The 57,437-nt window shown below is 37.5% G+C and carries 72 protein-coding genes, 2 rRNA genes and 2 other annotated features (1 of these 76 running past the window's edge); of the genes, 7 read left to right on the top strand and 67 right to left on the bottom strand.

The window, feature by feature from the left end:
* The 7 genes from QQZ16_RS04805 to QQZ16_RS04775 form a co-directional block, all read left to right on the top strand.
* Positions 1-519: the 3' end of an FtsK/SpoIIIE domain-containing protein gene (locus QQZ16_RS04805; RefSeq protein ID WP_284561157.1), read on the top strand. It extends 792 nt beyond the left edge of the window; 519 of the gene's 1,311 nt are visible here — the last part of the coding sequence; its start codon lies off the left edge, out of view; its stop codon occupies positions 517-519.
* A gap of 216 nt (positions 520-735) precedes the next feature.
* A complete protein-coding gene (locus QQZ16_RS04800) occupies positions 736-1,227 on the top strand; it encodes a hypothetical protein (RefSeq protein WP_284561156.1) in 492 nt (163 codons plus the stop codon).
* Complete coding sequence (locus tag QQZ16_RS04795; RefSeq protein WP_284561155.1) at positions 1,214-1,408, top strand: hypothetical protein; 195 nt, start codon at positions 1,214-1,216, stop codon at positions 1,406-1,408. Before QQZ16_RS04800 ends, QQZ16_RS04795 begins: the two co-directional genes overlap by 14 nt.
* Positions 1,405-1,899: a hypothetical protein gene (locus QQZ16_RS04790; protein ID WP_284561154.1), complete on the top strand. Its 495-nt coding sequence runs from the start codon at positions 1,405-1,407 to the stop codon at positions 1,897-1,899. Before QQZ16_RS04795 ends, QQZ16_RS04790 begins: the two co-directional genes overlap by 4 nt.
* A 1-nt stretch (position 1,900) precedes the next feature.
* On the top strand, positions 1,901-2,089 hold the full coding sequence (locus QQZ16_RS04785) for a hypothetical protein (protein WP_284561153.1): 189 nt from the start codon (positions 1,901-1,903) through the stop codon (positions 2,087-2,089).
* 26 nt (positions 2,090-2,115) lie between these two features.
* Positions 2,116-2,313 carry a DNA-binding protein gene (locus QQZ16_RS04780; protein ID WP_284561152.1) on the top strand — a complete coding sequence of 66 codons (198 nt, stop codon included), beginning with the start codon at positions 2,116-2,118 and terminating at the stop codon, positions 2,311-2,313.
* 94 nt (positions 2,314-2,407) lie between these two features.
* On the top strand, positions 2,408-3,448 hold the full coding sequence (locus tag QQZ16_RS04775) for a tyrosine-type recombinase/integrase (protein ID WP_284561151.1): 1,041 nt from the start codon (positions 2,408-2,410) through the stop codon (positions 3,446-3,448).
* 68 nt (positions 3,449-3,516) lie between these two features.
* Here QQZ16_RS04775 and rpsI read toward each other — a convergent pair whose 3' ends face one another.
* The 67 genes from rpsI to QQZ16_RS04440 all read right to left on the bottom strand — a co-directional run.
* On the bottom strand, positions 3,517-3,909 hold the full coding sequence (gene rpsI, locus QQZ16_RS04770; RefSeq protein WP_016204588.1) for a 30S ribosomal protein S9: 393 nt from the start codon (positions 3,907-3,909) through the stop codon (positions 3,517-3,519).
* Between the two features lie 22 nt (positions 3,910-3,931).
* Complete coding sequence (gene rplM / locus QQZ16_RS04765) at positions 3,932-4,369, bottom strand: 50S ribosomal protein L13 (protein WP_235251447.1); 438 nt, start codon at positions 4,367-4,369, stop codon at positions 3,932-3,934.
* A gap of 310 nt (positions 4,370-4,679) precedes the next feature.
* Complete coding sequence (gene truA / locus QQZ16_RS04760) at positions 4,680-5,417, bottom strand: tRNA pseudouridine(38-40) synthase TruA (protein WP_284561168.1); 738 nt, start codon at positions 5,415-5,417, stop codon at positions 4,680-4,682.
* Positions 5,418-5,428: 11 nt separating this feature from the next.
* Complete coding sequence (locus QQZ16_RS04755) at positions 5,429-6,223, bottom strand: energy-coupling factor transporter transmembrane component T family protein (protein WP_235251445.1); 795 nt, start codon at positions 6,221-6,223, stop codon at positions 5,429-5,431.
* On the bottom strand, positions 6,223-7,095 hold the full coding sequence (locus tag QQZ16_RS04750) for an energy-coupling factor ABC transporter ATP-binding protein (protein WP_284561150.1): 873 nt from the start codon (positions 7,093-7,095) through the stop codon (positions 6,223-6,225). Before QQZ16_RS04750 ends, QQZ16_RS04755 begins: the two co-directional genes overlap by 1 nt.
* On the bottom strand, positions 7,071-7,910 hold the full coding sequence (locus QQZ16_RS04745; protein ID WP_235251443.1) for an energy-coupling factor ABC transporter ATP-binding protein: 840 nt from the start codon (positions 7,908-7,910) through the stop codon (positions 7,071-7,073). Before QQZ16_RS04745 ends, QQZ16_RS04750 begins: the two co-directional genes overlap by 25 nt.
* 571 nt (positions 7,911-8,481) lie before the next feature.
* Positions 8,482-8,844 (bottom strand): 50S ribosomal protein L17, encoded by a 363-nt coding sequence (gene rplQ, locus QQZ16_RS04740; protein WP_016204582.1) that lies wholly within the window; start codon positions 8,842-8,844, stop codon positions 8,482-8,484.
* A 57-nt stretch (positions 8,845-8,901) separates the two neighbouring features.
* Positions 8,902-9,846, bottom strand: a complete 945-nt coding sequence (locus QQZ16_RS04735) for a DNA-directed RNA polymerase subunit alpha (protein WP_109768975.1) — start codon at positions 9,844-9,846, stop codon at positions 8,902-8,904.
* Between the two features lie 172 nt (positions 9,847-10,018).
* Entirely contained in the window at positions 10,019-10,408 is a 390-nt protein-coding gene (gene rpsK, locus QQZ16_RS04730; RefSeq protein WP_031537916.1) for a 30S ribosomal protein S11, read from the bottom strand.
* A gap of 22 nt (positions 10,409-10,430) precedes the next feature.
* The gene (gene rpsM, locus QQZ16_RS04725) at positions 10,431-10,796 is read right to left on the bottom strand and encodes a 30S ribosomal protein S13 (protein ID WP_031537915.1); all 366 of its coding nucleotides are present in this window, start codon (positions 10,794-10,796) and stop codon (positions 10,431-10,433) included.
* A gap of 22 nt (positions 10,797-10,818) precedes the next feature.
* A complete protein-coding gene (rpmJ, locus tag QQZ16_RS04720) occupies positions 10,819-10,932 on the bottom strand; it encodes a 50S ribosomal protein L36 (protein WP_000868344.1) in 114 nt (37 codons plus the stop codon).
* 37 nt (positions 10,933-10,969) lie between these two features.
* Positions 10,970-11,188, bottom strand: a complete 219-nt coding sequence (gene infA, locus QQZ16_RS04715; protein WP_016204578.1) for a translation initiation factor IF-1 — start codon at positions 11,186-11,188, stop codon at positions 10,970-10,972.
* An 832-nt stretch (positions 11,189-12,020) separates the two neighbouring features.
* Positions 12,021-12,671: an adenylate kinase gene (locus QQZ16_RS04710; RefSeq protein WP_031537914.1), complete on the bottom strand. Its 651-nt coding sequence runs from the start codon at positions 12,669-12,671 to the stop codon at positions 12,021-12,023.
* 61 nt (positions 12,672-12,732) lie between these two features.
* Complete coding sequence (gene secY / locus QQZ16_RS04705) at positions 12,733-14,028, bottom strand: preprotein translocase subunit SecY (RefSeq protein WP_031537913.1); 1,296 nt, start codon at positions 14,026-14,028, stop codon at positions 12,733-12,735.
* Entirely contained in the window at positions 14,028-14,468 is a 441-nt protein-coding gene (gene rplO, locus QQZ16_RS04700) for a 50S ribosomal protein L15 (protein ID WP_031537912.1), read from the bottom strand. Before rplO ends, secY begins: the two co-directional genes overlap by 1 nt.
* A 33-nt stretch (positions 14,469-14,501) precedes the next feature.
* Complete coding sequence (gene rpmD / locus QQZ16_RS04695; protein WP_031537910.1) at positions 14,502-14,684, bottom strand: 50S ribosomal protein L30; 183 nt, start codon at positions 14,682-14,684, stop codon at positions 14,502-14,504.
* Positions 14,685-14,697: 13 nt separating this feature from the next.
* Entirely contained in the window at positions 14,698-15,198 is a 501-nt protein-coding gene (rpsE, locus tag QQZ16_RS04690) for a 30S ribosomal protein S5 (RefSeq protein ID WP_016204573.1), read from the bottom strand.
* A gap of 24 nt (positions 15,199-15,222) precedes the next feature.
* On the bottom strand, positions 15,223-15,585 hold the full coding sequence (gene rplR / locus QQZ16_RS04685; protein ID WP_031537909.1) for a 50S ribosomal protein L18: 363 nt from the start codon (positions 15,583-15,585) through the stop codon (positions 15,223-15,225).
* A gap of 32 nt (positions 15,586-15,617) precedes the next feature.
* The gene (gene rplF, locus QQZ16_RS04680) at positions 15,618-16,154 is read right to left on the bottom strand and encodes a 50S ribosomal protein L6 (RefSeq protein WP_031537908.1); all 537 of its coding nucleotides are present in this window, start codon (positions 16,152-16,154) and stop codon (positions 15,618-15,620) included.
* 31 nt (positions 16,155-16,185) lie between these two features.
* Entirely contained in the window at positions 16,186-16,584 is a 399-nt protein-coding gene (gene rpsH / locus QQZ16_RS04675) for a 30S ribosomal protein S8 (RefSeq protein ID WP_016204570.1), read from the bottom strand.
* 30 nt (positions 16,585-16,614) lie between these two features.
* A complete protein-coding gene (gene rpsN / locus QQZ16_RS04670) occupies positions 16,615-16,800 on the bottom strand; it encodes a 30S ribosomal protein S14 (RefSeq protein WP_009499044.1) in 186 nt (61 codons plus the stop codon).
* 25 nt (positions 16,801-16,825) lie between these two features.
* Positions 16,826-17,365, bottom strand: coding sequence for a 50S ribosomal protein L5 (rplE, locus tag QQZ16_RS04665; protein WP_031537907.1), 540 nt, complete (start codon positions 17,363-17,365; stop codon positions 16,826-16,828).
* A gap of 27 nt (positions 17,366-17,392) precedes the next feature.
* Positions 17,393-17,704 carry a 50S ribosomal protein L24 gene (gene rplX, locus QQZ16_RS04660; protein ID WP_016204568.1) on the bottom strand — a complete coding sequence of 104 codons (312 nt, stop codon included), beginning with the start codon at positions 17,702-17,704 and terminating at the stop codon, positions 17,393-17,395.
* A 36-nt stretch (positions 17,705-17,740) separates the two neighbouring features.
* Complete coding sequence (rplN, locus tag QQZ16_RS04655; RefSeq protein ID WP_031537906.1) at positions 17,741-18,109, bottom strand: 50S ribosomal protein L14; 369 nt, start codon at positions 18,107-18,109, stop codon at positions 17,741-17,743.
* A gap of 38 nt (positions 18,110-18,147) precedes the next feature.
* Positions 18,148-18,411 carry a 30S ribosomal protein S17 gene (gene rpsQ / locus QQZ16_RS04650; protein WP_031537905.1) on the bottom strand — a complete coding sequence of 88 codons (264 nt, stop codon included), beginning with the start codon at positions 18,409-18,411 and terminating at the stop codon, positions 18,148-18,150.
* A 20-nt stretch (positions 18,412-18,431) separates the two neighbouring features.
* Complete coding sequence (gene rpmC, locus QQZ16_RS04645) at positions 18,432-18,635, bottom strand: 50S ribosomal protein L29 (protein WP_003351417.1); 204 nt, start codon at positions 18,633-18,635, stop codon at positions 18,432-18,434.
* Complete coding sequence (rplP, locus tag QQZ16_RS04640; protein WP_031537904.1) at positions 18,625-19,059, bottom strand: 50S ribosomal protein L16; 435 nt, start codon at positions 19,057-19,059, stop codon at positions 18,625-18,627. Before rplP ends, rpmC begins: the two co-directional genes overlap by 11 nt.
* Before the next feature lies 1 nt (position 19,060).
* Positions 19,061-19,717 (bottom strand): 30S ribosomal protein S3, encoded by a 657-nt coding sequence (rpsC, locus tag QQZ16_RS04635; RefSeq protein WP_031537903.1) that lies wholly within the window; start codon positions 19,715-19,717, stop codon positions 19,061-19,063.
* A gap of 3 nt (positions 19,718-19,720) precedes the next feature.
* Positions 19,721-20,062 (bottom strand): 50S ribosomal protein L22, encoded by a 342-nt coding sequence (gene rplV, locus QQZ16_RS04630; RefSeq protein WP_016204563.1) that lies wholly within the window; start codon positions 20,060-20,062, stop codon positions 19,721-19,723.
* Between the two features lie 18 nt (positions 20,063-20,080).
* Positions 20,081-20,359 (bottom strand): 30S ribosomal protein S19, encoded by a 279-nt coding sequence (gene rpsS / locus QQZ16_RS04625; RefSeq protein WP_016204562.1) that lies wholly within the window; start codon positions 20,357-20,359, stop codon positions 20,081-20,083.
* A gap of 60 nt (positions 20,360-20,419) precedes the next feature.
* Positions 20,420-21,250 carry a 50S ribosomal protein L2 gene (gene rplB, locus QQZ16_RS04620; RefSeq protein WP_016204561.1) on the bottom strand — a complete coding sequence of 277 codons (831 nt, stop codon included), beginning with the start codon at positions 21,248-21,250 and terminating at the stop codon, positions 20,420-20,422.
* Positions 21,251-21,280: 30 nt separating this feature from the next.
* On the bottom strand, positions 21,281-21,568 hold the full coding sequence (gene rplW / locus QQZ16_RS04615; RefSeq protein ID WP_031537901.1) for a 50S ribosomal protein L23: 288 nt from the start codon (positions 21,566-21,568) through the stop codon (positions 21,281-21,283).
* Positions 21,565-22,188, bottom strand: a complete 624-nt coding sequence (gene rplD / locus QQZ16_RS04610; RefSeq protein WP_031537900.1) for a 50S ribosomal protein L4 — start codon at positions 22,186-22,188, stop codon at positions 21,565-21,567. The genes rplW and rplD overlap by 4 nt, the downstream gene beginning before the upstream one ends.
* Positions 22,189-22,216: 28 nt before the next feature.
* Positions 22,217-22,843: a 50S ribosomal protein L3 gene (rplC, locus tag QQZ16_RS04605; RefSeq protein ID WP_048717899.1), complete on the bottom strand. Its 627-nt coding sequence runs from the start codon at positions 22,841-22,843 to the stop codon at positions 22,217-22,219.
* Positions 22,844-22,882: 39 nt separating this feature from the next.
* On the bottom strand, positions 22,883-23,191 hold the full coding sequence (gene rpsJ, locus QQZ16_RS04600; protein WP_009336571.1) for a 30S ribosomal protein S10: 309 nt from the start codon (positions 23,189-23,191) through the stop codon (positions 22,883-22,885).
* Positions 23,192-23,748: 557 nt separating this feature from the next.
* Complete coding sequence (tuf, locus tag QQZ16_RS04595; protein ID WP_235251442.1) at positions 23,749-24,936, bottom strand: elongation factor Tu; 1,188 nt, start codon at positions 24,934-24,936, stop codon at positions 23,749-23,751.
* Between the two features lie 118 nt (positions 24,937-25,054).
* Positions 25,055-27,130, bottom strand: coding sequence for an elongation factor G (fusA, locus tag QQZ16_RS04590; protein WP_235251441.1), 2,076 nt, complete (start codon positions 27,128-27,130; stop codon positions 25,055-25,057).
* A gap of 47 nt (positions 27,131-27,177) precedes the next feature.
* Positions 27,178-27,648, bottom strand: coding sequence for a 30S ribosomal protein S7 (gene rpsG / locus QQZ16_RS04585; protein WP_031537895.1), 471 nt, complete (start codon positions 27,646-27,648; stop codon positions 27,178-27,180).
* Between the two features lie 40 nt (positions 27,649-27,688).
* Entirely contained in the window at positions 27,689-28,111 is a 423-nt protein-coding gene (gene rpsL, locus QQZ16_RS04580) for a 30S ribosomal protein S12 (protein ID WP_016204553.1), read from the bottom strand.
* A 100-nt stretch (positions 28,112-28,211) separates the two neighbouring features.
* On the bottom strand, positions 28,212-28,460 hold the full coding sequence (locus QQZ16_RS04575) for a 50S ribosomal protein L7ae-like protein (RefSeq protein ID WP_031537894.1): 249 nt from the start codon (positions 28,458-28,460) through the stop codon (positions 28,212-28,214).
* A gap of 212 nt (positions 28,461-28,672) precedes the next feature.
* Positions 28,673-32,272, bottom strand: coding sequence for a DNA-directed RNA polymerase subunit beta' (rpoC, locus tag QQZ16_RS04570; protein ID WP_048717903.1), 3,600 nt, complete (start codon positions 32,270-32,272; stop codon positions 28,673-28,675).
* Positions 32,273-32,478: 206 nt separating this feature from the next.
* Complete coding sequence (gene rpoB, locus QQZ16_RS04565) at positions 32,479-36,039, bottom strand: DNA-directed RNA polymerase subunit beta (RefSeq protein ID WP_031537892.1); 3,561 nt, start codon at positions 36,037-36,039, stop codon at positions 32,479-32,481.
* A gap of 248 nt (positions 36,040-36,287) precedes the next feature.
* Positions 36,288-36,893, bottom strand: a complete 606-nt coding sequence (locus tag QQZ16_RS04560; RefSeq protein WP_031537891.1) for a class I SAM-dependent methyltransferase — start codon at positions 36,891-36,893, stop codon at positions 36,288-36,290.
* Between the two features lie 283 nt (positions 36,894-37,176).
* On the bottom strand, positions 37,177-37,536 hold the full coding sequence (gene rplL, locus QQZ16_RS04555) for a 50S ribosomal protein L7/L12 (protein WP_016204548.1): 360 nt from the start codon (positions 37,534-37,536) through the stop codon (positions 37,177-37,179).
* Between the two features lie 55 nt (positions 37,537-37,591).
* The gene (gene rplJ / locus QQZ16_RS04550) at positions 37,592-38,092 is read right to left on the bottom strand and encodes a 50S ribosomal protein L10 (protein ID WP_031537890.1); all 501 of its coding nucleotides are present in this window, start codon (positions 38,090-38,092) and stop codon (positions 37,592-37,594) included.
* 32 nt (positions 38,093-38,124) lie between these two features.
* Positions 38,125-38,276 (bottom strand) — a sequence feature (ribosomal protein L10 leader region).
* A gap of 56 nt (positions 38,277-38,332) precedes the next feature.
* On the bottom strand, positions 38,333-39,022 hold the full coding sequence (gene rplA, locus QQZ16_RS04545; RefSeq protein WP_031537889.1) for a 50S ribosomal protein L1: 690 nt from the start codon (positions 39,020-39,022) through the stop codon (positions 38,333-38,335).
* 114 nt (positions 39,023-39,136) lie between these two features.
* A complete protein-coding gene (gene rplK / locus QQZ16_RS04540) occupies positions 39,137-39,562 on the bottom strand; it encodes a 50S ribosomal protein L11 (protein WP_031537888.1) in 426 nt (141 codons plus the stop codon).
* A gap of 167 nt (positions 39,563-39,729) precedes the next feature.
* A complete protein-coding gene (nusG, locus tag QQZ16_RS04535; RefSeq protein ID WP_016204544.1) occupies positions 39,730-40,263 on the bottom strand; it encodes a transcription termination/antitermination protein NusG in 534 nt (177 codons plus the stop codon).
* A 171-nt stretch (positions 40,264-40,434) separates the two neighbouring features.
* Positions 40,435-40,617 (bottom strand): preprotein translocase subunit SecE, encoded by a 183-nt coding sequence (gene secE / locus QQZ16_RS04530; protein WP_031537887.1) that lies wholly within the window; start codon positions 40,615-40,617, stop codon positions 40,435-40,437.
* A gap of 47 nt (positions 40,618-40,664) precedes the next feature.
* Positions 40,665-40,808: a 50S ribosomal protein L33 gene (gene rpmG / locus QQZ16_RS04525; RefSeq protein WP_081836646.1), complete on the bottom strand. Its 144-nt coding sequence runs from the start codon at positions 40,806-40,808 to the stop codon at positions 40,665-40,667.
* A gap of 107 nt (positions 40,809-40,915) precedes the next feature.
* Positions 40,916-41,575, bottom strand: coding sequence for an RNA polymerase sporulation sigma factor SigH (gene sigH / locus QQZ16_RS04520; RefSeq protein WP_048717910.1), 660 nt, complete (start codon positions 41,573-41,575; stop codon positions 40,916-40,918).
* Positions 41,576-41,645: 70 nt separating this feature from the next.
* Entirely contained in the window at positions 41,646-42,155 is a 510-nt protein-coding gene (locus QQZ16_RS04515) for an NYN domain-containing protein (protein ID WP_048717912.1), read from the bottom strand.
* 2 nt (positions 42,156-42,157) lie between these two features.
* Positions 42,158-42,901, bottom strand: a complete 744-nt coding sequence (gene rlmB, locus QQZ16_RS04510; protein ID WP_048717913.1) for a 23S rRNA (guanosine(2251)-2'-O)-methyltransferase RlmB — start codon at positions 42,899-42,901, stop codon at positions 42,158-42,160.
* Positions 42,902-42,913: 12 nt separating this feature from the next.
* Positions 42,914-43,321, bottom strand: coding sequence for a Mini-ribonuclease 3 (locus tag QQZ16_RS04505; protein ID WP_048717914.1), 408 nt, complete (start codon positions 43,319-43,321; stop codon positions 42,914-42,916).
* Positions 43,322-43,324: 3 nt separating this feature from the next.
* Positions 43,325-44,725, bottom strand: a complete 1,401-nt coding sequence (gene cysS, locus QQZ16_RS04500) for a cysteine--tRNA ligase (RefSeq protein ID WP_284561149.1) — start codon at positions 44,723-44,725, stop codon at positions 43,325-43,327.
* On the bottom strand, positions 44,725-45,375 hold the full coding sequence (gene cysE, locus QQZ16_RS04495; protein WP_048717919.1) for a serine O-acetyltransferase: 651 nt from the start codon (positions 45,373-45,375) through the stop codon (positions 44,725-44,727). The genes cysS and cysE overlap by 1 nt, the downstream gene beginning before the upstream one ends.
* 435 nt (positions 45,376-45,810) lie before the next feature.
* Positions 45,811-46,046, bottom strand: a binding site (T-box leader).
* A gap of 42 nt (positions 46,047-46,088) precedes the next feature.
* Positions 46,089-47,546, bottom strand: a complete 1,458-nt coding sequence (gltX, locus tag QQZ16_RS04490) for a glutamate--tRNA ligase (protein ID WP_284561148.1) — start codon at positions 47,544-47,546, stop codon at positions 46,089-46,091.
* Between the two features lie 92 nt (positions 47,547-47,638).
* Positions 47,639-48,121: a 2-C-methyl-D-erythritol 2,4-cyclodiphosphate synthase gene (gene ispF / locus QQZ16_RS04485; protein WP_048717923.1), complete on the bottom strand. Its 483-nt coding sequence runs from the start codon at positions 48,119-48,121 to the stop codon at positions 47,639-47,641.
* Between the two features lie 50 nt (positions 48,122-48,171).
* On the bottom strand, positions 48,172-48,861 hold the full coding sequence (gene ispD, locus QQZ16_RS04480; RefSeq protein ID WP_031537876.1) for a 2-C-methyl-D-erythritol 4-phosphate cytidylyltransferase: 690 nt from the start codon (positions 48,859-48,861) through the stop codon (positions 48,172-48,174).
* A 17-nt stretch (positions 48,862-48,878) separates the two neighbouring features.
* Entirely contained in the window at positions 48,879-49,952 is a 1,074-nt protein-coding gene (locus QQZ16_RS04475; protein ID WP_031537875.1) for a PIN/TRAM domain-containing protein, read from the bottom strand.
* A gap of 398 nt (positions 49,953-50,350) precedes the next feature.
* Positions 50,351-51,730 carry a DNA repair protein RadA gene (gene radA / locus QQZ16_RS04470; RefSeq protein WP_031537874.1) on the bottom strand — a complete coding sequence of 460 codons (1,380 nt, stop codon included), beginning with the start codon at positions 51,728-51,730 and terminating at the stop codon, positions 50,351-50,353.
* A gap of 180 nt (positions 51,731-51,910) precedes the next feature.
* Positions 51,911-54,361, bottom strand: a complete 2,451-nt coding sequence (gene clpC, locus QQZ16_RS04465; protein WP_031537873.1) for an ATP-dependent protease ATP-binding subunit ClpC — start codon at positions 54,359-54,361, stop codon at positions 51,911-51,913.
* Positions 54,362-54,383: 22 nt separating this feature from the next.
* The gene (locus tag QQZ16_RS04460) at positions 54,384-55,442 is read right to left on the bottom strand and encodes a protein arginine kinase (protein ID WP_031537872.1); all 1,059 of its coding nucleotides are present in this window, start codon (positions 55,440-55,442) and stop codon (positions 54,384-54,386) included.
* A gap of 1 nt (position 55,443) precedes the next feature.
* Positions 55,444-55,992, bottom strand: coding sequence for a UvrB/UvrC motif-containing protein (locus QQZ16_RS04455; RefSeq protein ID WP_031537871.1), 549 nt, complete (start codon positions 55,990-55,992; stop codon positions 55,444-55,446).
* Between the two features lie 30 nt (positions 55,993-56,022).
* Complete coding sequence (locus QQZ16_RS04450) at positions 56,023-56,487, bottom strand: CtsR family transcriptional regulator (RefSeq protein ID WP_268817845.1); 465 nt, start codon at positions 56,485-56,487, stop codon at positions 56,023-56,025.
* A 362-nt stretch (positions 56,488-56,849) separates the two neighbouring features.
* Positions 56,850-56,966 (bottom strand): 5S ribosomal RNA (gene rrf / locus QQZ16_RS04445).
* Between the two features lie 244 nt (positions 56,967-57,210).
* A 23S ribosomal RNA gene (locus QQZ16_RS04440) occupies positions 57,211-57,437 on the bottom strand; the annotation flags it as partial.

Raw genomic sequence — 57,437 nt, 5'->3', positions numbered from 1 at the left:
GAGCGAACAGCCAACAAGACAAATGCAATTGAATTGATTAAACAATTTCATGAACGAATGAAAGAACGACAAGATGAGTTGCAAGATTATTTCATATCGAATCGCAACAAAACATATAAGGACGCTGGTTTGCCTGCTCTAATCCTGCTTATTGATGAGTTCGGGGCATTGAGAGAGTCATGGAAGACTTTGGCGAAAAAGGAACGTGATGAAGTCGATAACATACTTTCTGACGTTGCATTCATGGGTCGTCAACTAGGGTGTATTTTATGGGTAGCGACACAACAAATGAATGCTCAGACGATGCCAACAGCGATTAGAGAACAGCTCGTTTTGAAGATTGCCTTAGGTGATAGCGATGAGCAAACCTATAGAACTTTATTTTCATCTGGTGTGGATATACCACCAGTCGAGTTTACTGCTGGTCAGGGAATTTACAGTTATCCAGGGCTTGCAAGTGCAGACAATCCACGCTTGTTGTCGGTTCCTTACTGTAGCTTTTTGAATGAAAGCACCTAGCTTTTCCTTAAGGAAAGACGGCACAGAGAGTGGAAAGGGACCCGCCGTCCAGGCGGGGAAGGTTCCGCTCCGTGCTTTACACCTTTAGGAGAGCTGGCGTTTTGGTAATCACGCCAGCTCCGGTAGGAAGCAAAAACAACAATTAATACCGTCATAGCAGGCTTTTACACTTAAAAAACTTTCCCTAAAGTTTTCGGAACGAGGAGTGAATAGAACATGATTAAACCAGATATTGACCAATTTACACTTGTATTACAAGCAAAAGGCGTATTTGACTTTGATGAATGGCGTGACTGGGTAGCAAAAAGCTTAATAGGCACATTCTTGGTTAAATCAAAAATGCATATGCTATTCGACGACTTTGATGAAGCTGACGTTAAGCTACCTGAAGGTTATACCGTTGGCTATTCATTCATCAATGCACCATTTTACTTTTGCATTGCCTATCATGAAGCATTCACAAAAATGGGCGTCATAGTCAAATTCAGCGCTTACGCATGGCATGAATATCGGAAGCGGTATGAAGAGGAATTTAACGAACCGATTCATTTACACACCTTTTTTAAGTTGATTGAAGCTGACGAATACTCTTTTAGACTTTCACGAATTGATATGTGTTGCGACTTTTTTAATAAAGGCATTGATATCGCTAAATTAAAACGTTCAATTGAAGAGAAAAGGACTGAATTGCGCTATGGCAAGTACTAATAAAAGTTATCTGCAAAAGGTTATTGATGACAATAAAGAAAAACCATACAAGAAAAACAACTCGAAGGTGTCCGACGTATCCAAAAATTTTCAGGCTCAAACATTGTATATCGGGGCAAAAAGCAGAAATACAAAAGTGCATTTACGAATTTATGATAAGAAAGAGGAACAACTGTCATGAAGCACATGCGCCATGTAGCTAAAGAAGTAGATGACTGGACACGCGTTGAAGCAGAGTATTCCGGTGATTACGCCCATCAATTAACAGATGCTATCAAAGAATGTAACACAGATGAACAGCTGAAAAACCTGATTGTTAGTTCTCTACTAGATCGCTATATGTTCTTTTATGTTAATTCTAATCGACCTCATAAGATAACTAGATTAATGCTTGAATTGTTAGACGAAAAGAACTTTCACTTTGAATCACCATCTCCACGAAACAATTTGTTAGAACAATCAATAGACCATTTAATTAAGGGGGCTGGTCTTCTTCCGACATTGTGGAAAGTTCAGCAAATATGGGGCGATGGAACAGCACGGGAATTAATAGATTATTTCTATAAACAGTACTATGAAGAATTCGAACCCAATGATGACCATATATCTTGGGTAAATAAATACAAGGCACTTTATCAATTAGAAGGTAAGCCTTGGGAGAGGAAGATGTAAAATGAGTATTATTAACTCAAAGGAACACATCGAGCATATAGTCAGAATGATAGATTTCCTTCAAAATGGCAAAGGAATAATCAACAAAAAGGATAATCATTCTGATTACCTAAACGGCATCTATACACCTGAAGATATATTAGGGAATATAAAACACAGCGCTGAACAAGCACTAAAGGAATTAAAATAATTCACACCATAAGGAGATGATGCTACATGAGCATTAGCATGGCTACAAAAGACTATCCATATCTTTTAACCAGAGAACAAGCATCAGATTTTCTAGGTATAGACCCGAAGTCTTTTGATAAATATATCCGACCACATGAAGAGCTTGAGCGTTTCATGATTGGCAGGCACGAACGATACACAATGAAATCTTTAGTACACTTTATCGAAAAACACTCCGTTTAAAAATGCCGACAGTTGATAAGATGCTAGTTTAGAAATACAATATAATTGTATTCAACTAGCATCTATCAGCTATTTTTATGAGAGGGATGATAGTATGGCTAGTATAGTAAAAAGAGGAAAGTCATATCGAGCACAGGTTTCTTTATACAAACATGGTCAACATAAAAGGGTTTCGCAAACCTTTCCAACAAAGAAAGAAGCAAATCTTTGGGCATTAGAAATGGAATTAGCGAAAGGAGAAGGAAAAGAACTTGCTCACAGAACAACCACATTTGCGGATTTTTTCGAGAATTGGATTTACCTTGTAAAGGTCAATGACGTTAAAGAAACGACATTTCAAAATTATGTTCGTACTTTAGGGGTTATTAAAAACTTATTTCAGGATATCCAATTAAAAGACTTAAATGATATTGTTGTCCAAAAGAAAATTGATGAATATGCAAAAACACATTCAAGAAAAACAACACATGAAGTACTTCTTAAAATTAAAACATCTTTACGTGATGCATATGCCCGTGGTTACATTGCAAATGATTTTGCTCGTTTAGTGAAAACACGTGGAGAAAACCCACCTAAACGAAACAAAGCTTTGTCTATTACAGATTTTAGAAAGCTACGTAATTACGTTTTACAGCATTCAGAAGATGAATTTAACGTACTTGTATTATTGGCATTAGAAACAGGTATGCGACGTGGGGAACTACTTGCAATACGACCAGAGAGCCTTTATGAATACGGAATAAAAGTTAGACATTCAATCAGTCCTACTTCTGATGATACTTCATTAAAAACACAAAATGCAAAACGTGATGTGTCAATTAACAAAGAAGTTTATGAGCTTATTCGCCAAATTCCAGTGAAAGCAAATGGTTATATTTTTAATTTTGGAGGATTTAAACAGTCTGAACTATTAGCGGAGTTGTTAGAGAGCTTAGACATTGAAAAAACAACTTTTCATGGTTTGCGTGATACACATGCATCATTCTTATTTGCTCAAGATATCGACATTGCATACGTATCGAAACGTTTAGGACATATCAACATCCAAACAACCCAAAATTATTACCTAGAATTAATGCCAGAAAAAAAGCACCAGCAAGATGCCGATGCTTTAAATCTGTTAAGTTCTTTATGAGTTTTAAGCTGATTTGAACCAACTTGAACCAAAAAACCTTTGTAAACGTTGATACAATAAGGAATTGATTAACGTTTTGAGAACTGAGGTGCACGACGAGCGCCTTTAAGACCGTATTTTTTACGTTCTTTCATACGAGCGTCACGAGTTAATAATCCTGCACGTTTTAATGTTGGACGATATTCAGGATCTACTTGAAGTAAAGCACGAGCGATACCATGACGGATAGCGCCAGCTTGACCAGTATAACCTCCACCGTTAACATTTACTAAAATATTGTAGCTTCCAGTAGTTTCAGTAGCTACTAATGGTTGTTTAACAACTTCGCGTAAAGCTGCAAACGGGATATAACTTTCGATTTCACGACCATTGATGATGATTTGTCCGTCACCTGGAACTAAACGTACACGAGCAACAGAGCTTTTACGACGACCAGTACCGATATATTGAACCTGTGCCATTTGTTTTACCTCCCTTTATTAATTATCCACGAAGTTCGTAAACTTCTGGTTGTTGAGCTTGGTGCGGATGTTCGCTACCAGCATATACGTGTAATTTTCTAAACATTTGACGACCAAGAGAATTCTTTGGAAGCATACCTTTGATTGCAAGTTCTAACATTTGCTCTGGATAGTTAGTACGCATTTCTAAAGCAGTTCTTTGCTTTAATCCACCTGGGTGCATGGAGTGACGGTAGTAAATTTTGTCAGTTAATTTTTTACCAGTCAATTCAATTTTTGAAGCATTTAAAATAATTACATGATCACCAGTATCCACATGAGGTGTGAAAGTTGGTTTATGTTTACCACGTAGAATTGATGCTATTTCACTAGCAAGACGACCTAAAGTTTGGCCTTCAGCATCAATCACGTACCATTTACGATCAATAGTGTTTGAATTAGCCATAAACGTTGTACGCATGAGTTTCCCTCCTGAAATGTTTAATTATAATTTGTTTTAAATTACGAATGTTCTGTTCTTACGTCTATATGTTCACACAATTAAGTTCCGGGGCTTAATGTGGGTTTAAAATACATACCATATTATGATATATCCTAGACTAGTATATGTCAAGGGAATGTTACACCAGGTTTAGTTGTTATGAGAAAAAAATTAGTTTTATTTTAGTTTTCACTCAAAAAATACTGATTTCCGCTTATAAAATAAAATCTATTTCACTCATTTCAGCATCAGAGAAAATATATTTTGCGCGAAAATCTACGATATTCTTTTAATACAATACTTTCCAAAGATACAATCCATTTGCTGAAGCGGTTTTTCCAGCTGCTTTTCTATCTTTTTTCTCAATAATTACCGGGATTTCCTCTGGAGATTTCTTTCCTCTTCCAACATCTAGTAATGTTCCAACCATAATACGCACCATGTTATAAAGGAACCCATTCCCTTGAAAAGAAAATATTAGCATATTTTCTTCCTCTATTAACTTTACCCCAGTTACAGTTCTTACTTTTTTTTCTTTGTCTGTTTTAGCAGAGCAAAAACTAGTAAAATCATATTCACCGATAAAATAGCCCAACGCTTCTCTCATTGCTTCCACATTTAGGCTATATGGATAGTAATAAGCATAATGACGTTTAAATGGGTCTCTCCGCTCTCCTAATTGAATAAAGTAGCGGTATTCCTTTGCTGTTACATTATATCTTGCATGAAAGGATTCAGACACTATCACAGCATCTGCGACTACTATATCATGAGGCAATAACGTATTTAATGCAATTGGCCACTTTTCTGCTGGAATATCAAGAGAGCTATCAAAATGAATAACTTGTCCTTTGGCATGAACACCGGCATCTGTTCTCCCTGATGCCTGAATCTTCACCTCTACCCCTTTATGAAGCTTTCTTAAAGCCTTTTCGATCTCCCCCTGTACCGTTCGATCCTTTGGCTGAATCTGAAAACCACTATAATTTGAACCGTCATAGCTTATTGTACATTTATATCTTTGCATCTTATTCTCCACTACGTTCTTAATACAAACAGCAATGCTGTTACTAGGATCAAAATAATAATCATAATTGAATCGATGGGACTCCATACTAACTGACGATATTTTGTTCTTCCTTCTCCACCTTGATAACCGCGTGCTTCCATAGCGATAGCAAGCTCCTCAGCCCGTTTAAAGGAATTAACAAATAAAGGAATCAATAACGGAATAATGGCTTGAATTCGGCTTTTTATCGAGCCACTAGAGAATTCCACACCTCTTGCCATTTGAGCCTTCATAATCTTTTCTGTCTCATCCATTAATGTCGGGATGAAACGCAAAGAAATAGACATCATAAGAGCAAGCTCATGGACAGGAAATTTCACCTTCTTTAACGGTCCTAATAATGTTTCAATTGCATCTGTCAATTCAATTGGCGTTGTTGTTAATGTGAGCAAGGATGTCATGATAATAAGCAGGAAGAACCGGATTGAAATAAGAACCCCCATCCTTACGCCTTCTTCATAAATGGTAATCCATCCCCATTCAAACAATAGATCCCCATTCTTTGTAAAGAACAAATGCAAAATAAAGGTGAAAATAATTAACCAAAAAATAGGCCGTAATCCTAAATAAATATACTTAATCGGTACATTGGAAATGGCTACTAATGTACCTACATATACAATTAGCAAAGAATAGCTCCAAATATTGTTAGCCAAAAATACAACGCAAATAAATAGGAAAACAAGAAGCAATTTTGAACGGGGATCCATTTTATGCAATATCGAATCGACGGGAATAAACCGGCCAATAATCATTTTCCCCATTAATTACTCCCTACTTTCTTCTTTAGATACACTGCTAATTCCTCCGTGAAGTCTTCCATATTTAAATGCACTTGTGCCATCTTTATCCCCATTTTTGCTTCAACTTTTTTTTGGAATCGCACTACCTCAGGTACATTTAGGCCAATAGAAGCTAAATCTTGTGCACTCTTAAAAATTTCCATCGGTGTTCCTTGACGATGAACCTTCCCTTTATTCATAATGACTATTTGATCGGCATATTGAGCAGCATCTTCCATACTATGTGTAACTAAAATGGTCGTTAAATTCCGTTCTTTATGAAGTTTATAAAACATATCCATTATTTCTCTTCTGCCCCTTGGATCTAATCCAGCTGTTGGTTCATCTAACACAAGTACATCCGGTTCCATTGCTAAAACACCTGCAATAGCCACTCTTCTCATCTGACCACCAGATAAATCAAAAGGAGACTTTAAAAGAAACTCTTCCGATAAACCTACCTCGCGTAATGCTTTTTCAGCTCTTATCTTCGCTTCCGACTCTGCGATCCCAAAATTAAGAGGACCAAAGCAAATATCCTTTTCTACTGTTTCCTCAAACACCTGCTGTTCTGGAAATTGAAAAACAATACCTACTCTTTGTCGAATATTCCGCAAATTTTTATGCTTTTGTCCACCTTCAATGGTGCGGTCTCCTATTATAACCTTCCCTTTCGTTGGGGTTAAAAGAGCATTAAGATGCTGTAAAATAGTTGATTTTCCAGAGCCAGTATGACCTATTACGGCAACATAGCTTCCAGAGGGAATATCAAAACTTACATCCTCTATTGCTAACCGCTCAAACGGCGAATTTTCCTGATAACGATACTCTACTTTTTGAAGTGAGATGTCCATATGCCTGCCACCAACTCTTCTTCTGTTAAATATACTTCTTCTAATGGAATACCTTTGCTCATGAGACTTTCTCTCAGTTTAATGGTAAAAGGGATATCTAAACCAATCTCTACGAGTTCTTTTTGAAGTTTAAAAATTTCTTTTGGTGTTCCCTCTTTATACACTTTCCCCTTATTCATTACAATGATTCGATCTGCCTTAGCTGCCTCGTCCAAATCATGAGTAATCGAGATAATCGTCATGTTTTCTTTTTGCAAATCTCTCATGATTTCAAAAACTTCTTCTCTTCCCTGAGGATCCAACATAGATGTAGCTTCATCTAAAATGATAATTTCAGGTTTTAATGCAATAATTCCCGCAATAGCGACTCTCTGCTTTTGTCCACCAGATAGATGATGTGGCTCTTGATCAAGAAAAGATAACATCTTTACTTTTTCTAAAGAACGCTCTACTCTTGTTACCATCTCACTCCTTGGAACGGCGTTATTTTCTAAACCAAAAGCCACATCATCCTTTACAGTTGTGCCGACAAACTGATTATCAGGATTTTGGAATACCATGCCAACCTTTTTTCTGATATTCCATACAGAATCCTCTGTAATAGGAATATCATCTATTATAATAGAACCTTCATTAGAGAATTGTAATCCATTTAATAACTTAGCCAGCGTAGATTTACCTGATCCATTGTGTCCAACTACAGCAACCCATTCTCCTTTATTAACATGTAAAGAAACTTGATCTAGGGCGTTTTCTAATTGCTCCTCATATTTAAAGGTTACATTTTCGACCTTTACTAAAATCGTTTGGTCCATTACAATCCCACCATTTACTTACTAGATATTATCGATTATATATTACATAGGACTATTTATAAATAATATAATTTGCTAAATAAAGTACACTTTTTTTATTAAGTTTCCTACTTATCTACTGATGCTTAGTTGAACTAGTAGAACCATTACGGAAAGTGACTCCACTAACCATCTTTCTCCGCTTTCAAAAGTTAACATTAGTCACCAAAATATTTTGAGTAGGATAAAAAAATAAACTCGCCAATTGGGCGAGCTTTGAATTGGTTTAACATAAGATTATTTAAATAATCTCTGATATCCTATTTCTATGTTTGTTAAAATATATCTTATGGTATTCCACTTCTTAGCACCCTGCAGTCCTAATTAAAAATGAAAAAAGCCCGCACCTCATTCGATCGACCTATCGAAAGAAGAGGTGCACGAGCTAGACGAGTCATTAAATGAAAATCAATGCTCATCGTAACACTCTATATTGGCTTGATCATAAAGCGAGATTTAAAGAAAAAGGGCACTTGAACAAGTTTCATAACAATATAAACTGTCCCGCACCCTAAGTTTCTTTGAAATCCTATTATACTAACTCGATAATTACCATTGGTGCTCCGTCTCCACGACGAGGTCCCATTTTCATAATACGAGTGTAACCACCTTGACGATCAGTATAACGAGCAGCAACATCACTGAACAATTTTTGTACAGCATCTTGGTTTGTCTCAGCGTTAGCAACCTCGTGACGTACGTAAGCAGCTGCTTGACGACGTGCATGTAGATCTCCACGTTTACCAAGTGTAATCATTTTTTCTACAACAGAACGAAGTTCTTTTGCACGAGCTTCAGTTGTTTCAATACGCTCATTGATGATTAAGTCTGTAGTTAAGTCACGTAACATAGCTTTACGTTGTGCGCTTGTGCGTCCTAACTTTCTGTAACCCATGTGAGATTCCCTCCTTTTGTTAAAATACAAGCTTTATAGACATAGTCAAGAGACTAATCAGTCATCTTTTCTTAAGCCTAATCCAAGCTCTTCTAATTTATGTTTTACTTCTTCTAGAGATTTTCTACCTAAGTTTCGAACTTTCATCATATCTTCTTCCGTCTTATTAGCTAATTCCTGTACGGTATTGATACCAGCACGCTTTAGGCAGTTATAAGAACGAACAGAAAGATCTAATTCTTCGATTGTCATCTCAAGAACTTTTTCTTTTTGATCTTCTTCTTTTTCTACCATAATCTCAGCATTTTGAGCTTCGTCAGTTAACCCAACAAAGATATTTAAATGCTCAGTTAAAATCTTTGCACCAAGTGCAACAGCATCTTGAGGACCAGTACTACCGTCAGTCCACACGTCAAAAGTTAATTTATCATAATTAGTCAATTGACCAACACGAGTATTCTCTACTTGATAAGAAACACGAGATACCGGTGTGAAAATAGAATCAATAGGAATTACACCAATAGGTTGGTCTTCGCGTTTATTTTGCTCTGCTGGTGTGTAACCACGACCACGCTTTGCAGTTAAACGCATACGGAAATTACCGTTGCTACCTAGAGTTGCGATATGAAGATCTGGATTTAAGATCTCTACATCACTATCATGTGTAATATCTGCTGCTGTAACTACTCCTGCACCTTGCATATCAATCTCTAAAGTTTTTTCATCATCAGAGTATATTTTCAATGCTAGTTTTTTGATATTTAATATGATAGCTGTAACATCTTCTACGACGCCTTCAATTGTTGAGAACTCATGAAGTACCCCATCAATTTGAATGGATGTGACAGCGGCACCTGGCAGTGAGGATAGTAGAATACGACGTAAGGAGTTACCCAAAGTAGTACCATATCCACGCTCAAGTGGCTCGACGACGAATTTACCATACTTGGCATCATCGTTGATCTCAACCGTTTCGATTTTTGGTTTTTCTATTTCGATCATCAAGATATACCCTCCTTCAAAACGTCGAAACCCCGGTAAGCTTTACCGAAATTCCCCATGTTTACGTTCCCGCTTGTGCACAACAACTGGGTTAGTTAATAAATCTGTACGGGTTCTAAAAGTTTTAGTCATATCCCATTATAGACAAGGATACAAAATTTATACAGAAAAATTAAACTCGGCGACGTTTAGGTGGTCGGCAACCGTTATGAGGAACTGGAGTTACGTCTCTAATTGCTGTAACTTCTAGTCCTGCAGCTTGAAGAGCACGAATTGCAGCCTCACGACCTGCACCTGGTCCTTTAACTGTTACTTCTAAAGTTTTCATACCGTGTTCCATTGATGCTTTAGCAGCAGTTTCAGCAGCCATTTGTGCAGCAAATGGAGTAGATTTACGAGAACCTCTGAATCCAAGTGCACCTGCGCTTGACCATGAAAGAGCATTTCCATGAACGTCTGTAATAGTTACGATAGTATTATTGAAAGTAGAACGAATATGAGCTACACCAGCTTCAATATTCTTTTTAACACGACGTTTACGTGTATTAGTTTTACGTGCCATTATATTGTACCTCCTTTACCGATTATTTTTTCTTATTAGCTACAGTCTTACGAGGACCTTTGCGTGTACGAGCGTTGTTTTTCGTGTTTTGTCCGCGAACTGGTAAGCCACGACGGTGACGAAGACCACGGTAACAACCAATTTCCATTAGACGCTTAATGTTTAGAGAAATCTCACGACGTAGATCCCCTTCTACTTTTAAACGGTCGATAATATCACGAATTTTGTTTAATTCATCTTCTGTTAAATCACGAACGCGTGTATCTTCAGAAACACCTGCTTCTGCTAATACTTGTTGTGCAGTATTTTTTCCAATACCGTAAATGTATGTTAAAGATATTACTACACGTTTTTCACGTGGAATATCCACACCAGCAATACGTGCCATCTATATGCGCACCTCCTTGTTATTAACCTTGTTTTTGTTTGTGTTTAGGGTTTTCACAGATAACCATAACTTTACCACGTCTGCGGATAACTTTACATTTTTCGCAGATTGGTTTAACAGATGGTCTAACTTTCATTATCCTAACCTCCTTGATAGTACGGAGTGCAATCAGATTATTTAAAGCGGTAAGTAATTCTTCCGCGAGTTAAGTCATATGGAGATAACTCAACCGTTACTTTATCACCAGGTAAAATACGGATGAAATGCATGCGGATTTTACCAGAAACGTGAGCCAATACAGTATGACCATTTTCTAATTCTACCTTAAACATGGCGTTCGGCAAAGTTTCAGTGATTGTGCCTTCAATTTCGATTACATCGTCTTTAGCCATCGAATATCTCTCCTTTCCATAAAAAATACGAGATCCATCTTAACTAATATAGCAAAGTGTAGCTCTTCTTGTCACACGATCGTGCACATTAAACTACTCTGAACTGCTCCTATAATATAATAAAACTGCATTAAACTGCAACTAATTGATTATATCATAAGAATAGGCACTTCGTCCGCTATTAATTATAAAAAAATATATTTATAGGGAAGAAATAATAATAAGTTTAATGCTACCAACTAAACTTAGCTTTGGTAGATCATTCATTAATAGAAAAGAAATGATCTTTCCTTTGATTTACGAACATTCTATCAACAGCTTGTGTCTTATCGTATAGAAGTAAGCATGCAACGTATAGACAATTCCAAGAAAAATAAATCACCTTCAAAAGTCTAGCCTTAAATCTTCCACTACATACTTGTTTTCACTTGAAAAGCCACATAGATTTCGTATTTAAAGGATTTCGTAGAGCGTTCGACAACTTGCACACCTGGTCTAATACCAATCGTCATAATAGAAAGAATAATAGTTACATTACCTTCTTCACTACTAGATAAAAAAGCAATTTAAGCGGAGTTACCATGAAATCCAAAATACTCTGCACCAATTATCTAAATTGATTAATCTTTTAACGAAGATAAACATGTCAAAATAACACGGTTATGCTTTTTTTGTTACAGATATAACCATGAAAATTATTATACCTTTTGAAAAAAGGAAATGCATCATGTTTAGGAATAAACTCCTCAGCCATTTCATCCCAATTCTTCTATTTATTATCTCTGATTCATTTCCATGCTAGATAACAGATTAGTCAAAGCAAAAGTCACTTTTATTTTAAAGTACTTAGTAGTGCATCAAGATCTACGAAAACTTTATTAATATCTTGTTGACCATTAATGTTACGAAGATAGCCTTTTGACTCATAGAAATCAAGTAATGGTTTAGATTGCTTAATATTAACTTCTAAGCGATTTTTAACAGTTGCTTCATTATCATCAGCACGTTGGTATAATTCGCCGCCACAACGATCACAAGTATCTGGCTTAGATGGCGGATTAAATACTAAATGATAGGTTGCACCACAGCTTTTACAAATGCGGCGTCCTGTTAAACGCTCCATTAAGATCTCTTTATCCACTTGAACATTGATACAAAAGTCTAATTTCTTATTTAAATCAGACAAAATATTTTCTAAAGCTTCTGCTTGAGGAACAGTACGAGGAAAACCATCTAAAAGAAAGCCTTTTTCACAGTCATCCTTGCTAAGTCTTTCGCGAACAATACCGATTGTAACTTCATCAGGTACAAGTTCACCTTTATCCATAAAAGATTTTGCCTTAAGTCCAAGTTCTGTTTCGTCTTTCATAGCCGCACGGAACATGTCGCCAGTTGAGATATGAGGGATGTCATATTTCTCGACAATCTTCTCAGCTTGAGTACCTTTACCTGCGCCAGGGAGCCCCATTAAGACTAAATTCATGCGTATTCCCCCTCAAGTTCTCTTACATAAAATTCAAGGGACAAACGTCCCCTAAATTATACTATTTAATAAAACCTTTATAGTGTCGTTTAACTAGTTGAGATTCTAATTGCTTCATTGTCTCCAATGCAACCCCAACCACAATTATAATACTTGTTCCACCGATCTGTGCAGATTGTGGAAGTCCTGCAATATTAATAAAAAATACAGGTAGTATAGCAATAATGGCTAAGAATAGAGCTCCAACTAATGTTAAACGAGATAGAACACGTGACAAATATTCTTGCGTACTTTTACCAGGACGAATACCTGGGATATATCCACCTTGTTTCTTCAGGTTTTCAGAAACTTGTTCTGGGTTCACCTGAATGAAAGCATAGAAATAAGTAAACGCAATAATTAACACTGTATATATAATCATTCCTATTGGATGAGTATAATCAAATACTCTTTGTATCCAGGAAGTAACGTCATTTTGCGGTAAGAACGATGCAATTGTTCTTGGAGTTACCAAGAAGGAAACTGCAAAGATAACTGGAATAACACCAGCAGAGTTTACTTTCAACGGTAAATGTGTTGATTGTCCGCCTGCGCTGCTATTACCATTTACCATTCTTTTTGCATATTGAATCGGTATCTTTCTAAGAGCTTGCTGGATAAAAATTACCCCAACTACAATTGCAACGACAGCTATAATAATTAAAGCTAGCTTTACAATATTGAGAAATAATTGATCACCTGGATTGTCAAACTGCTGTGCATAGATTTGATTAGCCATTGAAGGAATTCCTGCAGCAATACCAGCAAAAATGATAATAGATATACCATTTCCAACACCTTTAGAAGTAATTAGTTCACCTAACCACATTAAAAAGGCAGTTCCTGCTGTTAATACAATAGAAATAACTAGATAGGATGCAAATCCAGGTTTTGTAATCAGTGCACCACCTGCAAGATTATTAAAACCATATGACATACCAAAGCCTTGGATAAGAGCTAGAACGATTGTAAAGTAACGCGTAAATTGTGTCAGCTTTCTACGCCCAGCCTCACCCTGCTTTGACCATTCCGTAAATTTTGGAACAACATCCATTTGTAATAAGCTTACAATAATGGATGCTGTAATATATGGCATGATCCCCATTGCAAGAATAGAAAAGTTTTTAAGTGCCCCACCACCGAAAGTATTTAAAATTCCGAAGGCACTGAAAGCATCTTGTGCTTTTAAGAAGTCTGCATTTACATAAGGTACAGGAATAAAAGTACCTAAACGAAATATAATCAACATTAATAGGGTGAATATGATTTTTCGTCTTATTTCACCCACGCGCATAAAATTGGAGATTGTCTTAAACATCAGATCACCTCTGTTTGACCGCCGGCAGCTTCAATAGCTTCCTTAGCAGCAGAGGAGAATTTGTGAGCTTTAACAGTAAGCTTTTTCTCTACGTTGCCTTTTGCAAGAATTTTAATTCCTGCTCTCTCGTTACTAACAACTCCTGTTTCGATAAGAAGTTCTGGAGTTACTTCAGTTCCATCTTCAAAACGATTTAGAGTATCTAAATTAACAATAGCGTATTCTTTACGGTTGATATTAGTAAAACCACGTTTTGGTAAACGACGGAATAAAGGAGTTTGACCACCTTCGAATCCTGGTCTTACACCCCCACCTGAACGTGCATTTTGACCTTTATGACCTTTACCAGCAGTTTTACCATTACCTGAACCGATACCGCGCCCTTTGCGTTTGCGTTCTTGACGAGAACCTTCTGCAGGTTTTAATTCATGAAGTTTCATTTTGGCACCTCCTTATTTGAAGAAGAATGATTTTTAATTTTCTGATACAGTTACAAGATGTGATACTTTATTGATCATACCGCGAATAGCAGCATTATCTTGTTGAACAACTGTTTGATTTACTTTACGTAATCCTAAAGCTTTAACTGTTTCGCGTTGGTCTTGCGGACGACCAATTACGCTTTTAGTGAGGGTAATTTCCAGTTTGTTTGCCATCTAATTTCCCTCCTTATCCTAACAGTTCTTCTACTGATTTTCCACGTAACTTTGCTACGTCTTCAGCACGTTTTAATTGTTTTAAACCGTCTAAAGTAGCACGAACCATGTTAATTGGTGTGTTTGTACCTAATGACTTAGATAAGATATCAGCTACACCAGCTAGTTCAAGCACAGCACGTACTGGACCACCAGCGATAACCCCAGTACCTTCTGAAGCAGGCTTTAATAGGATTTCACCAGCTCCGAAATGTCCGATAATTTCGTGTGGAATTGTTGTACCAACCATTGGTACTTCAATAAGATTTTTCTTCGCATCTTCAACCGCTTTGCGAATAGCATCTGGTACTTCTTGAGCTTTACCAGTACCAAAACCAACGTTACCATTTTTGTCCCCAACTACTACTAGAGCAGAGAAACGAAAACGACGTCCACCTTTAACAACTTTCGCTACACGGTTAACTGTAACTACGCGTTCTTCAAGTTCAAGTTTGTTTGGATCAATACGACGCATCTTTTTATGTCCCTCCTTTGTCTATTAAAATTCTAGGCCGTTCTCACGAGCAGCATCAGCTAAAGCTTTAACGCGACCATGATATAAATATCCTCCGCGGTCAAATACTACTGATTTAATTCCTTTTTCTACTGCACGTTTCGCTACTAATTCACCGATCTTAACTGCAGCTTCTAAATTACCAGTAGATTCAAGGTTAAGCTCTTTATCTAATGAAGATGCACTTGCGATTGTTACACCTTTAACATCATCAATTAGTTGAGCGTAAATGTGTTTGTTTGAACGGAACACATTTAAACGAGGACGAGCTTCAGTTCCGCTAAGTTTAGAACGCACACGTGCGTGTCTTTTTCTACGGACTTGATTTTTATCAGCCTTCGTAATCATTTAGGTCACTCCTTTCGTTTACCTATGCGGCATTACTTACCAGTTTTCCCTTCTTTTCTACGTACATATTCGCCTTCATAACGGATACCTTTACCTTTATAAGGTTCTGGTGGGCGAACATCACGGATGTTAGCAGCAAGTGCTCCAACACGCTCTTTACTAGTTCCTTTTACAACTACTTTCGTAGCAGATGGTACTTCGATTTCAATACCAGCTTCTGGTTCGATTTCTACTGGATGAGAGTAACCTACGTTCAACACAAGTTTGCTTCCTTGTTTTTGAGCACGGTACCCGACACCGATTAATTCAAGACCTCTTTCAAAGCCTTTTGAAACACCCTCAACCATGTTTGATAACAATGCGCGAGTTGTTCCATGTAATGCACGATGTTCCTTCACATCTGAAGGACGAGTTACATTAATCACGTTTTCTTCTAAGTTGATCGCAATATCAGAATTAAAAGTACGAGTTAATTCACCTTTAGGACCTTTCACCGTTACAGTACTTTTATCAATAGTAACTGTAACGCCTGCTGGTACTTCGATTGGTTTTTTACCTACACGAGACATTTAGTTGCACCTCCATTCATTAAACCTATTATTACCAAACGTATGCTAATACTTCTCCGCCAACTTGTTTCGCACGAGCTTCTTTATCAGTAAGTACTCCTTGAGAAGTAGAAACTAATGCAATTCCAAGACCGTTTAATACACGAGGTACTTCTGTTGCTTTCGCATAAACACGAAGACCAGGTTTACTAATTCTTTTAAGTCCAGTTATTACACGCTCGTTGCTTGAACCGTATTTTAAGAAAATGCGGATAATACCTTGTTTGTTGTCTTCGATATATTCTACATCACGTACAAAACCTTCACGCTTTAAAATTTCGGCGATCTCTTTTTTGATGTTAGAAGCAGGAACTTCTAATTTTTCGTGACGAACCATATTCGCATTACGGATTCTTGTAAGCAAATCTGCAATTGGATCTGTCATAACCATTTGTATTTACCTCCTTCCCAATATCGGGTTTTACCAGCTAGCTTTTTTCACACCAGGAATTTGTCCCTTATACGCTAATTCGCGGAAACAAATACGGCAAAGCTTAAATTTACGGTACACAGAATGTGGACGACCACAACGTTCGCAACGTGTGTATTCTTGTACTTTATATTTAGGCGTGCGTTTTTGTTTCGCAATCATTGACTTCTTAGCCACATCTTCGCCTCCCTCTAATTAGAGATTACTTTTGGAACGGCATTCCAAATTGAGTTAACAGTTCACGAGCTTCTTCATCTGTGTTTGCAGTTGTAACAATAACAATATCCATTCCTCTTACTTTGTTTACTTTATCGTAATCAATTTCAGGGAAAATTAATTGTTCTTTTACACCTAAAGTGTAGTTACCGCGACCATCAAATGATTTTTTAGATACACCACGGAAGTCACGTACACGTGGAAGAGAAACAGATACAAGTTTATCAAGGAATTGATACATGCGTTCTCCACGAAGAGTAACTTTTGCTCCGATTGGCATTCCTTCACGTAGACGGAAACCTGCGATTGATTTTTTCGCACGAGTGATTAATGGTTTTTGACCAGTAATTTGTGCTAATTCTTCAACAGCAACGTCTAATGCTTTAGCATTCGCTACAGCATCACCAACGCCCATGTTAACAACGATTTTTTCCAGTTTTGGAACTTCCATAACTGATTTATAATTGAACTTGCTCATAAGAGCAGGAGTAGTTTCTTTAACAAATTTTTCTTTTAGGCGGTTCATTCATTGTACCTCCCTTCTTCATTTGAACTATTTATCTAGAATTTCACCGGATTTTTTCGCTACGCGAACTTTTTTACCATCAACCGTTTTTGATCCTACACGAGTAGGTTCACCAGTTTTAGGGTCGATAGGCATAACGTTGGATACATGAATAGCGGCTTCCTGGTCATTGATTCCACCTTGTGGATTCAACTGGGATGGCTTAGAGTGCTTCTTAACAATATTAATCCCTTCAACGATCACACGATCTTTCTTAGGGAATGCAGCAAGAACAACACCTGTTTTACCTTTATCCTTACCAGAGATGACCATTACTTTGTCACCTTTTTTTACATGCATCTTTTCGCACCTCCTTAAAGGCAATTAAAATTTATATTATAGTACTTCTGGAGCTAATGATACAATCTTCATAAAGTTATTGTCGCGAAGTTCGCGTGCAACTGGTCCAAAGATACGTGTTCCACGTGGACTCTTATCATCACGGATAATTACACATGCGTTTTCATCGAAACGAATGTAAGTACCGTCAGCACGACGAACACCACTTTTAGTTCTAACGACTACTGCTTTTACTACTTCACCTTTTTTAACAACGCCACCTGGTGTTGCTTGTTTCACAGTAACAACGATGATATCACCGATGTTTGCAGTTTTACGTCCTGAACCACCAAGAACTTTAATAGTAAGTACTTCACGAGCACCAGAGTTGTCAGCAACTTTCAAACGTGATTCTTGTTGAATCATGTGTGTAACCTCCCTTCGGGATGCTTAATTCCGAACAATTATATAATAACTGCTTTTTCTACTACTTCTACAAGACGGAAACGTTTTGTAGCTGATAATGGGCGAGTTTCCATAATACGTACGATATCGCCAGTTTTTGCTGTGTTTTGCTCATCATGAGCTTTATACTTCTTAGAGTATTTCACGCGTTTGCCGTATAGTGGGTGTTTTTTGTATGTTTCAACAACAACTGTAATGGTTTTATCCATTTTATCAGATACAACACGACCAGTATAGACTTTGCGTTGATTGCGTTCGCTCATTCTACGAACCTCCTCTCAACTTATCGATTATTGACGCCGATTTCTCTCTCACGAATGACAGTTTTCATTCGAGCGATCGCTTTGCGTACTTCACGAATGCGAGCTGTATTTTCAAGTTGTCCAGTCGCTAATTGAAAGCGAAGGTTGAAAAGCTCTTCTTTTAAGGATTTAACTTTTTGTTCAATTTCAGCAGTGGTAAGGTCACGAATTTCATTAGCTTTCATTAGTTTCACCACCAATTTCTTCACGTTTTACAAACTTACATTTAACAGGAAGTTTGTGCGCTGCAAGACGAAGTGCTTCACGAGCGATCTCTTCAGATACACCAGCAACTTCGAACAATATTTTTCCAGGCTTAACTACTGCAACCCAACCTTCAGGAGCACCCTTACCGGAACCCATTCGGACTTCTAGAGGCTTAGCAGTGTAAGGCTTATGTGGGAAAATTTTAATCCAAACTTTACCGCCACGTTTCATATAACGTGTCATTGCAATACGAGCAGATTCGATTTGACGGTTTGTAATCCAAGAAGCTTCTAAAGATTGTAGACCATATTCACCGAATGCAACTTCTGTACCACCTTTTGCTTGACCACGCATTTTACCACGGTGTACACGACGATATTTTACACGTTTAGGTAGTAACATATTATTTGCCTCCTTCCTCAGTTTTCTTCTTCGTTGGAAGGATCTCTCCACGATAGATCCAAACTTTTACACCTAATTTACCATAAGTTGTATCAGCTTCAGCAGTTGCATAATCGATATCTGCGCGTAGAGTGTGCAATGGAACAGTTCCTTCGCTATAAGACTCTGAACGTGCGATATCTGCGCCACCTAGACGACCTGATACCATTGTTTTAATACCTTTAGCTCCAGAGCGCATTGAGCGTTGGATCGCTTGTTTTTGAGCACGACGGAAGGAAACACGATTTTCTAATTGACGAGCAATGTTCTCAGCAACTAGTTTAGCATCCATGTCTGCTCTTTTAATTTCTAAGATATTGATGTGTACACGTTTGCCAGTAAGTGAGTTAAGAGCTTTACGTAAAGCTTCAACTTCTGTACCACCTTTACCAATAACCATACCTGGTTTAGCAGTGTGGATAGTAACATTTAAGCGGTTTGCTGCACGCTCGATTTCTACTTTAGAAACAGAAGCATCGCTTAGGCGTTTTGTAATATACTCACGTACCTTTAGGTCTTCGTGTAAAAGATCAGCATAGTCTTTACCTGCGAACCATTTAGATTCCCAGTCACGAATGATCCCAACACGTAAACCGACTGGATTTACTTTTTGACCCACTAATTACCCCTCCTTCTTTTCTGATAAAACGATAGTAATATGGCTAGTGCGTTTGTTAATTTGACTTGCACGACCTTGTGCACGTGGACGAAATCTCTTTAGAGTTGGTCCCTCATTAACATATGCTTGCTCAACCACTAGGTTATTAATATCCATTTCGTAGTTATGCTCTGCATTAGCAACAGCAGATTTTAGAACTTTCTCTACGATTGGAGAAGCTGCCTTTGGAGTTAACTTCAAAATAGCTACCGCTTCACCAACTTGCTTTCCTCGAATTAAATCTACGACTAAACGAGCTTTACGAGGAGCAATACGAACTGTATTTGCAACAGCTTTTGCTTGCATTGGAATGCCCTCCTCTCATTAACGTCTTGTTTTCTTATCGTCACTTGCATGACCTTTGTAAGTACGAGTTGGAGCAAATTCTCCAAGTTTGTGACCTACCATGTCTTCAGTAACATAAACTGGCACATGTTTACGACCATCATAAACAGCGATTGTTTGACCGATGAATTGTGGGAAGATCGTAGAACGACGAGACCAAGTTTTAACAACTTGCTTCTTATCACTATCACTTAATTTTTCGATCTTTGTTAGTAAATGATCATCAACAAAAGGTCCTTTTTTTAAGCTGCGACCCATAATGGAACCTCCCTTCGTGATTGTTCTACGGTTCTATCATCGAACCGTAGTTCAACCCCGTTATTTTTTACGGCTACGTACAATAAATTTATCAGATTTATTCTTCTTGCTACGCGTTTTGTAACCAAGTGTTGGTTTACCCCAAGGAGACATTGGTGATTTACGTCCGATTGGAGCGCGTCCTTCACCACCACCATGTGGATGGTCATTAGGGTTCATTACAGACCCACGTACAGTTGGGCGTTTACCTAACCAACGATTACGACCTGCTTTACCAATGTTGATTAGTTCGTGTTGTTCATTACCAACTTGACCGATAGAAGCACGGCATGTAGCAAGGATTAAACGAACTTCACCAGAGTTTAAACGTACAAGTACGTATTTACCTTCTTTACCAAGCACTTGAGCGCTTGTTCCAGCAGAGCGAACTAATTGTCCACCTTTACCTGGCTTCAACTCGATGTTGTGGATTACTGTACCAACTGGAATGTTAGCAAGTGGTAATGCATTACCCGGCTTGATATCAGCCTCAGGTCCTGACATAACTTCTAATCCAACTTCTAAATTTTTAGGTGCAAGAATGTAGCGTTTTTCACCATCTACATAATTGATTAGCGCGATGTTAGCAGATCTGTTTGGATCATACTCAATTGTAGCAACGCGTCCTGGAATGCCATCTTTGTCACGTTTAAAATCGATAACACGATATTGACGCTTATGACCTCCACCTTGATGACGAACAGTTAACTTACCTTGGTTATTACGGCCGCCTTTTCTGTGTAAAGGAGCAAGCAATGACTTTTCTGGAGTACTTGTAGTGATTTCACTAAAGTCAGAAGACGTCATGTTACGTCGACCATTGGAGGTAGGTTTATATTTTTTAATCGCCATTTGTGTTCCCTCCTCTTCTAAATATTATTATTAAGCTTCAAAGAATTCGATTTCTTTGCTGTCAGCTGTTAATTTAACAATTGCCTTACGACGTTTGTTTGTGTATCCACCAAAACGTCCCATACGTTTGAATTTACCTTTATAGTTCATGATGTTTACTTTTTCAACTTTAACGCCAAAGATTTCTTCAACTGCATCTTTAACTTGAGTTTTATTAGCTCTTACATCAACTTCAAACGTGTATTTTTTGTCAACCATTAAATCAGTAGAACGTTCAGTGATAACGGGGCGCTTAATCGTATCGCGTGCATCCATTATGCAAGCACCTCCTCTACTTTTTCAACCGCTGCTTTTGTCATGATTAATTTATCATGGTTTAAAACATCTAAAACTGTAATTCCAGTAGCAGTAACAACTGTTACCCCCGGGATGTTACGAGCAGATAATGCTACGTTCTCATCAAGATCAGCTGTAACGATTAATGCTTTCTTTTCAACAGAAAGATTACCTAGTACCGCTTTGAATTCTTTCGTTTTAGGTGCATCAAAAGCAAGGCTTTGTAATACTAAAATATTTTCTTCTAATACTTTAGCAGATAATGCAGATTTAATTGCTAGTCTACGAACCTTTTTAGGTAGTTTGTAGCTATAGCTACGTGGAACTGGTCCAAATACTGTTCCACCACCACGCCATTGTGGAGATCTGATAGATCCTTGACGTGCACGTCCTGTACCCTTTTGGCGCCATGGCTTACGTCCACCACCAGCAACCTCAGAACGAATTTTAGTTTTATGAGTTCCTTGACGTAATGAAGCTCTTTGCATAACAACAGCTTCAAATAAAACATGATTGTTAGGCTCGATACCAAATACTGATTCATTTAATTCGATATCTCCAGCTTGCGTACCGTCTTGGTTGAATAATGCAACTTTAGGCATTCTTATTTCCTCCTTTCCAGATTAATAATTATGCTTTAACAGCAGTTTTGATTTTTAATAAAGCTTTTCTTGCTCCAGGTACATTACCTTTAATTAATAGAAGATTGCGTTCTGTATCTACTTTAACGATCTCTAAGTTTTGAACTGTGATTTGTTCTCCACCCATACGACCAGGTAATGCTTTCCCTTTAAATACACGGTTTGGTGCAACAGGTCCCATTGAACCTGGGCGACGATGATAACGAGATCCGTGAGCCATTGGTCCACGTGATTGTCCATGGCGCTTGATTGAACCTTGGAAACCTTTCCCTTTAGAGATACCTGTTACATCTACTACATCGCCTTCTGCGAAAATACTTACTTTGACTTCTTGACCAACCTCATACTCATCCACGCTAACATCTCTGAATTCACGAACGAAGCGCTTAGGAGCAGTACTTGCTTTAGCAACATGCCCTTGTTCAGGTTTATTAGCTAACTTTTCACGTTTGTTTTCAAAACCGATTTGAACTGCTGTATAGCCATCAGCTTCAACAGTTTTCTTTTGAAGAACAATATTCTCAGCAGCTTCAACTACTGTTACAGGGATAAGGTTGCCATTTTCAGCAAATACTTGAGTCATACCTATTTTTCTTCCTAAGATTCCTTTGGTCATTTAAGTCACACCTCCTGATAGTTTAAATGTTTATTTCAATTATAATTTAATTTCGATATCTACACCTGATGGTAAATCCAGACGCATTAGTGAATCAACTGTTTGTGGAGTTGGGTTCACGATGTCGATTAGACGTTTATGCGTACGCATTTCAAATTGTTCACGAGAATCTTTATATTTATGAACCGCACGTAGGATAGTGTATATAGACTTTTCTGTTGGTAACGGAATCGGTCCAGATACAGCAGCACCAGAACGTTTTGCAGTTTCAACGATTTTCTCTGCTGATTGATCTAAAATTCTATGATCATACGCTTTTAAACGAATACGAATTTTTTGTTTTGCCATTATTTTCCCTCCTTTTCGCCTATTTTAGAATAGACATTCTCCGCAGGAATTTCCCACACACTCGCCATGGCAAAGCGGCCGGGTGTGTCAGCAACCTCCCGCATCATCGCAGTCAAAGACCAACATTGTCTATTATACATAAAAACGCCTAGAAAAGCAACAACATTTATTATTTTTCTTTCGTTTTAGTACACTCAGATTATTATACATATTCTAAGCTGATATTTCAACCCAATGTACAATAGTCAGTCAATTAGACGCTAATGATCTTTCAATCGAACCAATCATTTTGCGACTTTTTTATTCTAACAAAAATGGATTGCTGTTTAAATAGAAAGATTATGGAAAATCTATTTCCTTCTATATAAATACTTTTATCTATTATAGCTAATTATTTCAATAGTAAACACTTATACTTATTATTACATTAAATACCTTTCATTCTAATAAAGGAGTTGTTTAACTTACTTATTTGATCCTAGTATTCTTTTCATAGATTACTTACTTTTAAGCACAAAAAAACAAGCTGACGAATCAGCTTGTTTTTTTAAATGTTATTACTCAACGATAGTAGCAACTACACCAGCGCCTACTGTACGTCCACCTTCACGGATTGAGAATTTAGTTCCTTCTTCAATAGCGATAGAAGAAATTAATTCAACCTCCATTTCGATGTTATCGCCAGGCATAACCATTTCTACACCTTCAGGTAAGTTACAAATACCAGTTACGTCAGTTGTACGGAAGTAGAACTGAGGACGGTAGTTTGTGAAGAATGGAGTATGACGTCCACCTTCTTCTTTTGATAATACGTAAACTTCAGCTTTGAATTTTACGTGTGGAGTAATAGTACCTGGTTTTGCTAATACTTGACCACGTTGGATATCTTCACGAGCAACCCCACGAAGAAGTGCACCGATGTTATCTCCAGCTTCAGCATAATCAAGTAATTTACGGAACATTTCAACACCAGTTACAGTAGTTGATTTTTTCTCTTCAGCTAAACCGATGATTTCTACAACGTCACCAACTTTAACTTGTCCACGCTCAACACGACCAGTAGCAACTGTACCACGACCAGTGATAGAGAATACATCCTCAACTGGCATCATGAATGGTTTGTCAGTATCACGAGTTGGTGTTGGGATATATTCGTCAACTGCAGCCATAAGCTCAGTGATTTTTTCTTCCCAAGCAGCTTCACCTTCAAGAGCTTTAAGAGCTGAACCTTTGATTACAGGAATATCATCACCAGGGAATTCATATTCTGATAATAGGTCACGTACTTCCATTTCTACTAATTCTAATAGTTCTTCATCATCAACCATATCACATTTGTTTAAGAATACTACTAAGTGAGGTACACCAACTTGACGAGAAAGAAGGATGTGCTCACGAGTTTGTGGCATAGGACCATCAGTAGCTGATACTACTAAGATACCGCCATCCATTTGAGCAGCACCAGTGATCATGTTTTTAACATAGTCAGCATGTCCTGGGCAGTCAACGTGTGCATAGTGACGAGTAGCTGTTTCATACTCAACGTGTGCAGTTGAGATTGTAATTCCACGCTCGCGCTCTTCTGGAGCAGCGTCGATTTGATCATATCCGCGTGCTTCACCGCCACCCACTTTAGAAAGTACAGTTGTGATAGCAGCTGTTAATGTAGTTTTACCATGGTCAACGTGACCAATAGTTCCAATATTTACGTGTGGCTTAGAACGATCGTATTTAGCTTTTGCCATTAGGAAAATCCTCCTTTGATTTTAAAAAAATTAAGTATTTTTATAGAGCTGTGAATATTCATCACAGCTTTATTGCTTACATAGTAGTTATACTTCATTAAAAAGGTAAAATCAACAATTACCCTTTATTTTTTTTGATGATCTCTTCAGAGATTGATTTTGGTACTTCTTCATAATGATCGAACACCATTGAGAATACCCCACGACCTTGCGTGCTTGAACGTAATGTCGTAGCATAACCAAACATTTCAGAAAGTGGAACCATTGCACGAACTACTTGTGCGTTACCACGAGCTTCCATACCTTCAACACGTCCACGACGTGAAGTAATGTTACCCATGATATCACCCATGTATTCTTCCGGAATGATAACTTCTACTTTCATAACAGGCTCAAGAATTACAGGATTACATTTAGATGCTGCATTTTTCAATGCCATTGAAGCAGCGATTTTGAACGCCATTTCAGATGAGTCAACATCATGGTATGATCCATCAAATAATTTAGCTTTGATATCTACCAATGGATAACCTGCAAGTACTCCTCTTTGTAATGCATCTTCTAGACCAGCTTGAACTGGAGCAATGTATTCACGAGGAATAACACCACCGACGATAGCATTTTCAAATTCGAATCCTTTACCTTCTTCGTTTGGTGCAAACTCAATCCAAACGTGACCATATTGTCCACGACCACCAGATTGACGAGTGAATTTCCCTTCAACTGCTGCAGAAGAACGGAATGTTTCACGGTAAGCAACCTGAGGAGCACCAACATTAGCCTCAACCTTGAATTCACGACGCATACGGTCTACAAGAATATCTAAATGAAGTTCACCCATACCTGCAATGATAACCTGACCAGTTTCCTGGTTAGTATGTGCACGGAATGTTGGATCTTCTTCTTGTAATTTTTGTAGAGCAGTTGTCATTTTGTCTTGGTCAGCTTTTGATTTTGGCTCGATAGACAATTCGATAACTGGTTCTGGGAATTCCATGGACTCTAAGATTACTAAATCTTTTTCATCACATAGAGTATCTCCAGTTGTAGTATCTTTTAAACCTACAGCTGCTGCGATATCACCAGCATATACTTCTGTAATCTCTTGACGGCTGTTTGCATGCATCTGTAGGATACGTCCTACACGCTCACGTTTGCCTTTTGTAGAGTTTTGTACATATGAACCTGAGCTCAATGTACCAGAATATACACGGAAAAATGTCAGTTTACCAACAAATGGGTCTGTCATTACTTTAAACGCAAGAGCTGCAAATGGTTCATCATCACTTGAATGCTTTTCAATTACTTCATCAGAATCAGGAGCTGTACCTTTAATTGCAGGTACATCTAATGGTGATGGTAAGTACTCGATTACAGCATCAAGCATTTTTTGAACACCTTTGTTTTTGAAAGCAGATCCACAGATTACTGGATAGAATTCAACGTTAACTGTACCTTTACGGATAGCAGCCTTTAACTCATCAGTAGTGATTTCTTCACCACCAAGATATTTTTCCATAAGTTCTTCATCAAGTTCAGCTACTGCTTCAACCAATTTCTCATGGTATTCATCAGCTAACTCTTTGTACTCTTCTGGAATTTCACGTTCTTGAATATCTGTACCAAGGTCATTTCCGTAGAAAGTCGCTTTCATTTCAACTAAATCAATGATACCTTCGAATTGATCTTCAGCACCAATCGGTAGTTGGATTGCATGAGCGTTTGCTTGTAAACGATCATGTAAAGTTTTTAATGAATAAAGGAAGTCTGCCCCAATTTTATCCATTTTGTTTACGAATACTACACGAGGTACACCGTAAGTTGTTGCTTGACGCCAAACTGTTTCTGTTTGTGGCTCAACACCTGATTGAGCATCAAGTACTGCAACAGCACCATCAAGTACACGTAGAGAACGTTCAACTTCAACTGTGAAGTCTACGTGCCCTGGAGTATCGATAATGTTTACACGGTTACCTTTCCATTGTGCAGTTGTTGCAGCTGATGTAATGGTAATTCCACGCTCTTGTTCTTGCTCCATCCAGTCCATTTGAGATGCACCTTCGTGAGTTTCACCAATTTTGTGGATACGACCAGTGTAATAAAGTACACGCTCAGTTGTAGTCGTTTTACCAGCATCGATATGTGCCATGATACCAATATTACGAGTGTTTTCTAAGGAGAACTCTCTTGCCATTTGGTCTTTCTCCTTTCATATTGAAAGTATTTTTATGAATTATAATCTTACCAACGATAGTGAGCAAACGCTTTGTTTGCTTCAGCCATTTTGTGTGTATCTTCACGCTTTTTCACAGATGCACCAGTGTTGTTTGCTGCATCTAGGATTTCGTTAGCTAGTCTCTCTTCCATTGTTTTCTCACCGCGAAGACGAGCATAGTTAACTAACCAGCGAAGACCTAAAGTTGTACGTCTTTCAGGACGAACCTCCACTGGAACTTGATAGTTAGAACCACCAACACGGCGTGCTCTTACTTCAAGAACTGGCATGATATTCTTTAATGCTTGATCAAATACTTCAATCGCTTCTTTTCCAGAACGCTCAGCAACGATTTCGAATGCTGAATATAGAATAGCTTGTGCTTTTCCTCTTTTACCATCGATCATCATTTTATTGATTAAACGAGATACAAGCTTAGAATTGTATATCGGATCTGGTAACACGTCTCTTTTTGCTACAGGACCTTTACGTGGCATTTGATTTCCTCCTTTCAATTATGCTATAAAATCAAATTTATTATTTTTTAGCTGCTTTTGGTTTTTTAGTACCGTATTTAGAACGACCTTGCATACGGTTGTTAACACCAGCAGTATCTAGAGCACCGCGTACGATATGATAACGTACCCCCGGTAAGTCTTTTACACGTCCTCCACGGATTAGTACAACACTGTGTTCTTGTAGGTTGTGACCAATACCAGGAATGTATGCTGTTACTTCGATACCATTTGTTAAACGAACACGTGCATATTTACGTAATGCAGAGTTTGGTTTTTTCGGTGTCATTGTACCAACACGAGTACATACCCCACGTTTTTGAGGTGAAGATACGTTTGTTTGTGCTTTTTTGAAACTGTTATAACCTTTGTTTAACGCAGGAGACTTCGACTTCTCTTCAGCAGATTGACGAGGTTTGCGTACTAATTGGTTAATTGTAGGCATTTCTTTTTCCTCCCTTCCTTTATGTTTGAAGCCCACACATCCAGGTGGTTCATATTAGGGCAAAAACAAAGTTTTCATGGTATTTTCCATAAAAACAGTTTTAATTAATTATGGCAACAGTTGCTGCGCCTACTTCTATTCCACATGATTCGCCTAGCTTCTTCATGGATTCAACAAGTATAATGGGAACATTAACTTCTTTGGCTATTTCAGATACTTTTCTAATTAATATTGGATCAGCATCTTCAGCAACAATAACCTCTGTCGCTATTCCTTTTTTTAACGCTTTTACTGTTTGCTTTGTTCCTACTACTATCTTACTTGCCTGTAGTACTTTTTCATAAGACATTTTTATATCCTCCAAAGCAACAGGTGAAATAGGAGCACCTTTGATATAGTATCATCTATAAAATTGGATGTCAATTATTTTCCTGAAAAACTTTAATAGATATTCCTAAAAGTTATGGTTTACGAGGATTATCGACTCTTTCCTAAATGATAGAATCGATAATCCTCGTATTAACCACTTTCTTTTTTCTAAAATAAATGCTTTATCGCTAATTACTCTACAGTAATTGACTCTTCTGTTAGTTCTTCTGCTGTAATAGGTTCAGCATGTCTGTATCTTGGCATACCAGTTCCAGCTGGAACTAATTTACCAATAATTACATTCTCTTTTAATCCTAGTAATTCATCACGTTTTCCTTTAATAGCAGCATCTGTCAGAACTCTTGTAGTTTCTTGGAACGATGCAGCCGATAAGAATGAATCAGTTTCAAGAGATGCTTTTGTAATACCAAGCAATACTGGTCTACCTGTTGCTGGAAGCTTACCTTCTCTTAAAGCTTTTGCGTTAGCATCAGTAAATTGGTGAATATCTAATAGTGTACCTGGTAATACATCTGTCTCACCAGCATCCACTACTCTGATTTTACGTAACATTTGGCGAACCATTACTTCTACGTGTTTATCCCCAATTTCTACCCCTTGCATACGATATACTTTTTGTACTTCGCGAAGTAGATACTCTTGTACTGCTGTAACGTTTTTCACTTTAATTAATTCTTTCGGATCAATAGAACCCTCTGTTAATTCTTGTCCTTGTTCTACAACATCATCGATCTTAACTTTCAATCTTGCTGTGTAAGGAGCAGTATATGTTCTAGTTTCTAATTCACCTTGAACAACAATTTCATGTTGACGGTCTCTGCCTTCATTGATACCAACAATTACCCCTGCCATTTCAGTAATAACTGCTTGCCCTTTTGGATTACGAGCTTCAAATATCTCCTGAATACGAGGTAAACCTTGTGTGATATCGTCCCCTGCAACTCCACCTGTATGGAATGTACGCATTGTTAACTGTGTACCTGGTTCCCCGATAGATTGTGCCGCTATAATACCAACAGCTTCTCCTACTTCCACCTCTTGGCCTGTTGCTAGGTTGCGACCATAACATTTTTTACATACACCATGACGTGTATTACATGTAAATGCAGAACGAATCCATACTTCTTCGATATTCGCCTCTACAATTTCTACTGCTAAGTCTTCTGTGATAAGTCCATTTTCAGGAACAATAACTTCATTCGTTTCTGGATGTTTAATTGATTTTCTTGCATATCTACCAATTAAACGCTCATCAAGAGATTCGATAATTTCTGTACCCTCTTTAAGAGCAGCAACTAACAATCCTCTATCTGTGCCGCAATCATCTTCGCGTACAATGACATCTTGTGCTACATCTACTAGACGACGAGTTAAGTAACCAGAGTCTGCTGTTTTTAACGCTGTATCAGCAAGACCTTTACGTGCTCCGTGAGTAGAGATAAAGTACTCTAATACCGTTAATCCTTCACGGAAACTTGAAATAATCGGTAACTCAATAATTCTACCAGCCGGGTTAGCCATCAAACCACGCATACCAGCAAGCTGTGTAAAGTTAGATGCGTTACCACGGGCACCAGAGTCACTCATCATAAAGATAGGATTTCGTTTATCTAAGGATTTCATTAGCTTCGCTTGAATTGTATCTTTCGCTGCGCTCCAGATAGAAATTACGCGATCATAACGCTCTTCCTCTGTGATTAATCCACGTCTAAATTGCTTCATGACATTATCGACTTTACCTTGTGCTTCATCGATAATTTCTTGTTTTTCACCTAATACAACGATGTCGGCCACACCAACAGTAATACCAGCTTTGGTAGAATGCTTAAATCCTAGATCCTTCATTCTATCCAACATCTTAGAAGTTTCCGTAATCTTGAAACGTTTAAATACTTCAGCGATTATATTCCCTAAAATTTTCTTTTTAAACGGTTCTATGATTGGCAACTCTTTAATAGCAGCTGGCACATCTACACCTGGCTCTACAAAGTATCGTTCAGGAGTTTTTTCTTCTAAGTTTGTTTTAGTTGGTTCGTTAATATACGGGAAAGATTTTGGTAAAATTTCATTGAATACTAGCTTACCAACAGTTGTTAATAACAATTGCTTATTTTGCTCTTCCGTGAATGTTTCATTGTTTAAAGAGCTAGCGCGTACTGCTACACGTGTGTGTAAATGTACATAACCATTTTGATATGCCAAAACAGCTTCGTTCGTATCATTGAAGATCATACCTTCTCCAACTGCACCTTCACGTTCTAATGTTAGATAATAGTTTCCTAATACCATATCCTGAGAAGGAGTAACAACTGGTTTACCATCTTTAGGGTTCAAGATGTTTTGAGCTGCAAGCATAAGTAAACGAGCTTCCGCTTGAGCTTCAGAAGATAAAGGAACGTGAACAGCCATTTGGTCTCCGTCAAAGTCAGCGTTGTATGCTGTACATACTAGCGGATGAAGACGAATCGCACGGCCTTCTACTAAAGTTGGTTCAAACGCTTGGATTCCCAATCTATGTAGAGTTGGGGCACGGTTAAGCAATACTGGATGCTCTTTAATTACTTCTTCAAGCACATCCCACACTTCAGGCTGAAGTCTTTCGATTTTTCTCTTTGCAGATTTAATATTATGAGCAATTCCTTTTTCTACTAACTCTTTCATTACAAAAGGCTTAAACAATTCAATTGCCATTTCTCTAGGAAGGCCACATTGATACATCTTTAAGTTAGGACCAACGACAATAACAGAACGTCCAGAATAGTCAACACGTTTTCCTAATAAGTTTTGACGGAAACGTCCTTGCTTCCCTTTTAGCATGTGAGATAGAGATTTAAGCGGTCTGTTACCAGGACCAGTTACCGGACGTCCACGACGACCATTATCGATTAACGCATCAACAGCTTCTTGAAGCATACGTTTTTCGTTTTGAACGATAATGCTTGGTGCTCCTAAATCTAATAATCTTTTTAAACGGTTATTACGGTTAATAACACGACGATATAAATCATTTAAGTCAGATGTTGCAAAACGTCCACCATCCAATTGAACCATTGGACGCAATTCTGGAGGAATTACTGGAAGTACATCAAGAATCATCCAAGAAGGCTCATTACCAGAACCACGGAACGCTTCTAATACTTCTAGTCTTTTAATGGCACGAGTTCTTCTTTGACCTTGCGCAGTTTTCAATTCTTCTTTTAGTGCATCTACATCTTTATTTAAATCAATATCAGATAGTAGCTTTTTGATTGCTTCAGCTCCCATAGAAGCTTGGAATTTCACACCATATTTATCGCGGTATGCTCTATATTCCTTTTCAGATAGAAGTTGTTTTTTCTCTAAAGCAGTATCGCCTGGATCTGTTACTACATAAGAAGCAAAATAAATAACTTCTTCCAATGCACGTGGAGACATATCTAAAACAAGTCCCATACGGCTAGGGATTCCTTTAAAATACCAAATATGTGAAACTGGAGCTGCTAATTCGATGTGACCCATACGCTCACGACGAACTTTTGCACGAGTAACTTCCACTCCACATCGATCACAAACTACGCCTTTATATCTAACACGCTTGTATTTACCACAGTGACATTCCCAGTCTTTTGTAGGACCAAAAATACGCTCACAGAACAAGCCATCTTTTTCCGGTTTTAAAGTACGATAGTTAATTGTTTCTGGCTTTTTGACTTCACCAAATGACCAAGAACGGATTTTGTCTGGTGAAGCTAGACCTATTTTCATATATTCAAAATTATTAACATCCAACAAGGGTCCTACCTCCCTTTCGATCTTCAGGCTTTTGCCTTACTTAGAACTTCTTAAAAACATTTATAATCAAAGACAGGCCGTCACAAAAGGGTCTGACCTCACGTGAATAATCTATTTATAAAAGATATAAAAGGATCTTCTATCTAGATGTCTTCGTAGTGGAGTCTGACCCTTTCGTTTTTAGACAGGCCATGTACATTACTTTATTATTCTTGCATGCCTACCTTTTCTGACTCAGGCTCTTGCGTTTCCGAAACAATAGTTAGAGATTCTGCTTGATGAATATCATCATCATCGTCTGTGTCTCTCATTTCGATTTCTTCTTCTGTGCTAGATAAGATTTTTACATCTAGCCCTAAGCTTTGTAGCTCTTTCATTAACACGCGGAATGATTCTGGCACACCTGGTTCTGGAACGTTCTCTCCTTTAACAATTGCTTCATATGTTTTCACACGACCAACAACATCATCTGATTTAACAGTAAGAATTTCTTGTAAAGTATAAGCTGCTCCATAAGCTTCAAGCGCCCAAACCTCCATCTCTCCAAAACGCTGACCACCAAATTGAGCTTTTCCTCCTAGTGGTTGTTGCGTTACTAAAGAATATGGTCCAGTAGAACGAGCATGTAGTTTATCATCAACCATGTGGGCAAGTTTAATCATATACATAACACCAACGGATACACGGTTATCAAAAGGTTCACCTGAACGTCCGTCATATAGTACTGTTTTCGCATCTTGTGCCATTCCAGCTTCTCTAATTGTTTCCCATACGTCTTCCTCACGAGCACCATCAAATACAGGGGATGCAACATGGATGTTCAGGCTTCTGGCAGCCATTCCAAGATGCAATTCTAATACTTGACCGATGTTCATACGTGATGGAACACCTAGTGGGTTTAACATGATATCAACTGGTGTTCCGTCTGGTAAATATGGCATATCTTCTTCAGGTAAAATACGGGAGATAACCCCTTTGTTACCGTGACGCCCAGCCATCTTATCGCCTTCATGGATTTTACGTTTTTGAACAATATATACACGTACCAATTGGTTAACGCCTGGTGGCAATTCGTCTCCATCTTCTCTATTGAAGACTTTAACATCATGAACTATACCGCCACCGCCATGCGGAACACGTAAGCTTGTATCACGAACTTCACGAGCCTTTTCACCAAAAATAGCATGTAATAAACGTTCTTCAGCTGTTAATTCTGTTACCCCTTTAGGTGTAACTTTACCAACTAGTAAATCTCCATCTTTCACTTCTGCACCGATACGAATAATACCGCGATCATCTAAGTTGCGTAATGCATCTTCCCCGACATTCGGGATATCACGTGTAATTTCTTCCGGCCCTAACTTTGTATCACGAGATTCTGATTCATATTCTTCAATATGAATAGAAGTATATACATCATCTTTTACTAAGCGTTCGCTCATGATAATAGCATCCTCGTAGTTGTATCCGTCCCATGTCATAAAGGCAACTAATACGTTACGACCAAGTGCTAATTCACCAAGCTCCATAGAAGGTCCATCTGCTAGAACTTCCCCTTTTGTTACTTTGTTTCCAACAGCAACAATTGGGCGTTGGTTATAGCATGTACCTTGGTTTGAACGAACAAATTTAAGCATTTTATATTTATCAAGATTTCCTTTAACCTCTTGACCATCTACTTCCGAAATACGTCTAACCCAAACTTCACGTGCTTCTACATGTTCAACAATACCAGGATGCTTACAGATAACCGCTGCACCAGAGTCTTTTCCTGAAACGTACTCCATTCCAGTTCCTACTCTTGGAGCTTCTGGTTGCATTAAAGGTACTGCTTGACGTTGCATGTTCGCACCCATCAAGGCACGGTTAGAGTCATCGTTTTCTAAGAATGGGATACATGCTGTCGCAGCAGATACAACCTGCTTTGGAGAAACGTCCATATAGTCTATACGCTCACGCTTAACAACAACGTTCTCATCACGGAAACGTGCAACTACATCTTCATCTAAGAAAGAACCATCTTCTCCTAAACGAGAGTTTGCTTGGGCAACAACGTAGTTATCTTGTTCATCAGCAGTTAAATAATCAATTCTTGATGATACTTTACCTGTTTCAGGATCAACTCGTCGATATGGTGTTTCAATAAACCCGAATCTATTCACTTTTGCATAAGAAGATAAAGAGTTAATCAAACCAATATTTGGTCCCTCAGGTGTTTCAATCGGACACATACGGCCATAGTGAGAATAGTGAACGTCACGAACTTCCATTCCTGCGCGTTCTCTTGTTAAACCACCAGGTCCTAAGGCAGAAAGACGACGTTTATGGGTCAATTCAGCCAATGGATTTGTTTGGTCCATAAATTGAGAAAGCTGAGAGCTTCCAAAGAATTCTTTAATGGATGCAATAACAGGTCTAATGTTGATTAGTTGTTGCGGCGTAATCGTATTCGTATCTTGAATAGACATTCTTTCGCGAACAACACGCTCCATTCTAGATAAACCAATACGGAATTGGTTTTGTAACAATTCACCTACAGAGCGTAAACGTCTGTTACCTAAATGGTCAATATCATCTGTTAAACCAACACCATGTAATAAGTTAAAGAAATAACTGATGGAAGCAATAATATCTGCAGGAGAGATGTTTTTCACAGCTTCTTCTACATATGCATTACTAATAACATTAATTTCTTTATCTCCCTCATCCAATGGTGAGTAAATTTTTACCGATTGAACAACAACATCATCCTCTAAAACACCACCATAAGGGCTTAGTTTTTTAAATCCGATATTGTTTTCTAGATTTGGAATAATACGATCAAGTGCACGGCGATCTAGAAGTGTTCCTTTTTCAGCAATGATTTCTCCTGTTTCAGGGTCCACTAGTGTTTCTGCCAGGCGTTGACCAAACAATCTATTTTTTATATGAAGCTTTTTATTAATTTTATAGCGTCCTACATTTGCAAGATCATATCTTTTTGGATCAAAGAATCTTGATACCAATAGACTTTTTGCGTTTTCAACAGTAGGCGGTTCACCAGGACGCAGACGCTCATAAATTTCTAGTAGCGCTTTGTCTGTTCCTTCAGTGTTATCCTTTTCTAAAGTATTGCGTAAATATTCGTTGTCACCAATCAGTTCAAGAATCTCCTGATCAGAACCGAATCCTAATGCACGCAACAGAACAGTAACCGGAAGTTTACGTGTACGGTCAATACGTACATATACAACATCCTTTGCATCTGTTTCATACTCTAGCCATGCTCCACGGTTAGGAATAACCGTTGCGGTAAATCCTTTTTTCCCGTTTTTATCGAGTTTCCCATTATAATATACACTTGGAGAACGTACTAACTGAGAAACGATAACACGTTCCGCACCATTAATAACAAAAGTACCAGTTTCAGTCATAAGCGGGAAATCACCCATGAATACATCTTGGTCTTTTACTTCTCCTGTTTCTTTATTCACAAGACGGACCTTCACACGCAAAGGTGCAGAATATGTAACATCTCGCTCTTTCGATTCTTCCACTGAATACTTAGGATCACCTAAGCTGTAATCAATGAAATCAAGTGATAAATTGCCAGTAAAATCTTCAATAGGTGAAATGTCCTGGAACATTTCTCGCAATCCCTCATCTAAAAACCATTGATAGGAAGAGGTTTGGATTTCAATAAGATTTGGTAATTCTAAAACCTCACTAATACGTGCGTAGCTTCTCCGCTGGCGGTGTCGTCCATACTGAACAAGTTGACCTGTCAACTGATTCACCCCTCAAATCAAACGTTATAGTACATCTATTAACATCTTATAAAATAGGCTTAAAAGCCTGTTTTTATAAGACAAAAAGAAAAAGGGTTTTCCAATCAAAAAACCACATTTCCATATTTCTAATATTATTCTGTTAGTTTTTCCTTCTCACACCAATTTTATACAATAAGATGGATAAAATTGTGAGTTTCAGAAAAATATTATATTGGCATTATACAATGCTATCACAACAAAAAGGACTAGTCAATCTTTTTTGCTTGAATTATAAAATACCCTTTTTTCTTTTCTACTATATTTACCTCTTTAAAAAACGCTTCTAACTTTGCAATCGCCGATGGAGCTCCTTGCTTCTTTTGAATCACTACCCAAAGCTCACCATTTGCTGCTAAATGTTCATAGCTTTGTTCAAAAATATCATGGACTACTTTTTTTCCTGCTCTAATCGGAGGATTTGTTAAGATAGACGCAAACTTAGTCCCTTTCACATCAAGAAGTCGATCACTTTCATAAATTTGAACATTTTCAATACTATTTTGTTGCGCATTTTCTTGTGCTAATTCAATCGCTCTTAAATTAACATCTACCATATGAACCATTCTATCTGGATTTGCTTTTGCAATAGAAAGACCTAATGGACCATAACCACAACCCACATCTAAAATATCTCCATCTATTTTTGGAAATGTATAGGTTTCAATTAATAGCCTAGAGCCAAAATCAACTTCTCTTTTGGAGAAAACCCCATTATCTGTTTTAAAACGTATTGTATTACCTTTAAGTGTAAAATTCCAGTAATTTGGATCGCTATTTACATTCTGGGTTCGGGAATAATAATGTTCTGTCATACGAACACCTCCTTAGGAGAATTTATATAAGGAAGACTACTTGAGGATTAATTGCAAAGCAAGCTATTCTTGCAATGAATTAAAAAAAGCGTAGATGACTTTTAAGCTATCACATACAGTTAGCTGACCCCACCAAATCTTCTCACATAATTAACCTAACAAAAGATGGTTTCAAAAAAAGCCATTTCCTACTGGACTGATTGTAACTAGATGCTTCTTAAGCCTCATACACTTTAGGAAAAAAAAGCCCGCTATTATAGCGAGCTTCTTTTTTTAACTAACATTACTTAACTTCAACGTTAGCTCCAACTTCTTCAAGTTTAGCTTTGATTTCTTCAGCTTCTTCTTTAGAAGCTCCTTCTTTAACTGCTTTTGGAGTGTTGTCAACAAGTTCTTTTGCTTCTTTAAGACCAAGACCTGTGATTTCACGTACAACTTTGATAACTTTGATTTTTTGATCTCCAGCAGATGCAAGAACTACATCAAACTCAGTTTTTTCTGCAGCAGCTTCTCCGCCACCTGCAACTACAGCTACAGGAGCTGCAGCAGTTACTCCAAATTCTTCTTCAATTGCTTTTACTAAATCGTTTAATTCTAAAACAGTCATATTTTTAACTGCTTCTAAGATTTGTTCTTTAGACATTATATTTTTCCTCCTTGTATTTTGGGTTTTTTATGATACGTTTCCGTATTAAATATTAAGCGCCTTGTTCTTCTTTTTGATCTGCAACTGCTTTTGTAGCAAGAGCAAGGTTGCGGATTGGTGCTTGAAGAACGCTGAGTAACATAGAAAGTAAACCTTCGCGTGATGGAAGTTCAGCAAGAGCTTTCACTTCTTCAACTGTTGCTAAGTTTCCTTCGATTACTCCTGCTTTAATTTCTAACGCTTCGTGTTTTTTTGCGAAGTCGTTTAAAATTTTTGCTGGTGCAACAACATCCTCTGTACTGAACGCAATAGCGTTAGGACCAGTTAGAGATTCGTTTAAACCTGCTAATTCAACAGATTCTGCAGCACGGCGAGTTAAAGAGTTTTTGAAAACTTTGAACTCTACTCCTGCTTCACGAAGTTGTTTACGAAGTTCAGTTACTTCTGAAACAGTCAAACCACGGTAGTCAACAACGATTGTTGATTTACTCGCTTTGAATTTTTCAGCAATATCAGATACTATTTGTTGCTTTTGTTCGATTACGCTGCTCATCTTTACACCTCCTGTAGAATTTCTACATTTATACCGACAAATAAAATCCTCCATATCATTTAGACATGGAGGTGTATACAATAGTCGTTCTCACAACTGATCAAATAATCTATCGTATTACCTCGGCAGGACATTAAGCTAAAATTTTAGCACCTACTGTCTACGGTACAAATGTTATTTATTTTTTCAACAAGATGAAGTATATGATATCCATCTCATTTTGTCAAATACCAATTTTTATCAAACAGTAGAAGGATCTACTTTTACGCCAGGACCCATTGTTGAAGTAACAGAAACGTTCTTCATGTAAGTTCCTTTTGCAGCTGCTGGTTTTGCTTTTGACATTGTATCAAAGATAGTTTGGAAGTTTTCAACTAGTTTAGCATCATCAAATGATACTTTACCGATTGGAACATGTACGTTACCAGCTTTATCTACACGGTATTCTACTTTACCAGCCTTAATTTCGTTAACTGCTTTCGTTACATCAAATGTAACTGTTCCAGTTTTAGGGTTTGGCATTAAACCTTTAGGTCCTAATACACGACCAAGTTTACCAACTTCACCCATCATGTCTGGTGTTGCAACGATTACGTCGAAATCAAACCAACCTTGTTGGATTTTATTTATATATTCAGCATCGCCTACATAGTCTGCTCCTGCTGCTTCAGCTTCTTTTAATTTTTCACCTTTAGCGAAAACTAAAACGCGTTGAGTTTTACCAGTTCCGTTTGGAAGAACTACTGCTCCACGGATTTGTTGGTCAGCTTTCTTAGGGTCAACGCCTAGACGGAAAGCAACCTCAACAGATGCATCAAATTTTGTAGTGCTAGTTTTTCTTACTAACTCAATTGCTTCTTGAATTGGGTAAGCTTTTGTACGATCAACAAGTTTGATAGCTTCTAAATACTTCTTACCTTTTTTAGCCATAACTTTATTTCCTCCTTGAATTGTGGTTTTAGCGGAATTACCTCCCACGAATAAAGGTTGCGACTAAAGATTTACCGTCGTCACAACCTTAATCAACACTAACCATATATAGGTTTAGTCTTCAATAACAATACCCATGCTGCGGGCAGTACCTTCAACCATGCGCATAGCGGATTCAACGCTAGCTGCATTTAGATCGGGCATTTTTGTTTCAGCAATCTCGCGTACTTTATCACGCTTAACAGTTGCTACTTTATTACGATTTGGTTCACCAGAACCAGACTCGATACCAGCTGCTTTTTTAAGTAAAACTGCAGCAGGTGGAGTTTTTGTAATAAATGTAAATGAACGGTCTTCGAAAACCGTAATCTCAACAGGAATTATTAAACCAGCTTGTTCAGCTGTACGAGCGTTAAACTCCTTACAGAATCCCATGATGTTTACGCCAGCTTGACCCAATGCAGGACCAACTGGTGGTGCCGGATTCGCTTTAGCTGCTGGGATTTGCAATTTAACAACTTTAATTACTTTTTTAGCCACGAGACACACCTCCTTAAAGTCCGTGATGTGGTAATAGGGGTTTCCCCTCCCACTCAACTTTTCGTCTTTATATGAAATAAAGAAATTTGACAATATCCTATCTCTTTATGAGATATACTGACCTATGAAATAGTAACACTTTTTTAATATCATTTCAAGTTTTCTAGTTAAAATTTTTCAATTTGTGTAAAATCGAGTTCCACAGGGGTATCTCTTCCAAACATATTTACTAGTACTTTAACCTTTGCCTTATCCTTATCAATTTCCTCAACAGTCCCAGTAAAGTTAGCAAATGGACCTTCATTCACCTTCACTGTTTCCCCTAATTCGAACTCAATTTCAATTCTTTGTTCCTCGACACCCATTCTCTTCAGAATCACTTGGACTTCTTCCGGCAAAAGCGGAGTTGGTTTCGAGCCCGATCCAGCAGAGCCTACGAACCCAGTTACACCAGGGGTATTACGAACTACATACCAAGAATCATCTGTCATAACAATTTCTACCAACACATAACCTGGGAAAACTTTTCTTTTTACTACTTTTGTTTTACCATTTCTAATATCGGTTTCTTCTTCTTCAGGTACCACAACGCGGAAAATTTTATCTTGCATCGCCATTGTTTCTACCCTTTTTTCTAAATTGGCTTTCACCTTATTTTCATATCCGGAGTACGTATGCACTACATACCAGTTTTTTTCCATAAAAGAGGACTTTTTCGTCCGTCCCTCCCTGTAACTTTATTTTTTCGTGCTGTTTTTTTATAGTATCTGTAAGGAACAATTCATTTATTTTTCAGCAAATGAAAAAACCCGTTACCGGGCTTTTGTAAATGTTTCCTATCGTTTTACCATTATACCATGAGTAGACAACTGTTATTCAAGTATTAAACGAATAAGTTCAGAAATTCCTAAATCAACAACCGCAAAGAAGATAGCAAAAAAGACAACAGTTACAAGAACTGTGAGCGTATAATTAGTTAACTCTTTCTTTCTTGGCCAACTAACCTTTCTTAATTCTCTACCAACTTCGCGAAAATACTTAACAGCACTTTGCATTTTGTTACCTCCATCTTTAAGTGCGGGTAATTTATTCTAAAAAATCGTTATTTTGTTTCTTTATGAACGGTGTGAGCATTACAATTTTGACAAAATTTCTTTATCTCCAAACGGTCTGTTCCATTGTTACTCACAGTAGAATAATTTCTTGACCCACATTTTTCACATGCTAACACAAGCTTTTTTCTCATTTCACATTACACCTACTACGTCCTTTATATCTTCTCAAACTGTATCATGGACACACATAAGATGTCAATATCAGTAAATATTTGCTATTTCAAAAAAACATTGATGCTTAAAGCGAAAATTCTCTTATTTCTAAATATCGCTCTAACTTTCTCTTCACTCGTTGTAGAGCATTATCAATAGACTTTACATGTCTATTTAATTCTTCAGAAATTTCCTGATAAGATTGACCATCAAGATATAGAGACAATACTTTTCTTTCTAAATCACTCAATAATTCAGACATTTTTATCTCGATATGATCATATTCTTCCTGATTAATGATTAATTCTTCTGGATCAAGAACCTTTGCACCAGATATAATATCCATTAATGTTCGATCAGATTCTTCATCATAGATAGGCTTGTCCAAAGAAACATAAGAATTTAAAGGAATATGCTTTTGCCTAGTTGCCGTTTTAATAGCAGTTATAATCTGGCGTGTTATACATAGTTCTGCAAAAGCTTTAAATGAGGAGAGTTTGTCCTCTTTAAAGTCACGAATCGCCTTATAAAGACCAATCATTCCTTCTTGTACAATATCTTCTTTGTCTGCTCCGATTAAGAAATAGGATCTGGCTTTAGCTCGCACAAAGTTACGATACTTTTGAATTAAGTAATCTAAAGCATCACTTTCCCCTTTGTGCACCAATTCCACTAACACTTCATCTTCAAGTTCCATATAATTTCTAATATATTCGTTACTCTTAGTCCAGTTGTCAGTACTCATACAGATCCCCCCGACCGTGCAATCATGGATAAATCCATTATACTCTAGCTTTTTTTTGAGCGTCAACAACTCATTTCTCTCCACGGCGCCATTTTTCGAAAATTTCTTCTATTTCTCTCGAAAGCGGAATCTTAGCAACAGGCTTTTTTTCTTTTATTTTTTTTACTTTTTTCCCTATTTCCTGCTCCATGCCACCCATCTCTATCCACAATTCCCGGGCTGATTTTCGCAGGGCACCTTGTCCAAAAATCGCCCACTGTTCCGTAAAATCTGATGTCGCAACATGTATTTGTGTTTTTCTGTTATTTAGCTCAATAGCAAGCTTTTCAATCCGTTCATCAGCTGTTTCGTTTTCCCGAGTAAAAATGACTTCCACCTTGTAATCTTTATACTTTTTCTCTGTCCCCTTCACATAATAGGCATCAAATACAACTATTACTCGATATCCTGAATATCCCTGATACTCCGCCATTTTACTAACCAAAGCATCCCTTGCTGCTGCAAGATCTTTATGTTTTAGCGCATTTAATTCTGGCCAAGCTCCAATAATGTTATATCCATCGACGATAAGAATATCCATTTTTATCCCTCAAGTGGATGGCGTTTCCGATATACCTCATACATTAAAAGTGCGGCTGCAACAGAAGCATTTAACGAAGTGACAGCTCCAGCCATAGGTAAATGAATAAGGAAATCACATTTATCCTTAATCAGCCTTCCCATGCCTTTTCCTTCACTACCAATCACTAATCCTAATGGCATCGTTCCATCGAATCTCCGATAATCTTCACTTCCTTTTGCATCTGTTCCTGCAATCCATATTCCTCTCGTCTTAAGTTCCTCTATCGTCCTTGCCATATTTGTCACACGTACAACAGGAATATGCTCAATAGCACCTGTGGAAGCTTTGGCTACAGTTGCCGTTAAACCTACTGCCCGTCTCCGAGGAATAATAATGCCGTGCGCACCTACTGCATCAGCCGTTCTCATGATAGATCCTAAATTATGCGGATCCTCAATTTCATCAAGCAACAAGAAAAAGGGTGTTTCTTGCTTCTTTTCTGCTAATGCAAACAAATCATCTATTTCTGCATACTGATAGGCAGCCACTTGCGCTACAACCCCTTGATGATTCGCATCTACCAAGCTATCTAATTTTTTTTTGGGAACGAATTGAACGAGTACATTTTCCTGTTTAGCTAAACCGATTACTGTTTGCATTTGGCCCTTTTGGGATCCTTCGGCAATAAGTATTTTATTTACATCTCTTTCTGATTTTAATGCTTCAATTACTGCATTTTTTCCAACAATAAAGTCACTAGACACTTTTTGCTCCTCCTATTTGCTTTCAATGATAGAAAAAGCCGCTTGGATTATTTCCTCAAGTCGCTCTTCTTTCATCGCTAAATATAAATATCCTAATACCGCTTCAAAACCAGTACTATATCGATATGTCTGTACATCCGTATTTTTAGGGACCGTACCCGATTTTGCATTTCTTCCCCTCTTTAATACTGCTATTTCCTCTTCCGAAAAAAATTCCTTTTCAAGGAGGTGATGCACTACTTTTGCCTGTCCTTTAGCTGATACATATCTGGTAGCTTCCCTATGAAGCTGATTTGGCTTCACTTTTCCGCTATATAACAAATGTCTTCTTACATATATTTCAAGAACAGCATCACCCATATAGGCAAGGGCAAGGCTGTTCAATTGCTTTTCATCTACTTTTTTTTCATAGAGAAGCATCTTTTACCCTCTTTTCCATCGTATACCTTGTGCTGTGTCCTCTAAAATGATATTCATTGCCTTTAATTGATCTCTAATTTGATCAGCAAGGGCAAAATTTCTATCCTTTCTTGCTTGTGTTCTTTTTTCAATCAGTGCTTCTATTTCTTCATCTAATAATTCCTCATCAAGAGATAGGGATAGACCAAGCACTCCAAATAATTCTTCAAATTCATTCATAAAAGCATGAATAACAGCAGGTGATGTTGTCTTTTCAAGTAGGTAATAGTTTGCTTGCTTCGATAATTCAAATAGAACAGATATTCCGTTCGCTGTATTAAAATCATCATCCATACTTTCAACAAATTGTTTTCGAAGATCAGCAATTTTAGCAATCCATTCGTCATTTGTATCAGTAAGATCTGTACTTGCTGTACTGCGATGCTTTAAGTTTTCATAAGAAGTCCGAATTCTTTCTAAACCAGCTCTTGTCTTTTCCAATACCTCTTCACTATAGTTAATTGGATTGCGATAATGAACAGATAGCATAAAGAATCTTAACACTTGTGGATCATGAATTTTAATAATATCGTTTACCGTAATAAAATTTCCAAGCGACTTAGACATCTTCTCATTATCAATATTAATATATCCATTATGCATCCAATAATTAGCAAAAGTCTTTCCAGTTAATGCTTCAGACTGAGCAATTTCATTTTCGTGATGGGGAAATGCCAAATCCTGCCCGCCTGCATGGATATCAATGGTATCACCCAAATATTTGCGGACCATTGCAGAGCATTCGATATGCCACCCCGGACGCCCTTGCCCCCAAGGACTTTCCCAGAAAATCTCTCCATCTTTCGCCTTCTTCCATAGAGCGAAATCTAATGAATCTTGTTTTTTCTCTCCTACTGCAATTCTAGCACCTGAGCGCAGTTCATCAATGGATTGATGAGAGAGCTTACCATATCCATTAAAAGCTCTTGTATGATAATAGACATCACCTTCTGACTCATAGGCAATGCCCTTTTCAATTAATGCAGCAATAAAATCGATAATAATATCCATATTCTCTGTTACACGGGGATGCGAATCAGCTTTTTTGCAGCCCAATGCGGAAACATCCTCAAAGTATGCATGGATAAAGCGGTCAGCAATAACCGGTACTGTTTCTCCAAGTTCATTTGCTGCTTTAATCAATTTATCATCCACATCAGTGAAGTTGGATACGTATTGTACATCATAACCACGGAATTCTAGATAGCGACGAACTGTGTCAAAAACAATAGCAGGACGAGCATTACCAATATGGATATAATTATAGACTGTTGGTCCACACACATACATTTTTACCTTTCCCTCTTCAAGTGGAACAAAGTCCTCCTTTACTCTTGATAAAGTGTTATATATTTGAATAGACATTACTTATAACTCCTTTCATCCTGTAATTCTTTTAGTTGTTCTTTTAATTGAGTAATTTCCATTTCCATTTCTTTTAGTCGATCAGCAACTGGATCTGGTAAATCACAATGATTTAAGTCTTTCTTTATTTTAATACCATCTTGTACCTTTACTCTCCCCGGAATACCTACAACCGTTGAATTTGCTGGTACGTCTCTAAGCACAACGGAACCAGCACCGATTTTCGCATTTTCCCCAATAACAATTGATCCTAATACTTTGGCTCCGGAGGCAATCAGCGCATTATCCTTAACAGTCGGATGTCTTTTTCCTTTTTCTTTCCCTGTTCCCCCAAGCGTTACTCCCTGAAAAATGGTGACATTATCCCCAATTTCACACGTCTCCCCTATGACAACGCCCATTCCGTGATCAATAAATAGTCGATTTCCGATCTTTGCTCCTGGGTGTATTTCAATACCTGTCAAAAAGCGGCAAAATTGTGAGATGACCCTAGCTAGGAAGAACCTTTTATGTCTATATAAAAAATGAGCAATTCGATGAAACCATATGGCATGCAACCCTGAGTAGGTTAAGATAACCTCTATTGAGCTTCTTGCAGCAGGATCTTGTTCAAACACAACTGCAACATCCTCTTTTATGCGCCGAAACATACTAATCTCCCCCCATTTGCAACTATATTCTGCTTTCTAACAGTCATACTCCTTAAAAATGGATCGTTGTTCTTTCGCTTCATTTCCTAAAATAATTATTTTTATGCAAAAGATACATCAGTTTAATACCATTATTGTTAATATAAAATTAGAACTTAGAAATTCTCCCGACTCTCCATACAGACAATACTCTAAAAACAAATCTATCACCACAAGGTAAACGTACTCCCTCCAAATAGCAAGTTCGCTCTTACCTTTAATGAATAAAGAAACCTTCATTAGTCGAGGGCCCTCTCCCGATGGTTTGTTGAACCAATGGACCTTTACGGAAAGTTAACCTCCCACTTATCTTCTTATTTTCCATAAGCTTTTAGGAGAATTACTGTCCATTAAGAATGGGATAAATCCATAAAAAAAGCGTCTCTGTCTAAAAAAGACAGAGACGCTTTTTGAGGCGCGGTTCCACTCTGTTTAGACTATCGCTCGTAAACGATAATCTCCACTCAATCCCTGTTAACGGATAGGTTCCGCCTCTATCTACTAAAACATTTTTTCGATATAGGACTCTGAGGCGCACTTCAAAAAAGAGGTTACTTGAATCACTTTCAGCCGGGTGATGATTCTCTCTAATAAGCTTCTCCTTTTTTACTTTTCCTCATCTACGATTTTTCTATATAGCTTTCCTATTACTATATTACATTTCCCTAGAAATGTTAACTAATTAATGCTGTTAATCTTGCATCAATTTTTTCTCTTCCTAGAAGCTCAATGGCTTTTGGTAAATCTGGTCCATGCGTTTGTCCTGTTGTAGCAACTCGAATTGGCATAAATAAGTTTTTACCCTTTTGACCGGTAGCCTTTTGAACTGCTTTAATGGAAGCCTTTATCTGATCAGCACTCCATTCCGACATTTCAGCTAATGCTTCTTTAAAGGCTTGTACTACTGCAGGAACTTGTTCCCCAGCTAAAACTTCTTTTGCTTCTTCATCATAATGAATTTCGTCACTGAAGAACAAAGTAGATAAGTCTACAATATCTGCTCCACAGCTCATTTGTTCTTGGTATAAAGCAACCAAATTATTTACCCATGCCTCTTCTTCAGCAGAACGATTTTCATTCACTAAGCCAGCTTTTTCTAAATGTGGAACAGCTAGACGCACAACAGTTTCTATATTTGCCTTTTTAATATATTGATTATTCATCCATGCCAATTTATTTTGATCAAATAGCGCAGGAGATTTAGACAATCTCGCTGGATCAAAAATACGAATAAATTCTTCAATAGAGAATAATTCCTCTTCGCCTTCTGGAGACCAGCCTAATAAAGCAATAAAATTGAATAACGCTTCAGGTAAATAGCCTAGTTCTTCATATTGCTCAATATATTGAATAATTGATTCATCACGCTTACTCAATTTCTTTCTGCTTTCATTGACAATTAATGTCATATGCCCAAATATCGGTCTTTCCCAACCAAATGCATCATAGAGCATCAATTGTTTTGGTGTATTGGTAATATGATCATCTCCACGTAAAACATGGGTGATATCCATTAAATGATCATCAATAGACACAGCAAAGTTATATGTTGGAGTCCCGTCCTTTTTAACAATGACATAATCGCCAATTGTTTCTGATTCAAAAGAAACTTCCCCTTTAACCATATCATTAAATTCATAAACAACATTTTCAGGAACACGAATTCGAATACTAGGCTGTCTTCCCTCAGCTTCTAATTTCCCCTGTTGTTCTTTTGTTAAATGGCGACATTTGCCTGAATACTTAGGTGTTTCTCCTTTGCTTACTTGTTCTTCTCTTTCTGCTTCAATTTCCTCTTCCGTACAATAACATTTATAAGCAAGTCCTTTTTCCAATAATTCTGTGTAGTACTTTTTGTAAATATCATTTCTTTCAGACTGACGATACGGACCATATTCACCACCAACATCCGTACTTTCATCCCAGTCCATTCCAAGCCATTTTAAATATTTCAGCTGGCTTTCTTCTCCACCTTGAATATTTCTTTTTTTATCAGTATCTTCAATGCGGATAATAAACTTTCCGCCTTTACTACGTGCAAATAAATAATTAAATAATGCTGTACGCGCATTCCCAATATGCAGATGTCCCGTTGGACTTGGAGCATAACGAACACGAATTTCGTTAGACATGCTTGTGCCTCCTTGATTACTTACGCTTTTTCTAATCTATTCTATCACTTTGCTTTTTCCTTTAAAAGGTTTCGTCCTTAATTACCTATCATTTATCCATTTCTTTTTTGGAGTAATACAACCGCTTGTGATGCAATTCCTTCTCCTCTTCCAGTAAACCCTAATTTCTCTGTAGTAGTCGCTTTTACATTTACATTTTCCTGTTCTGTTTCGAGCAACTCCGCAATCCTTGCTTGCATTGCCTGAATATGGGGTGCCATTTTAGGTTGCTGTGCCATAATCGTACAATCAGCATTTACTAATTTATAGCCTTTTTCCTTCACTATTTGCCATACATGCTGCAATAGTTTTGCTGAATCAGCATCTTTAAATGCATCATCCGTATCTGGAAAATGCTTTCCAATATCTCCTTCTCCAATAGCTCCTAAACAGGCATCCGCAATCGTATGTAGTAAAACATCTGCATCAGAGTGTCCGAGCAGTCCCTTTTCATGCGGTATTTCTATCCCACCGATAATAAGCGGCCTGCCGACTACTAATTGATGAACATCAAAACCTTGTCCAATCCGAAACATCTTAAAAATCCTCCAGTCTTTTTCCCTTATTAAAAAATATTACTCTCTCGCTAGTTCTTTATTTTTCGCTTCGCTACTATTGCTTCAGCAAAGTATAAATCTTCCGGTGTCGTCAATTTAATATTGTCATAGTTTCCTTCAACAATGTGAACAGCTTGTCCAAATCTCTCCACCAAACTAGCATCGTCTGTACCTATATATGTATCTACAACCGCCTTTTCATGTGCCTCTTTTAAAATGGAAATGCGAAAAGCTTGTGGGGTCTGAATAGCCCACAAGCTTGAACGCTCAACTGTTTCCACTACCAAATCACCATCAACCCTTTTGACAGTATCTTTAATTGGTACTGCTAAAACAGCTGCGCCACTTTCCTCTGCAACCTTTGTCAATCTAGCTATTTGATCTGTTTGAATAAAAGGTCTAGCCGCATCATGAACAAGAACGATCGTATCATCCGATATTTCCTTTACTGCATGGTAGACACTGTGTTGTCTTTCACTACCACCCTCAATTAGTGCAGCAACTTTCATAATTGCATATTTCTTTACTAGTTCACTCATTTGTTTTTTATCGTCTGAACTAACTACCAACCAAATTCCATTACAGTTTGGATCATTTTCGAAAACAAGTAAGGTATGAATAAATACTGGTAAATGGTCTAACTCAAGAAACAGTTTGTTCTTTCCTAATCCCATTCGTTTCCCTTGTCCAGCTGCCGGAATAATGACTTCATAAGCCATGTTACTAACCCCTATTCTTACAATGCTTTTTCTAATAACTTTGGTTTAGCAAAAATCATTCGACCCGCAGACGTCTGCAAGACACTTGTTACAAGAACATCTATATGTTTTCCAATATAATTGCGTCCTTCTTCCACAACAATCATTGTTCCATCATCTAGATATGCAACACCTTGATTATGTTCTTTCCCGTCTTTGATAATTTGGATTTTCATCTCTTCTCCAGGAAGAACAACCGGTTTTACGGCATTTGCCAAGTCGTTAATATTAAGAACAGCAACCTTCTGCAGTTCACAAACTTTATTTAGGTTAAAATCATTCGTTACAACAACACCATTAGTCAATTTAGCTAATTTAACTAGTTTACTATCTACTTCTGTGATATCTTCAAAATCACCTTCGTAAATTTCCACTTTAATCGCTAACTCTTTTTGTATCCGATTAAGAATATCTAACCCTCTTCTTCCTCGATTACGTTTAAGCGCATCTGATGAATCTGCTATATGCTGAAGCTCTCCAAGAACAAATTGCGGAATAACAATGGTGCCCTCTAGGAACCCTGTTTGGCAAATATCCGCAATTCTCCCATCAATAATAACACTAGTATCCAATATTTTTAAATTACTTTTTTCAACTTTTAAGGGTTCTTCTTCCACTACTTTTTTCTTTCTTGCTGTGAAGAGCGTTAACAGTTCATCTCTCTTCTTAAAGCCAACTTGAAAACCTAAATATCCAAAAAGTAATGACAAAAGAATTGGCGCGACATTATTAAGCACAGGAACAGATGTTAACGCATACCCTACTAAAAAGGCCAAAGTTAACCCAAATCCTATTCCAACACTACCAAAAATAATATCTGTTATTGGAGCCTTTACAATCGATTCTTCCAAGAACTTGATAAAGTTAACAATATAATCAATCGCCCAAAAAGTAATAAGATAAAAAATAATGGCACCAAGTATTGCTGACACATATGCGTTATTAATAAGATTATGATCAATAGACATTATGGAGAATAAATCAGGAATGAATAAAAATCCTATTGTTCCTCCAATAATTAAAAAACAAATTTGAACAATGCGTTTTAACAATACTTCCACCTCCTCTTTCACATTATAAACAAATTCCCAGATTTGAAACCTAATATTACAGGAATTTTTTATTTGTAATGAAAAAGTTATTTTTATAGATATGATGACTATGCCAAATACTAGTGTTAATTTTGATGCAATCCTTATACATTGCGCGGGAAATAATAATATACTGTAAATACTTCCTTCGTATCTATCTATAAAAATTATTGATAAAGGAAGATACATAGAAAAACATATAATTCCCAACTGTAAATTGAAAAGATAACACAGACAGAGAGATAAATATCTATTTTATTTGATAAAACTAGATTAGCATTAAAAATAAATCGCTGTCAAATAATTAAATACTCCATTTTAACACAACTAAAAATTCACATCAATGTATTTTTTCTTAATTAGTCCCCAAAAGCGGCTGTTAATGCCTCTGCCACTGAACTAACTCCCACAACCTTTATTCCCTCTGGTGCCTTTAGACCGCTTAAATTATTGCTTGGAATAATAACACGTTCAAACCCAAGTTTTGCAGCCTCCTGTACTCTTTGCTCAATACGAGAAACTCTTCTAACTTCCCCAGTTAATCCAACTTCTCCTATAATGCAATCCGTAGCTTTAGTTGGTTTATCTCTAAAGCTTGACGCAATACTTACTGCGATTGCTAAATCAATAGCAGGCTCATCCAGTTTTACCCCACCAGCTACCTTTAAATAAGCATCCTGATTCTGTAATAACATTCCTACTCTTTTTTCTAACACTGCCATTAAAAGCGGGACTCTATTATGATCAATCCCAGTCGCCATCCTCCTTGGATTACCAAAGCTCGTCGGTGAAATCAATGCTTGGATTTCAACAAGAACAGGTCTCGTCCCTTCCATTGATGCTACAACTGTTGAACCCGCGGCACCTTGTGAACGCTCTTCTAGGAAAATTTCAGATGGATTCTCTACTTCTTCAAGACCAAATTCTTTCATTTCAAAAATGCCCATCTCATTGGTAGACCCAAATCGATTCTTTACTGCCCGCAAAATGCGATATGTATGATGTCTTTCTCCCTCGAAATATAAAACAGTGTCCACCATATGTTCTAACAATCTTGGACCTGCTATAGATCCTTCTTTTGTAACATGTCCTACAATAAAAATTGCTATTCCTTTTGTTTTTCCAATTCGCATCAATTCCGCTGTACATTCTCTAACTTGAGAAACACTTCCAGGTGCAGAAGTAACTTCGGGATGATAGATTGTTTGAATCGAATCAATAACAACAAACTCTACATTCGTATTTTCAATCGTTCTACTTATTTCTTCTAGATTGGTTTCCGAATAAACAAGCAAATGGTCTGAAACTACACCTAACCGATCTGCTCTTAATTTTGTTTGCTTCTGAGATTCCTCCCCAGATACGTATAAAACGGAATGCTTCTTCTGTGCCAATTGAGAAGAAACTTGTAATAAAAGCGTAGACTTCCCTATCCCTGGATCGCCCCCTATTAATACGAGTGAACCTCGAACTATTCCTCCTCCAAGCACACGATTTAATTCGATTAAATCTGTATAAATTCTAGGTTCATTAACAGTTTCAATGCTTGTTATAGGAATCGGTTTTGCAGCAATCGTACTGGTAGCTGTGTGGGCAAACGCTCCTTTTCTTTGAACAGCGCTTTTCTCTACTTCTTCCACCATGGTATTCCAGTTGCCACATCCTGGACATTTCCCCATCCATTTTGCAGATTCATATCCGCAATCCTGACAAAGAAATTTTGTTTTCCTTTTGGCCATATTCAGCACCCTTTTCCTTGTATACTCATTTCTTCTTATAACTTAATGATATGTATTCCCGGTATGTTGCTATACGAAAATACTTAGATGGTAATCTTACACCTATATTTTATTAAATAAAGAAAGGACACACGCAGGAAGCTGTAATACGTGTGTCACTTATATTCATTTACTCGTTTATTATTTTTGTAAATTTACTGCTGGCTCTGCTCCATTGACCTTTACTGTGAACTCACCATTCTCTACATCTAACTCAATCTGTTGACCAGTTAATACGGTTCCTTTTAGAAGCTCTTCCGATAATCGGTCCTCTACATGTCTTTGTATCGCACGACGAAGTGGTCTTGCTCCATACTCTGGATCATAGCCTTCTTCCGCTATTTTTTCTTTTGCCGCTTCTGTAATAGATAGTTGAATGTCCTGTTCTACTAGGCGTTTAACTAATTGATCTGCCATTAAAGTAACGATTTCTTTTAAATGCTTTTTCTCTAATGCATGGAAAACAATTGTCTCATCGATACGATTTAAAAACTCTGGACGGAATGCTCTTTTCAGCTCTTCCATTACTTTACCCTTCATATCTTTATAATCTTGGTCTCCATCCTGAACATTGAAACCAACATATTTATTTTGTTTCAACGCAGAAGCACCAACATTAGATGTCATTATTAAGACAGTATTACGGAAATCAACCGTTCTTCCTTTTGAGTCTGTAAGTCGACCATCTTCTAGAACTTGAAGTAAGATATTGAATACATCTGGATGTGCCTTCTCAATTTCATCTAAAAGCACGACAGAGTATGGTTTTCTTCTTACTTTCTCCGTTAATTGTCCGCCTTCTTCATATCCGACATACCCTGGAGGAGATCCTACTAGCCTTGAAGTAGAGTGCTTCTCCATGTATTCAGACATATCGATACGAATCATCGCATCTTCATCCCCAAACATAGACTCCGCAAGGGCACGAGCAAGCTCCGTCTTACCCACCCCAGTAGGACCAAGGAAAATAAAGGAACCAATTGGTCTCTTTGGATCTTTTAATCCAGCTCTAGCACGTCTTACTGCTTTAGAAATCGCAATTACTGCTTCTTCTTGACCAATTACTCGATTGTGAAGAATATTTTCCATGTTTAATAACTTATCTGTTTCTGTTTGTGCAAGCTTAGATACAGGGATTCCAGTCCAGCTAGAAACAACACTCGCAATATCTTCCACTGTCACTTCTGTATTCTCTTGTCCTTGCTTTTCTTTCCAATTCTTCTTCGTCTCTTCTAACTGTTCTCTCAATCTTTGTTCCGTATCACGTAAAGATGCCGCCTTCTCGAATTCTTGACTTTGAACAGAAGCATCCTTTTCTTTGCGTACTTCCTCTAACTTTACTTCCAACTCTTTTAAGTTAGGAGGAGTTGTATAAGATCTTAAACGGACCTTAGAACCAGCCTCATCAATCAAGTCAATTGCTTTATCTGGTAAGAAGCGATCAGAAATATAGCGATCAGATAATTTTACAGCTGCATCAATTGCTTCATCTGTAATTGAAACACGATGATGTGCCTCATAGCGATCTCTTAAACCTTTTAAAATTTGAATAGATTCTTCACTTGTAGGTTCATCTACTGTAATAGGCTGGAATCTTCTTTCTAATGCCGCATCTTTTTCAATATATTTACGATATTCATCTAATGTAGTAGCACCAATACATTGAAGCTCCCCACGCGCTAGAGATGGTTTCAAAATATTGGAAGCATCAATTGCACCTTCTGCTCCACCAGCACCAATTAACGTATGCAATTCATCGATGAATAGAATAATATTACCAGCTTGGCGAATTTCATCCATTACCTTCTTTAAACGGTCTTCAAATTCACCACGGTATTTCGTACCAGCCACAACTGTCCCCATATCTAATGTCATAACACGTTTATCCCTTAATATTTCCGGAACTTCATTTTGAACAATTTGTTGTGCAAGGCCTTCAGCAATAGCTGTTTTACCAACACCAGGTTCCCCAATTAATACAGGGTTATTTTTTGTTCGTCTGCTTAACACTTCAATAACACGTTGGATTTCCTTGCTTCTACCAATAACCGGATCTAGGCTTCCTTCTCTTGCAATAGCTGTTAAATCACGAGCTAAACTATCTAGAGTTGGGGTATTAGCACTAGCTGCCGATCCACCTGGATGGTTGCCAGACTCACTACTTCCAAGTAATTGAAGTACTTGTTGGCGAGCTTTATTTAGGCTTACACCTAAATTATTTAATACTCTAGCAGCAACCCCTTCTCCTTCTCTTATTAACCCTAAAAGGATATGTTCTGTACCTACATATGAATGACCTAATTTCCTTGCTTCATCCATCGACAGTTCTATTACTTTTTTAGCTCTTGGTGTATAATGAATAGTTTGTGCTGCATCTTGCCCACGGCCGATCAAGTTTTCTACTTCCTCTTGAATTTTTTCTGCACCTAATCCAAGCGCCTGTAAAGCCTTTGCTGCGATTCCTTCCCCTTCACGAACTAACCCAAGTAAAATATGCTCTGTACCAATATTATTATGACCTAAGCGAATTGCTTCTTCCTGGGAAAGTGCCAATACCTTCTGCGCTCTTTCTGTAAATCGGCCAAACATCATACTTTCATCCTCCTTAGAATCTTTATTCTGTTTCCAATTTTAATCTTTCTCTTATTAAGGATGCACGACGAATATCGCGATCAGTTGGATTCATTTGTTCTCCAGCGTAAAGTTGTAAAAACCCTGGCTGGGTAAGAATCATTAATTCATTAAGGATACTTTTTGATATATTTTTGATATATCCCATATCAATACCTAATCGAACATCGGAAAGGCATTTAGCTGCTTCCTTTGTTTCCATAATACGACTATTGCATAATATTCCATAGGAGCGGAAAACTCTATCTTCTAATTGTATGTTGGAGGTTTGTGCTAATGCATTTCTTGCTCCTTTTTCTTGCTCAATCAACTGCATAACGACACTTTTTAGTTCCTCCATGATGTCTTTTTCAGATCTTCCTAATGTTATTTGATTGGATATCTGAAAAATATTTCCAAGTGCCTCACTACCTTCTCCATAAATACCTCTAACCACTAAGCCAAGCTGTTGAATAGCCGGAATAATTCGACTCATTTGTTGCGTTAACACCATTCCTGGCAAATGCATCATTACAGAAGCTCTTAAACCTGTTCCTATATTAGTCGGACAGCTTGTTAAATATCCCATTTCTGTATGATAAGCATAATTTATCTTTTTTTCTATTAAATCATCCATTGAATCAGCTTCTTTAAATGCTTCATCTATTTGGAGACCAGGCTTTATACACTGAATTCGAATATGATCTTCTTCGTTAATCATTATGCTTAACTCTTCATCTTCTGATAATATTACAGCTCCATTAGGAGATTGGTCAGCAAGCTGAGGACTAATGAGATGCTTTTCTACTAGAACTCTTTTCTCTAATGTGTTTAACTCACTCATTGCAAGCAATTCTAGTTCTTGATTGAATTGCTTTAATAGAGAATCCTCCACCTGCTGAATCACATTATCAGCTTCTTCTTTTGAAAATAAAAGAGGAAAATTCACGTTCTGTATATTCCTAGCTAATCGAATCCGAGAGGTAAGCACAATTTCAGAGTCAGGTCCCTCGGAACTCATCCATGAAGTCCGTGCTTTACTTATAAATTTTTCTAAAGACACGTTACTCCCCTCCCTCATTAAAAGAAGTTAACTGTTGTTCTTTATGCTTTATTTCATCTCGAATAACTGCTGCTTTTTCAAACTCTTCCCTATTAATTAGATCTTTGAGCTCTATTCGCAACTGGTCAATTTCCTTTTTAATGAGGTAATGACCACCTATTCGTTCTGGAATTTTCCCTTTATGCTCTACATTACCACCATGCAATCGTTTAATGAATGGCAGCAATTGTTCTTTAAATGTATCATAACAGTGAGGACAGCCTAATTTACCAACTTTCCTGAATTGAGAAAATGTCATCTGACACTCTTTGCACTGTAAAGGCTGTTGTCGCTTATAAGTATCCTCAGTGATGTGTTGAAAACTTGGCTCTATATTTAGTAACCCCGCTAATAAACTGTTTAAAGATAAACCAGTTGTTCCGTTTATCATAAACATATCACCATTTTCTTGTGCACAATGCTCGCAGAGATGAAACTCTGTCTTATTCCCATTAATATTTTTTGAAAAATGTAAAGTAGCTGGTCTTTGATTACATTCAGAACACATCATGTTTCTCACCTCAATTTAAAAACTGGGATGTTATTTATATTTTAATGATGTTAACATCGCCTTTAATAATCTTGCTCTTAATTCATCTCGATAAGGTAATTCTAAATATAATACAGAGCGATCGATTACACTTAACATAATCTTTGCTTCTCGCTTATTAATAACATCTTCTTCTACTAGTCGAAGAATTAAATCTTCCGCACTGTTTTGAGGTATCCGACTTTGAATAAGGGATAGTAATTGATCAATTAAATGGGCATGATCATGTGTTTGAACCTTCATAATTCGAATGAAACCACCGCCACCACGTTTACTTTCAACTACATACCCCTTTTCAATAGTGAAACGAGTATTAATAACATAATTAATTTGTGATGGGACACACTCAAATTTATCGGCAATTTCACTTCGCTTTATTTCCACTAATGATTTTTCGCTCATTTCTAATACTTCTTTTAAGTAAAGCTCAATTATATCCGAAATATTTCTCACCAAGCCTCCCCCTTCTGACTTTGACTATATTTGACTATAATTATACACGATAAAAATAATATTTAGCAAGGAAGACGTTTTATTAATTTTCCCATTTTTTAGTGATTCCAAACCTACTATCATCATTCTTTCATGCCAGAAAGGAGAGTATGTATAAAGATTATATTAACTATAGTCTGATTTATCACAATTTTCAAGTTTAAATAATTTGCCGAGGCTTATCTTATTGAATAAAAAAATAATATATATTTATATTTATCAAGCGAAAGAAACTTAAAAGATTAAAACATTTGGGGTAAATATAAAAAGGGATAATTAAAATAAAAAAAGCCCTAAAAGCATAATGCTTTTAGAACTTTTTGACAGCCTGGCGACGTCCTACTCTCACAGGGGGAGAACCCCCAACTACCATCGGCGCTGAGAAGCTTAACTTCCGTGTTCGGTATGGGAACGGGTGTGACCTTCTCGCTATCGCCACCAGACTATTGATTTTTGAGAGTTATTCCCTCAAAACTAGATTATGAAGTAAAAGAAAAGAAACAAGTAATCTCACTTAGCTTACGCTAAGTTTCTTGTCCAGCTCCAACGCCTATCGCCTAGCAAACTTCCGATCATCTCTTTTGCGTAAGTCAACATCGATTCACTTACGTTCATCGTGTTTCCTTTATCGAAAGAACAAGCTCTTCCAGTTTGTACGCCGATAAACAGGCGTTTCCGCTTTTCGTTTTAGTTAAGTCCTCGATCTATTAGTATCAGTCAGCTCCACATGTCGCCACGCTTCCACCTCTGACCTATCAACCTGATCATCTTTCAGGGATCTTACTAGCTTACGCTATGGGAAATCTCATCTTGAGGGGGGCTTCATGCTTAGATGCTTTCAGCACTTATCCCTTCCGCACATAGCTACCCAGCGATGCCTTTGGCAAGACAACTGGTACACCAGCGGTGCGTCC

Source organism: Bacillus sp. T2.9-1, from assembly GCF_950097965.1.
GTDB classification, from domain to species: Bacteria; Bacillota; Bacilli; order Bacillales; family Cytobacillaceae; genus Niallia; species Niallia hominis.
Note: the sequence above shows the minus strand (reverse complement) of the source record. Positions and strands in the feature narration are given on the sequence as shown.

Coding starts and splice junctions, on each gene's coding strand:
- tuf (WP_235251442.1), bottom strand. CDS start 24,936: ATGGCAAAAGCTAAATACGATCGTTCTAAGCCACACGTAAATATTGGA.
- cysS (WP_284561149.1), bottom strand. CDS start 44,725: ATGTCTATTCAAATATATAACACTTTATCAAGAGTAAAGGAGGACTTT.
- radA (WP_031537874.1), bottom strand. CDS start 51,730: ATGGCCAAAAGGAAAACAAAATTTCTTTGTCAGGATTGCGGATATGAA.
- QQZ16_RS04750 (WP_284561150.1), bottom strand. CDS start 7,095: ATGGACATCTCACTTCAAAAAGTAGAGTATCGTTATCAGGAAAATTCG.
- ispD (WP_031537876.1), bottom strand. CDS start 48,861: ATGGCTTATGAAGTCATTATTCCGGCAGCTGGACAAGGGAAACGAATG.
- infA (WP_016204578.1), bottom strand. CDS start 11,188: ATGGCTAAAGACGATGTAATCGAAATTGAAGGCACAATCACTGAAACT.
- gltX (WP_284561148.1), bottom strand. CDS start 47,546: ATGTCTAACGAAATTCGTGTTCGTTATGCTCCAAGTCCAACGGGACAT.
- rplM (WP_235251447.1), bottom strand. CDS start 4,369: ATGCGTACAACGTTTATGGCTAATTCAAACACTATTGATCGTAAATGG.
- rpsI (WP_016204588.1), bottom strand. CDS start 3,909: ATGGCACAGGTTCAATATATCGGTACTGGTCGTCGTAAAAGCTCTGTT.
- QQZ16_RS04775 (WP_284561151.1), top strand. CDS start 2,408: ATGGCTAGTATAGTAAAAAGAGGAAAGTCATATCGAGCACAGGTTTCT.
- QQZ16_RS04795 (WP_284561155.1), top strand. CDS start 1,214: ATGGCAAGTACTAATAAAAGTTATCTGCAAAAGGTTATTGATGACAAT.
- rpsM (WP_031537915.1), bottom strand. CDS start 10,796: ATGGCACGTATTGCTGGTGTGGATATTCCACGTGAAAAACGTGTAGTA.
- rpsG (WP_031537895.1), bottom strand. CDS start 27,648: ATGCCACGTAAAGGTCCTGTAGCAAAAAGAGACGTGTTACCAGATCCG.
- rplA (WP_031537889.1), bottom strand. CDS start 39,022: ATGGCTAAAAAAGGTAAGAAGTATTTAGAAGCTATCAAACTTGTTGAT.
- nusG (WP_016204544.1), bottom strand. CDS start 40,263: ATGGAAAAAAACTGGTATGTAGTGCATACGTACTCCGGATATGAAAAT.
- rplO (WP_031537912.1), bottom strand. CDS start 14,468: ATGAAACTTCATGAATTAAAACCTGCAGAAGGTTCTCGTCAAGAACGC.
- rplR (WP_031537909.1), bottom strand. CDS start 15,585: ATGATTACGAAGGCTGATAAAAATCAAGTCCGTAGAAAAAGACACGCA.
- QQZ16_RS04790 (WP_284561154.1), top strand. CDS start 1,405: ATGAAGCACATGCGCCATGTAGCTAAAGAAGTAGATGACTGGACACGC.
- rplB (WP_016204561.1), bottom strand. CDS start 21,250: ATGGCGATTAAAAAATATAAACCTACCTCCAATGGTCGACGTAACATG.
- rplQ (WP_016204582.1), bottom strand. CDS start 8,844: ATGGGTTACAGAAAGTTAGGACGCACAAGCGCACAACGTAAAGCTATG.
- clpC (WP_031537873.1), bottom strand. CDS start 54,361: ATGATGTTTGGCCGATTTACAGAAAGAGCGCAGAAGGTATTGGCACTT.
- QQZ16_RS04455 (WP_031537871.1), bottom strand. CDS start 55,992: ATGATGTGTTCTGAATGTAATCAAAGACCAGCTACTTTACATTTTTCA.
- secY (WP_031537913.1), bottom strand. CDS start 14,028: ATGTTTAAGACAATCTCCAATTTTATGCGCGTGGGTGAAATAAGACGA.
- QQZ16_RS04560 (WP_031537891.1), bottom strand. CDS start 36,893: ATGACAGAACATTATTATTCCCGAACCCAGAATGTAAATAGCGATCCA.
- rplL (WP_016204548.1), bottom strand. CDS start 37,536: ATGTCTAAAGAACAAATCTTAGAAGCAGTTAAAAATATGACTGTTTTA.
- QQZ16_RS04575 (WP_031537894.1), bottom strand. CDS start 28,460: ATGTCTTATGAAAAAGTACTACAGGCAAGTAAGATAGTAGTAGGAACA.
- rpsS (WP_016204562.1), bottom strand. CDS start 20,359: ATGGGTCGCAGCTTAAAAAAAGGACCTTTTGTTGATGATCATTTACTA.
- QQZ16_RS04780 (WP_284561152.1), top strand. CDS start 2,116: ATGAGCATTAGCATGGCTACAAAAGACTATCCATATCTTTTAACCAGA.
- rplN (WP_031537906.1), bottom strand. CDS start 18,109: ATGATTCAACAAGAATCACGTTTGAAAGTTGCTGACAACTCTGGTGCT.
- fusA (WP_235251441.1), bottom strand. CDS start 27,130: ATGGCAAGAGAGTTCTCCTTAGAAAACACTCGTAATATTGGTATCATG.
- rplV (WP_016204563.1), bottom strand. CDS start 20,062: ATGCAAGCAAAAGCTGTTGCAAATACAGTTCGTATTGCTCCTCGTAAA.
- rpsL (WP_016204553.1), bottom strand. CDS start 28,111: ATGCCTACAATTAACCAATTAGTACGCAAACCTCGTCAATCTGCTGAA.
- QQZ16_RS04505 (WP_048717914.1), bottom strand. CDS start 43,321: ATGCTTCTCTATGAAAAAAAAGTAGATGAAAAGCAATTGAACAGCCTT.
- cysE (WP_048717919.1), bottom strand. CDS start 45,375: ATGTTTCGGCGCATAAAAGAGGATGTTGCAGTTGTGTTTGAACAAGAT.
- rpsH (WP_016204570.1), bottom strand. CDS start 16,584: ATGGTTATGACAGATCCAATTGCAGATTTGCTTACAAGAATCCGTAAT.
- rpmD (WP_031537910.1), bottom strand. CDS start 14,684: ATGGCAAACAAACTGGAAATTACCCTCACTAAAAGCGTAATTGGTCGT.
- QQZ16_RS04800 (WP_284561156.1), top strand. CDS start 736: ATGATTAAACCAGATATTGACCAATTTACACTTGTATTACAAGCAAAA.
- rpmJ (WP_000868344.1), bottom strand. CDS start 10,932: ATGAAAGTTAGACCATCTGTTAAACCAATCTGCGAAAAATGTAAAGTT.
- rplJ (WP_031537890.1), bottom strand. CDS start 38,092: ATGAGCAGCGTAATCGAACAAAAGCAACAAATAGTATCTGATATTGCT.
- QQZ16_RS04735 (WP_109768975.1), bottom strand. CDS start 9,846: ATGATCGAAATAGAAAAACCAAAAATCGAAACGGTTGAGATCAACGAT.
- rplD (WP_031537900.1), bottom strand. CDS start 22,188: ATGCCTAAAGTTGCATTATTCAACCAAGACGGTACGCAAGCTGGAGAT.
- rpsJ (WP_009336571.1), bottom strand. CDS start 23,191: ATGGCAAAACAAAAAATTCGTATTCGTTTAAAAGCGTATGATCATAGA.
- rpsQ (WP_031537905.1), bottom strand. CDS start 18,411: ATGAGCGAACGCAATCAACGCAAAGTCTATACTGGTCGTGTTGTATCT.
- rplC (WP_048717899.1), bottom strand. CDS start 22,843: ATGACCAAAGGAATCTTAGGAAGAAAAATAGGTATGACTCAAGTATTT.
- QQZ16_RS04710 (WP_031537914.1), bottom strand. CDS start 12,671: ATGAATTTAGTCTTAATGGGGCTCCCTGGCGCAGGTAAAGGTACTCAA.
- truA (WP_284561168.1), bottom strand. CDS start 5,417: ATGCAAAGATATAAATGTACAATAAGCTATGACGGTTCAAATTATAGT.
- rplP (WP_031537904.1), bottom strand. CDS start 19,059: ATGTTACTACCTAAACGTGTAAAATATCGTCGTGTACACCGTGGTAAA.
- QQZ16_RS04755 (WP_235251445.1), bottom strand. CDS start 6,223: ATGGGGAAAATGATTATTGGCCGGTTTATTCCCGTCGATTCGATATTG.
- rplF (WP_031537908.1), bottom strand. CDS start 16,154: ATGTCTCGTGTAGGTAAAAAACCAATCGAAGTACCAGCAGGCGTTACA.
- rpmG (WP_081836646.1), bottom strand. CDS start 40,808: ATGAGAAAAAAGCTTGTGTTAGCATGTGAAAAATGTGGGTCAAGAAAT.
- secE (WP_031537887.1), bottom strand. CDS start 40,617: ATGCAAAGTGCTGTTAAGTATTTTCGCGAAGTTGGTAGAGAATTAAGA.
- rplE (WP_031537907.1), bottom strand. CDS start 17,365: ATGAACCGCCTAAAAGAAAAATTTGTTAAAGAAACTACTCCTGCTCTT.
- QQZ16_RS04745 (WP_235251443.1), bottom strand. CDS start 7,910: ATGGACCAAACGATTTTAGTAAAGGTCGAAAATGTAACCTTTAAATAT.
- rplX (WP_016204568.1), bottom strand. CDS start 17,704: ATGCATGTAAAAAAAGGTGACAAAGTAATGGTCATCTCTGGTAAGGAT.
- ispF (WP_048717923.1), bottom strand. CDS start 48,121: ATGTTTCGGATTGGACAAGGTTTTGATGTTCATCAATTAGTAGTCGGC.
- rpmC (WP_003351417.1), bottom strand. CDS start 18,635: ATGAAAGCTAATGAAATTCGTGACCTTACCACTGCTGAAATTGAACAA.
- QQZ16_RS04515 (WP_048717912.1), bottom strand. CDS start 42,155: ATGGATATTCTTATCGTCGATGGATATAACATTATTGGAGCTTGGCCA.
- rpsE (WP_016204573.1), bottom strand. CDS start 15,198: ATGCGTCGTATTGATCCAAACAAACTTGAACTTGAAGAACGCGTAGTT.
- rpsK (WP_031537916.1), bottom strand. CDS start 10,408: ATGGCACGTAAAACTAATACACGTAAACGTCGTGTTAAAAAGAATATT.
- QQZ16_RS04785 (WP_284561153.1), top strand. CDS start 1,901: ATGAGTATTATTAACTCAAAGGAACACATCGAGCATATAGTCAGAATG.
- sigH (WP_048717910.1), bottom strand. CDS start 41,575: ATGAGTACTGACAACTGGACTAAGAGTAACGAATATATTAGAAATTAT.